Source organism: Candidatus Poriferisodalis sp., from assembly GCF_965237655.1.
GTDB lineage: Bacteria > Actinomycetota > Acidimicrobiia > Acidimicrobiales > Poriferisodalaceae > Poriferisodalis.
In genome coordinates this window covers 1-57,396 of record NZ_CBDEGB010000001.1, presented here as the reverse complement: position 1 = coordinate 57,396, position 57,396 = coordinate 1, and the positions used below count along the sequence as shown (strand labels likewise).

Below are 57,396 nucleotides of genomic sequence, written 5' to 3'. Positions count from 1 at the left end.
CAAACTGATGAACCCGACCATGGCATCAGTCGAGTTCCAGACGATTCACTCGTCAAAAGGACTCGAAGCCGACTACGTCGTCGTGCTTGGCCTCACCACCGGGGGCATGTCGTTCCCGTCGGACATGGTCGACGATCCGATATTGGAACTCACCCGAACAGCGCAACCCGAAATGATGCACGGCGAAGAACGGCGCCTGTTCTACGTCGCCCTCACCCGAGCCAAACGCCGCGTCTGGCTCATGCTCGACGCCGACCAGCCCTCGCCTTTCGCTTTCGAAGTCGCCGATATCGGACTCAAGCAAGGCGATGTGCGCTGGTAACCGCTCCTGGGCCAGAAACGTTCGCGGAGTCCATGCCTTGGGCCACGACGGGGGAGTGTGAAATTTAGTGCGCAATTTGGTGCGTAATTCTGGTTTCGCGTCTGAGTGGAGGGGTCTGGCAGGTTCGGTGCGGCTCAGGAACGATTCTGGCAGGTTTGTGGGCGTGCTTACCGTTCGGTGGCGTGTCTGGTTTGCCTGACCGGATGCAGGGTTGGTGTGTTGGGATCGTCTCCCGGCGGCTCCGCTGGCAGCCGCCGGGAGACAACTAGTGCTGTGTCCGCAAACGTTCGTCGGGTTGGTGTCCGCGTGGCGGGGTGTGGTTTGTGGTTTGGTCGGGGGTATGAGTGAGCGTGTTCGGGTCCGTCGGTTGACCCATGAAGAAGGCCAGGCGTTGCAGCGGATCGTGCGTCGCGGCGCCGACAAGTCGCCGGGGTCTCATGTGCGATGGCGGCGTGCGGTGGTGATCCATGCGTCGGCGGGCGGGAACTCGGTGCCGGTGATCGCGCAGCTGGCGGCGACGTCGCCTGATCGGGTGCGCGAGATGATCCACAGGTTCAACGAGTCGGGGATGGTGTCGTTGGACCCTCAGTGGGCGGGTGGCCGTCCCCGCCGGATCACGACTGACGATGAGGCGTTCATCGTCGAGACGGCCCGCACCCGCCCGCGCAAGCTGGCTCAGCCGTTCACTCGGTGGAGCATCCGCAAGCTCGCGACGTACCTGGCCGACAACCCGACCCGGGTGGTGCAGGTCGGCCGGCAGCGGCTGCACGAGATCCTCACCGAGTCAGGCATCACGTTCCAGCGCACCAAGACCTGGAAGGAGTCCAACGACCCTGACCGTGACGCGAAGCTGGACCGCATCGAGCATGTGGCGGACAAGCAACCGGACCGGGTGTTCGCGTTCGACGAGTTCGGGCCGCTGGCCATTCACCCGACCGGCGGGGCGTGCTGGGCGCCGCGGTCGCGTCCCCAGCGGCTGCGCGCGAACTACAACAAGCTCCACGGGGTGCGCCAGTTCCACGGCTGCTACAGCGTCGGCGACGACGAGCTGTGGGGTGTCGTGCGGCGCCGCAAGTCCGCAGCCAACACCCTCGCAGCGCTCAAGACCATCCGCGCCCGGCGCCCTGACGGCGAGCCGGTCTATGTGATCTTGGACAACCTGTCCGCCCACAAAGGCACCGACATCGCCAGATGGGCCAAGCGCAACAAAGTCGAGCTGTGCTTCACCCCGACCTACAGCTCATGGGCGAACCCCATCGAAGCGCACTTCGGGCCGCTGCGCGAATTCGTGCTCAACAACTCCGACCACCCCAACCACACCGTGCTCACCCGCCGCCTGCACGCCTACCTGCGCTGGCGCAACGCCAACAAACGCTCACCCGAACTGCTCGCAGCCCAACGGCGCGAACGAGCCAGAACCCGAGCCGAACGGCAACAACGATGGGGCCGACCCGCCAAAGCAGCCGCATGACCAAAGCGCGCAAACGTTTGCGGACACAGCACTAGCGTGCGGCCAGATGTCCCGACGAGGCGGCCTGCGATCGCATCCCTGCGACTACCTCGCCCCCGACCAGCAATGGCCCCAAGGAGAGCTCGTCGCCGACGCGCCGCCCGAAGCACGCCTCGCCCGAGCCATCTCCCGACGACTGCAAGCCCACCTCGACCGGCACAGATCAGCCTGCGCCAAGCAGCACACCGGACCGGTGCGGCCCACACGACCCTGTTCAGCATCATCCACGGGCGCGCGTGGAGCGACACGACAACCCTCGCCCGCATCGAACGCGGGCTCGACGTCGGACTATGGGGCGACGAGCATCGCCTGTGACGCTCCAAAGGAGATTCCTGCAAGCGTCCGATGAGCGTCGGAGTCCGGTCAGCGCAGCACCTCGACGATGCACCTCGCAGACAATGCGGGCGGAGGCTGTTGGCTGAGCGCAGTCCCTGATCACGGCGCGCTGCTTGTGGGCGGCGGCGGCGGTCCGGTGCCCATATTCGTCGGTGCTGTCTGATCTGTCTTGGGAGGCTTTGGATGCGCCGAAAATCGAAAACACGTCTGATGGTGCTCGCTGTCGCTCTGGTAGCTCTGGTGTCTTCTTGTGCATCTACGGGTGATGACTCTCAGCCTCGACCCGAGCCGACCTCGGCGCCGTCTGAGCCGGTGCCTGTCACCGAGACAACCGAGCCCATGGAAGAACCAAGGGAAGAACCAGACGACGAAGTTCGAGACCAACCTGCTGAGATGATTGATCGGTCAGGCGAGGTCGCAGATCTTCCGGCGGAGATCCCCGCGACCGTGGAGCCGTTGTCTGATCCCAGCGCAGACACGGGCACCAGCGATGGGCATACCCATGAGGATGGCACGACCCACTGACGCCACGAGGGCGCGCCTGGCACGCTCAGGCACGCTGCCACACCCCTTTGGGACAATGATGTCAAGCGAACAAGGGAACCCACGAATGAACTCGCTCTCTCAGTACAACCGCATGCAGCGCGCCAAGCGCCTCATTGTGGCGTTCATGGCGGCAGCTTTGCTGGCCGCAGTGCCGATGGTCGCGCCTGCAGGCGCCACGTCGGAAGATCTCGCGTCCGTCGGCATCGAGCGCTACGGCGGGGCTGACCGGTACGCCACCTCGCAGCTGATCGCCGAGGCTTTCATCGAAGGCGTCGGCGGGAGCGCGAGGACCGTGGTGATGGTGTCCGGCGTGCATTGGACTGACGCGGTCGTCGCTGCGCCGGTGGCTAGCCGTTTCGACGCGCCGGTGCTGATGACCCCGCCTGACCGTCTGCTGGGAGACACGCTCGTGTGGCTGTCCGACGCCGGGGTTGAGCGGGTGGTTGTGGTCAGCGCCGACCCGCCTGGCCGCGGGCCGACCGTCAGCGCATCTGTCACTGACGACTTGGGCAGCGCGGGCTTCGAAGTGGAGCGAGTGTCCGGCAACGACCAGTACCGCACCGGGGCGGCGGCGGCTCGGCGGCTCGGCGCCGCAGGGGAGCTGGCACGTTTCGGCCCGACCGCGATCATCGCCTCGGGCGAAGTGTTCGCCGACGCGCTTGTCGCCGGTCCGCTTGCTGTGCGCAACCGACTGCCGCTGCTGTTGACCCCCAAGGCGGGGCTGCATCCCGATGTAGCTGCCTATCTGACCGACGCGGGTGTCAATCGCGTGATCTTGATGGGGGGCACCGCGGCGCTGTCTGCGGAAGTGCAGAGCGGCATCGAAGCGCTCGGCATCAACGTGGATCGCATGGCAGGAGCTACTCGGTTTGAGACAGCCACCCTTTTCGCCGATTATGCCGCCGGGCACACCAACAGATGCTTCGGTGGCGATGAGATCGGATTGGCACGGGCACGCATACCGTTCGATTCGTTCAGCGCCGCTCCTTTGCTGGCCCAGAGGTGCGCCCCGCTGGTGCTCACCGACCCGACCGAAGTGCCCGACACGACCGTCGAGTTCCTCAACGACGCACGCAGCGGACACGACCGGATCACGCTCAGCGTGTTCGGCGGCGATGCTGCGGTGTCCCAGAGGGCGATCGACAAGTACCTCGCCGAGCATCAGGCAGCCGTCAAGCACTACCGGAATCGCTCACCCAACAGTGTTCTGCCCGCAACCGACCGGTATTTCATCGACCACGACGAAGCCGCAGCACTGTTCCCCGACTGCAAGGCAGCGCCTGACTACAACGAGAACACGCTGCGATTCCGAGGCGAGTTGCGAGAGCGCTACGCGGGCTTCGACACCGAGATCACCACCGGCCCGTTCGGCAGCGGAACCATTGACTTCGTGACCGGCTGGTGGACCGACGAGGCGCTTCAGTTCGTCTACGGCCCCACCTGGCCCGAGATCGACGTCGAGTGGGCGAAGCAGAACATCACGATGTGGCGCTGGAACCAGATCGGCTTCGGCTGGCGCCCTCTATATGTCGGAATCCCGGGGCAGAAGAAGGTCTCCGCTGACGGGTTACGAGGTGTCTATCACCGGATCGTGCTCGACGGCTACGACGGCTCAGTGAGTGCGCAGGAGTATGTGCATCATCTCGGAGCCCACCGGGCGCGTCGTGTCGATCTTGACAACAACACGGCGTGGCCTGCTGACGGCGGCCAGTTGCTGTGGGACTGGACTGGTTTCATGCACGCGTTCCCGCCGGTGGATCGTGAGCCTGCCGCGTGGGGGATGCACACCCTGCTGACCACTCGTCATCCGGCGTGTGTTGCCCGCTCAGTGCTGGTGCTCTGCGACTCGCCGTTCACCGCAGACACATCGCCGCATCTGCGCAACGACAAGCACGCCTCACCGCTGGGGATCGCGCTGTGGAACCTTGTGTGCGGGGAATACCCACAGACATGAGCGGCGCTTAGCGACTGCTCGTAACACAGCCGGGAATTGCAGAGTCTGTTTGCCCGATGGTCGGCAAATCGCTGTTGCCACTGGCTGCTCAGCCGAAGAGCCCCCAAGTGTGTCCCGCCGCCAAACCTATTGATCATGCACTGTCTTATAAGTTTGGGTAGCTATCCTTATTGAATGAGCGTGTTCGGGAATGATTCCGCGGGCATAAGCGTGCCGACGAAATGGCGCGACAGGGCCGTCACAGCATGGGTTCCGGCCAAGACTTGTGACCGCGACTTCTCGCTCACCCAATCGGAAGTGCGCGCCACCGAACAGGCATCTGCGGCACTGCGAGATTCTGACGCGCGCATCCCGGAGACATGGGAGGCGCTTGCGCGGCTGCTGCTGCGGCACGAAGGGATCGCATCGTCTGGCATCGAGGGCCTGCGCGAGCCGCTCGTGTCAGTGCTGATCGCCGAGCGGACCGGGGCAGGCGGTGTGGCCGGGTGGGTGGCAGACAATCTGGCGGTGATCCGGATGGCGCTCGACGCCGCTCACGGCTCGCTCGACACAGAGACACTGCATTGCTGGCATGAGCGGCTCATGCGCAACAGCGACCTCACCGCTGATCTCATGGGGGCATTCCGGCCAAGCGTGGGATGGGTCGGCGGCAACTCGCCGCTCGACGCGGCTTATGTGCCGCCGCCACCAGATCTGATCCCCGAGTTGATGGATGATCTTGTCCGTTTCGCCGACAGCACTGACGCGGGGCTGGACCCGATCACTCATGCGGCTGTCCTGCATGCCCAATTCGAGCTGATCCATCCCTACGGCGACGGCAACGGCCGTCTCGGGCGCATCCTGATCAGCAGAGCACTGCGGCGAGCGAATCTGGCGGTCCGCTCAACAGTGCCGATCAGCGTCGCTATCGCACGCGACCCAGGCGGGTATCTCTCAGGTCTGAAGCTGTACGAATTGGGAAAGGTCGGGCCGTGGGTCGAGTGGTTCTCTCGGGTGGCTCGCGACGCGGCTGACACCACCAACCACCTCGCGAGACGCACCGTAGAGATATCTGACGAATGGGACCGCAAGCTCGAAGGAGTCCGCGCCGGCAGCGCCGCTCGGGCTCTGATCCCACTGCTGCCCGGCAACCCTGTCATGAGTGCCCAGGACGTGAAAACCCTGCTTGACGTGAGCCAGCCAGCCGCCCGTGCCGCTCTGCTGACACTCGCCGATCGGGAAATCATGACCGCAGTCCAAGCGCGCGCTCCCGGCGCTGGACGCAACCGCAACTGGTTCGCCGCAACAGATCTCATCAACACATGGGCCTAGGCAGGCATCTGAACGGCGCAACCCCGGCCGTTTGCCGAAGCAGTGACGATTCCGGGGCCTTCGACGAAACACCCTATCTGCCGACGTGATGACATCAACCTCGCGGGTCTCGCTCAGCACGCCGTCACATAGCCGCACCAATCGGCACGGGATCGCCGTCAACCGGAGACGAGATTCCGAACGTTCTTGTGGTTCCGAATGCGCTTGAGATACCCCAGCACCCGTCTCCACAGAGACGGCACTCCGAAGTCGAATATCAGCCCGCGGCTGACATCAGCGCTCGGGAAACGCATTTCGCGCTCCGCGGGCGGCGTTCTCAAGTCCACAATTTTCACCGTAACACCGAAGCCCAAACGACAGCAACCAGGTAGATGACCGCAAGCGTGAAGACTGCTTGGGCACCGACCATGCGCTGCACCCGACGCACTATGCGCTCGTTGTGGTTGAAATGCCTCAGGAATGTGCTCACGAGGTGACGCTGCAGGCGGGGCAGTGCGTTGACGGTGCCGGGGAAACTCGTCAGCACGTCGAAGTCAGCGACTTCTCTCCAGTGCCTCGCCGCGGTGTGGCTCTTGATCCAGAAAAGGCCGTTGACGAGTGCGACGGCCCCCACGCACACGACAGCAACGATCATCAGCCAGCCCGACGGCAGGCCCACGGTGGAATCTGTGTCGGCGGCTTCCGGCCGGTATGCGAGAGCGACAGAAACGGCGGTCACGGAGATCGCCGTCATGGCGAGGAACCCTGCGACGATTAGTTGTGATTGCCGCTGCGCACTCGCAAGGCGGGCATCTTGCTTGTTCCGAATTTCCCGGGCTTCGGTGAGGACTTGGCTCCACGCGCGAGCAGTGTCGCTGTCAGTTTGACCGGTGGACATAGCGCAGCGTGGTGAGAGGGACAGTTAGCAGGACGAGGGTGATGACGGTCGCTCCCATCATGAGCGCGATGCCCCAGCCAGGCTCCATGCCCGCACGGTAACAATCCGCGCTTGGCCGATGCATGCCCTTTGTTCATCTTCACCGCATCTGCGCAACGACGACAAGGCATCTCCGCTGGGGATTGCGCTGTGGAACCTGGTCTGCGGAGGAGTACCCGCGGATGCAATTGAGCGCCCACCAGAACCTTCAGCAGCCGGGCCGGTTGTGGAGGGTCGCGCGCTGTTAGGCCCCGACCGGCTCAGCGGTGATGCCGACTCTTTCCTCGATACGGGCCACTCGTTCGCGCACCTCACCTAACTCCCCGCGCACTGCAGCCACTTCCTTGCACACGTCAACGATTCCCGTCCGCACTTCTGAGATTTGCCCTGTGAGCCGAGTGTCCATGTCGGACATCTGCGTGGACAGCGAGTCGAGCTGTCGCAGGACTGGCGCTGTCACGATCTTGGACACGACCACGATGACCCCGAAGATGAAAACAGCAAGCGTGCCCATCGCTGCGAGAAGCTCCCACGCCGTCGTCTCCATGCCCTCGAGCTAACAGCCCCCATCTGGCCGTTCAGCAGCACTTGTTGGGGGTTGCGCCGTGGGCCGATGCCCATATTCGTGTGATCGGCCTTTCTTGGAGAGATTGAAATGCACGAAACCACTGAGCCCGCGGTCGACATCAAGGGCTTTTGGCGGCACGCCGTTGTGATGCTGCTCTTCGCCTTCGCTGCGGCAACGGTGGTTGTCTTGCCCACCAGCGAACCTGCGGCGGCGCAGATCGACGACGACGAAATCGACGACGACGACGAGGAGGAGGTCGACGACGACGACACTTATTCGCCGGAGGACACTGCTTCGGGTCGTTGCGGCGGCGGTCATGTCGAGGAGACCGACTCGGTCGGGAACAGGATCTGCCGCCCGTTGGACGAAGATGATCTCAGGGACGACGAAGGCAACGATCGGGTGCAGTGCCGCCAGCGCGAAGGCGCGACTCACACCGCGACGTTCCTCGTTCTTGCTTCGGAGGGCTGCCCGCCGGGCAGCGTGGGCCCCGATACGAGTCCCGATGACCAGGCCCAGTTCTGGCAGGACGTGTGGGACGCCCGATGCGCTGTCCAGGGCGCAGGCAGCTGGGACAAAACCCTGAACGGCGGGACTGGTGGCTGCACCGGAGCGACAGATTCCGACGGCAACAATCTGCGGCCCTGCTTCGATGGCGACTCGTGGATTCTTGTTGGCCCTGACACATCGGGCTGCGGTGCGAGCCAATGCCCGGTGCCGGGTGACCTCGGGAACTTCATTGCGGGCACGAATGGCATGTGGGATGAGGAGACGCAGACGTGCGGCGGCGGCATTCAGGAAAGCACTGTCGACACAGAGTTGTGCCACGACAACATTTACCGGCCGGCCGGCACTTGCCCGACTCCGCCTCCCAGCTATGTCCCGCCGACAACTGAGCCTCGGCCAGCGAATCTGCTGGCGTGCCGTTCGGGTCCGACGGTACGCCTTTCATGGTCAGCTGTGACGGTCTCGGATCCGCAGACCGGCTACGCGCTCGACGGCTGGCAGGTCGCGTGGGAGGTGCAGGGTTCATCATCGACAACCACAGACGGGCTGGCTGCGACGGCGCGCACCTACGAGCGTGTGCTGTCAACGTCGAATGCGTGGACTATCACGCTCGCACCAGTGCTCGAATCAGGCAGCGCGGGCACACGGACAGCATCCGTTGACATCCCTGCTGGAGACCCGGCTTCGGGGCAGTGCCCCGTGTTGACGGTGGATGTCGGCGCGGATGCGGCAGTAGACGAAGGCCAGGACGCGGTGCTTGATGTGACATTGAGCCGAGGCTGGCCGACTGGTCCGTCGCTGTGTGTCGAGATCACATGGCGCACCCTGGCGCGCTCCGCGGCGTCTCCGGTTGACTACGCAAGAGTTTCGGGGGATACGTTCCAGTTCCCCGCTGGTGCGATGGCCGACGGCGTCGGATCGGTGACGTTGCAGCTGCCGCCTATCGCGACGCACATGGACGGCATCACCGAAGGCGACGAACAGTTCGCTGTGGAGATCCAAGCAGTGCAACTGTGCCCCGGCGAAACGGGAGCGATGCCGGAGATCGATCGTGACGAAGCGACGGTGACGATCAGGGACACTCCTGCTCCTCGTCAAGTGTCGATCTTGCCCACGTTATTGACGGTCACTGAGGGCAACCCTGGTGACGGCACGGTCGCTCAGGTGGTGATCTCTCATGACGGCATCGCAGGGGATGTCGCGTCGGTGGTGTGGCAGTTGCGAGCTCATTCAGCGACAGCTGGTGCGGGCAACGACTACATCGACCTGGTGCCCCCGGCAGGCGTGCGGCTGAGCTTCCCGCCCGGAGCAACGACCATCACAGCGGACGTGGACATCGTGGAGGACACGGTGTGCGAAGCCACGGAATCGTTTGAGATCAAGATCCGTAACCCGCTGCCGTCTGCTGCTGCGAGCGTGTCTGTGGACACTGCGGTGGTGACGATCATTGACGACGACTGCGTGCCGCCGCCTCTGAGCGCATGCGAGGAACAGCAGCCGACAGGGGTCCACTCCGAGGGAACGCCGATCGGAACGCATCCTCGTCGCGGCTCATGCCCTGTCCCGTACAGCTGGAGCACTTGGTTAGGGGTTCGGACTGCTGGCCGCGGATCGCCGCCGCCTAGAGGCGCTTGCGTGGGCGCGTTCGCAGGGCATGATGCTTGGAGCGTCGTCGCAGGGCAGTCATACCTGCTGGACATCTTCGCCAACGACCGACTCGGCGGCTCAACGGCTCGGATCATCATCTCCCCGCAAGAAGGCAGCGTGCCGCCATCTGCGAGCGTGTCCATCGGCGGTTCAGGGCTGACCTACACATCTGCTGCGTGGGCGCATGGAACCGACGAGCTGGTGTACCAGCTCCGATACGGCACCGGCTCCAACGATTTCTGCAACGCACGTGTGCAGATCACTGTGCTCGACACCGGACCGGTGACTCTCGGCACCGGCGTGGTGCATCTGTTCCCCGAACAAGGCGGATTCGAAGCAGCGAACTGGACCCCGAGCGTGCAGAGGCACAACGACGACGGCCCCGGCATCAACCCGCACGAGGTGCAGACCACCCATCAGCTGTGGACCGAGACACGATGGACATGCCGCCGGCGAAGCAACGTCACGGTCGGCGATCACGACTACAACGGTCATGCCGCGACAACTCCAGTGCACGGCACGGTGACCAGGGACACAGGGCCATTCACCCTCACTTACTACAGCGGCGGCGGGACTACCTCGGCATCCCCATTCACCTATCTCGGGCCGAGTCACCAGCACGGCAGCAGCACGACTCACTCTCATAGTGCCGGCGCGCAGCACGGCGAATCACACCCATCGGGGTTCAGCGGAGGAAGCCACGGCCACGACAACCGATACACGCACCGAGACACCCTGAACGCATCGCGCGTTGATGTCCCAGCGACGCAGAACGCCCCCACGTCGCGGCCTGGTTCATACAGCGATTCGACCACTTCGGCGACCGGCCCGTATCCGTGCCCGACGGTGAACCACAACGGCTCGAGCATCGGCGGTTCCTATGTGGGAATCGCATGGGACACGATCATCGCCAACACAGCATCGGTAGGCGACGCAGGCGTGAAGGACGACCCCGGTGACGACCTCCGTGAGATCTACACCGGCGCGATCCAGACCGTGCAGCCAGTGCCGGTCGAGTTCAAGCACTACTCGGCGCTGCGCTGGATGGACCCAGCGAGCCTGACCGTGTTTTGGCACACATGGGAATCGGTCACGTTCCCCGTCGATGACCATCTGCCGGGCCCTGCGAACTCATGGGTACGCGACGTCGACGGCGACGTCGACGGCGCCACGGTCGTGCTCGACACCACCAGCGTCCGCTATTTCGACCCGACCAAGGACTGGATCGAGCGGACACCGGCGAACTGGCCGTATCTCGTCTGCGACGCGCGCGCTGTTGCGATCCGTGCGAATTCCACAGGCTGCCACTACAGCACCGGCTATATCGTCGGCTCGGACCGCTTGGAGAAACTGGACGGCATGTTCTCCGGGCAGATGATCCCGAACGAGGAAATCCAGCAGTCCGCATGGGACCAGACCGACCTCACGACGCCGCTCGGCACTGAGCGCAATCCGCTCGACTACCGGTTCTACGAGGCACCAGACCCCGGATACAGGAACCTGCTCACAGGGGCAGCGGAATGCCACGGGCGCACCGAAACGCCGACGGTGCCAAACCCGGTACCCGACAACCTCAGTCAGCCGAAGCATGCGCATCCATCGGATCATCCGAGCGGATCAGCGATTCCGATGACGATCTCCGAGTCGGCACATGTTCCGTCGATGGACAGCTTCCGAGTGCGCGACGAGCACGAATGGCAGCGGCGACTCTACGGCCCCGACGCGACTCGCATCCATGACCACTTCCACGGCCTCAACTCAGGCACATTCCGGACATGGCACTGCGACCCGATCAACGGTGTGCCAGAAATCCCCAGATCGCAGGATTGGGACGAGGAATGGCGCTGGAGCTACAACCAGTACAACCACACCGACAATGTGCTCGACGAATTCCAGAGACGTCCGATCCTGCAGCACACCAGAACATGGGTCCCGTACCACATGTCAGTGCATTGGATCACTCGCCCAGGCAGCGACCCGAGCAACAGCGGCGCATCACCGCTGTTCAAGGTCAACTACGTCATATGCGACGCGAGATTCTCCTCATGGAAAGCAGCCGGATACCCCTCAGGGTTCATCCCGTGGAACACCAGCGAAAGCTCAGCCACGCCCATGCATCGGCTGCTGCAGAACAACATCACCAACTACTGCACACTGCTGCCTGTCGAGATCCACTACACGAACAACGCCGCCACGAACGGGTTGCTGCAATGCCGCAACTCGTTCGGGCTTGTCGGCAGCAGATGCGACAACGCAGGGAACGTCATCTCAGCGAGCTGAGCTCGCAGATCATCGACGACGGATTGCAGCGTTCTTGCCGATCTGTGCGTCCGTGAATGCGGGCATCACGACGATGCCGAGCGAACGCTGCACGAAACCATCCGCGAACCGTCGGTGCTTCCCCTCGAAACCCACCTGGTGGGAACCTTCGTTGAGCAAGACGGGTGCACAGGAGGACACCAAAGTGTCCGCCTGAGCACCACAGGCAGTCGCAACGCGACAGCCGGCAGCGAAGGCAATGCCAGAGATCGACGGCGGCTCCGGTCTCGCCCCGCTCGCGTCGCAACGCGACAGCCGGCAGCGAAGGCAATGCCAGTTCCTGATTCGAGAGGTTGGAGCGCCCGTGCTTAGGCTGTTGAGGTCATGGCAACGGATGAGCGATCACTTCGGGAAGCTCTGGGACAGTTTCTCGGCAGCCCACCTGACTCAAGCGGCATGACGGTGATCACTATCGCTGAGAGTTTCTTGCGAAGGCTGCGGACAGCAACTGGCAGCCTCAGCGGGCTCGACGACGCTGCTGCGTCGAAGATTGGTGATGCTGCCGCAGAGGCAGTCGTCGCGGAGGCTGCGTGGTCCGCTGCGATTGGGGAACGCTATGACACCAGCCAGGTGTGTGCGATGCTCTCCATCAGCAGACAAGCACTGTCCAAGCGTCAGCACAGCAGCACCCTCATCGGACTGAAGGACGAGCGAACGACATGGTTCCCTGCGTGGCAGTTCGACAAAGCCGCGAGAATTGTCCGACCGGTTGTTGCTGATGTAGTAGCGGCATTCGAAGCACACTTGGGCGATGCCGATCCTGTGATCATCGCCGCGTGGGCCACGACGCCGCAGCACGACAAACTCCGAGGATCGACCCCAGCGGCATGGATCACTGGGAACCATGACCATGCCGCAGCCGTCGACGCGGCCCGCCAGGCGGCGTTGCGTCTCGCTCAGTGAATCACTGAGGCGTCAACGGATTCGTCGCGCATCTCGGCGATACGGTCACGCATACCAGGCACTCGCTCAAGTGCCTCGCTGATTTCGACGGCATATACAGACGCTGCAGGGTGTTCTGTGTTCTTGTCTGCGAGAACACAGAACACCCGGCGCGCGGACATCTTCTGCGTTGTCACCGAGTCACGCCTGGGATGTGACCGATTCAGATGAGGAGGTTCGTGTCGAGACGGGACCACGATGCCCGAGCGATGGATGCCATGGACACTTACGCGGCTTCCTGGTCGCTGCCAGGAACGATCCGATCACTGCTCCGATCACTGTCTTGGGAGGTTTGTATGAAAGGTTGGGTTCCCACGGCACGAACGTCGCTGTGAGCTGCACTGGCGGGGCGGCTGCGTCGGGATGGTCCGCGCAGGCGGTGCGGCACGGAATCGGGACCGTGAGAATGGCGCCCAAGTTGCTGTTCTGCCAGCGCGGCTTGAGATCGTCGGGTTCGCTCCACTGCTCGATGCCCCAGAAGATGTCTTCGTCGATGGCGCCGCCGACAGCGCAGATGTCCTCGTGGTGCCGGTCCAGCATCCCCGTCACGAGTTCTTGCTCGTCAGCGCCGACGATCTCTCCGCTCGCGATGATGTCGAAGTTGTCCGCCCAGCGAGCGGACAACACATAGTTGCAATCCAACATGGAATTTCTCCGTGTGTCTCGGCGTGTCAGCGCCGCCCCGCACCGCGTTTGCGGGGCAGTGCAGACGGACAAGCTCCTTGAGGGGATGCAGAGGGAGTTCTTGGCGGAGGTGGTCTACGCCGCCATGGAAGATGAGGCACAGGCGCGTTCTGTCCGGGATCCTGATGATTGGCCTGTCGTCGCGTACGCGATGGTGCTCAACGCGGCAGTGTGGACCAACGACAACGACTTCCTCGGAACCGGCGTCGCTACATGGACCACAAACGCGCTCGACAGCTGGCTGAAGCGGAACCCCGAAGAACTCTCACCGTGAGAAACCATAGGCGCGCCTCATGGTCAGGCCGATTGCCAGGAAATGCATGCGATGTTGTGCGGCCATGTCAGACGAACCGATCCCGGACCCCACCCGAGTGCTTGCCCGCCTGCAGGCTCACGCTGCGGCGACACGCACAAGCGATCCGCGCTGCGGCGAGATCGACCCGCTGCGCTGGATCGATCACGACTCCGTCGTGGCGATTGTCCGCGCGAGTCGCTCGAGGATGTGGCTGATCGTCGAAGTCACAGCCGAGGGCACGACCAGGCCGTTCGCACTGACGGACGCACAGACCGCCAGGAGCTTCGCGATCCACCGTCCGGTCAAACATACGAACTGATCTGATGGTTGCGGGCTTGGATGCTTCGCTCCGCGGCATTCTCCGTGGTATGTCCAAACGTCAACAATTTTGTAATCGTCCGACGCAGCACGGCAAGCCGTGCCGCAACCCGCCGGGGTGCACTGTGTCTCACGCTGCACCGGCGATACACAGTTCGGCATCCGAGGCGAAGCAGGCGTCCCGAGCAGCGAGTGCGGCCGCTGCTGCCACGGAGCCAATCTCGGACTGGACCGATGACGGCGACGAGATGGGCGTGACAACCGACGACGGATCGGGCCTCATCGAGGGTGCCGAATCTGCAGAACGTCGGCCTATCTGCCGTTACTGCGGAACCCGATACTACATCAGCACGACGAGTTGCTCAGAAGCCCCCGTTACCGACGGCTTGCACGATCCATGCGAACCCGCCGCTTCGCCGCCGGCTGAACCCGTCCCGGACTGGACCGATGACGGCGACGAGACCGCCGATGCCGCCTACCGTGCGGTTTTCGCAGCGGCGGAGCATGGGTTCGAGACCGAGGCTGATGTGGTCGACATCGGTCGCCGTGCAGGTGCGGCTGAGGGCGCGTCCGCGCTGCGGGTCGAGAAGGTGGTTGATGTGGTGGGCAGCGCCTACAAGGGCGTGGCGGGACGCGAGCTGGACAGTGATGACGAGACACGGATCTCGGCGAGCGTGGGATCGGCAATGGGCAGTGACAGCGAGGACGCCGAGTGGCGATTCGCCGCTGCTCAGGAACGAGCCGAGAAAGCTCTCGAAAGCGACATCTGGAGCGACAACCCTGACGATGCGTACGTGACCGCGTTCGAGACGATCGAGAAGATTTCGGGCTCGGTCATGACCGACGCGGAGATGCGAGAAATGGCCGACGCCGTCACGGCCGCTGCCGCTGAGCGCGAGGCGGGCATAAGCCGATTCGAGGCGATACTCGCCGCTGAGCGTGAGCATCCCGGAACTCGTCGGACTGCGCGCGTCGGTCGCAAGGTGTCTGGGGACACGTGGCTCACTGACCTGGGCTGGCATGCCCAATCGACGACACTCATGCGAGTCGGCGGCAACCACGCGAGCCGTGAGGACGCCATCGCGGCCTTAGCGGACGAGCATTACAAGTACACGCCCAGCGCTGACCCGCGGAACGGCTGACGTTGGTGCAGCTTTGGCGGTGATGTCGTGAGCATGGTCGAGCCGTTGCAAAGAACCACGAGGGCCCTGAGCGCGGTGCGGGAGGCCCCCAACGCTCACCTTTTCCAAGCATGTGGCGATCGAAGGCGGTAAGTCTCCTCTAGTAGCGGACGTTCGATGATCGGCAGGCGACACTCACGAGACAGAACGTCTGGTGCCAAGCGCCGATGAGGCGCCACTGTCGCTCGTAACAGTAGGACTCATCGGAATGGTAAAAGGGAATGCACATGTGGGCGAAGCCATGTACGACGAGTGTGCGTCCCGGATGAGCGAATCAGGGTCGATGGTGACAGCGAGGCAAGTCGAGATGCACAAGCTGCTCGGGCGAGCCGTTACAGGAAGGAATGTGCCGGTTGAGTCGCTTGCTGCTTTCTCCGAGCTTGTCGATTCCTGCCTTGATTTCGCTCTGGTTCAAAAGGCGATCACACGAGAGATCGGCAATGCAACAAGCCAGATGCATGCGCTATGACGATGCGTCCATCCTGAAGTAGTCGGCTCGGGCATCGGCTCGGCGATTCTGGCATCCAGTGTGAACAGCGAGCTCAATCCGCCATCTTCGCGCTCCACCGTCCGGGTTCGACTGTGCGCAGATCGTCGATGTCCACGCCGGCGGCTTCGTGCTTGCCGAGTTCGCGGCTGCTGCCAGCCACACGGCATGTGTCCAGATATGCGGCCCGGATTGCGGCCCGGTCGCCGAGTTGCGCCAGCGAGTCGTTGATGACGGCATGCATCGGGCCCCGCACTTCGATGCCTGATGTGACTTTCCCGACTGGCGCGCCGAAGGAGTCGTGTACCAAGTCACCTGGGCGGCGGTCGTAGACCGTTCGGGATGTCCATTCCCTGATCGCGTCCTGCGCGAGGAGTCGCGCCGCGGCGAGGTCGCGCAGCGCGTCCATGTGCCCAGCCACGGGGGCCTGAGCAGCGACGTTCGGCAAGTCCGGCTGTCGTGTTTCGCGCTCGAGACGCCACAGGTCCGTCCATTCGCCGCGGCGGTAGTCGTCGTCCAGCTCCGCGTCGGTGTCTGGCGACAGCGGTCGTAGTCCGTTCGGGCCGTCATGAACGTTCTGATATCCGCGCGACAGATTTCCGCCGAGGATGCTGCGCAGCCGCCACGGCCGGTACGGACCGGTCGTGAGCCGCCGCATCTCCGCGACATAGGCAGCAGGGCTTGCGTCGGCGGGAACGAGTTCGTCAATGGTGTCCATCACACGGACGGTGTCCCACTCCGAGCGATCCTTGCCCTGCGAGACATTCCATTCGGCGCCGGTGGTGTCGGTGTAGGTCCCTGCGCCGTGACGCTCCGCGACGATTCCGATGATCTGGTCCTGCGCGTCGGAGATGTTGGCATTCACCGCGGACACTGCACGCCACGCACCGGCGGCTCCCTCGGCGGTTCGTTCCGCATGTGACTCGATGTCGGCGAGCATCTGACGGGTGCTCGCTGTCGCTGGCGTGCCGGATGCAACCCACTGCCGGCCTTGCGCGTCGGCGGTCGCTGCGCGTTCTGCCATGACCGCTGTGCGGCCCTCGTGTTTCGCCCGATTGACGTCGTGCATCCACTTGTGCTTGGCGCAATAGAAGGGATCCTTGCGAGGGATGACGCTGCACCCCGCGGCCCTGCACGCAGTTCGTGTCTTGATGCTCATGTGACGGAGAATGCCAAGCCGGCATGAATGCCAGCCCGTCGGTACGCGATGCCCCGGCGCCTAATGCCTGCCTACGTCCGGACGATCTCCTGGCTTGGTCACATCGAGGACGATCACAGAGATCTTGCGCATTTCGTCGGTGGAGAGGTCCGCTTCGAGGCGTTGCCTGAGTTCCTGCGGCGTTCTCGGTCGATCCCTGTCCAGAGATGCATTGACCTGGTCGGGACCGAACCACAGCGCGATGTAGATGCCGTGACCTTCAGCGTCAGGATCGGTCGAGTACTTCTCGATGAGCTGTTGCCGGAGTCCAGTCCGCAGCTGATCTGACATGCTTCGCTTGATCTCGATCGGCACAGCAGACGAGGCGTAGCGGACGCCGATATCGGCGCGAGTTTCGGCAGCGTGCATGGCTTCGGGCATAGCGGCCGCGAGCCGCGGCAATCGCCTTCGCAATTCCGCGAGAAGAAAGTCACGGCATGAATTCTCAGGCTTGGGCTTGTCGGGTTCTCCGCGCTGATCCACGTTCCAGAAACTGCTCCAGAGGTTTGTCGCGCTGCCGCGCGCCTCAGCGCGGATGTCCTCCAGCCGGTCGAGTACGAGCGCTGTGAGATCTGCGGCGTTGGCGGGCACGCTGCCGCTCAAGGTGCGCTGCACGTTTTCCATAGTCAATGCTCGGTACGAAGCGTCGCGCTCGACGACCCGTTGTTGTTCGTCCGCGTGCCGCAGGTGTTCCTTCCAAGCAGCGAGTCTCGGATCGTTCAAGAATTCCTTAAGCGTTTCGTCGGTCGAGCCGGCTGATTCGGAACGGAAGCCGAAGATCGCCGACGAGATTATTTCGGACAACTCCATCTCGACGGTGACCTTGCCACTTCGTTGCACAGGCGGGAAGGCCGTTCCGAGCATCGAGACGAACTCCGAACGAGTGGTCGAGTCGACCCGTTGGCTCAGATGATTCGCCACTGACATGCCAGCGTCGGAGGCATTCCGGAGGAACTCTGCAACATTTTGGATTCGCGCTTCGCGCTCGCGAATGAGGCGCCGGAGCTCGCTCGAACAGCGCGGATCGGGAGCGAGCCACCCGGCAGCGAGCCAGTGGAGGCGTTGCGAGATCGGCATGCTCTTGAGAGCGGTCTTGCGTTGAATCAGCGCTCGCAGATCCCCGAGTGTGTGCCATTCGAGCGCTGCTGTGAGCAGCCGGTCCATGTTGCGGAGGCTGTCGCCCGTCGCGCGCGTCGGGAATGACTCGAGAAGCTTGAGCCTCACTGTGTGCTTGAGTTCGTCGTGGCCGGGGATGCTCTCGAGTTCGTTGAGCCCGGGCAAGTAGCCCTCGTCGTTGCGCACTGCGCGCATTGCGCACCGGCAGATCGCGTCTGCAACGAGTTCAGGGTCGCGCACGGCCCAGCGTTCGTGCCAGGGGGGAGGCATGATTTCGTTCGTTGGCACGCAGTAATGGAGCGCTAGTGCCTTGCGCTTGAGCGTGTCGTCGATTGCATCCAGCGTCTCGGGATCCTCGGCGTCCATCAATTGCAAGCCGGCGAGTACCGGGTAGGCGAGCCACGAGTGCTGTGACTTGGTGCGGAGCGAGATCGTCTCGTCGACCTCGGGCACCTCCGGTCTGAGAATCGCACGACGAAATGCCTCGAGTACCGCCTCGACCAATTCTGTGTCGCCGCCGATGAATTCCGAAACCCGGCCAGCCCCAGATGTGTGTCTGTCGACTCCTCTGTAGAGCCCAAAGTACGCCTTGCCAAGCCGACCCAAGAGAGCAGCCGGGTAGGCGTTCTCGGATAGTTGACTCCGGTTGTCGCGTAGGTGAGTGTCCCATTCCTGCTGGTCGGCGCGTCGCTGGGCATCACGTTGTTCGGCTCGTTCACGGCGTTGCCGTTCGAACTCTTCGGCCTGTTGTTGCCATTCTGACGGCCTCCGCAGGTCCTCAAGCAGTTCTCGCAGCCGATGACTGTCCGCCACCCGGGCAGTCATCGTCTCGATCGACAAGTCGGCACCGATGGCCGGTTCGCTAAGCGTTCGATACGAGTGGCGCAACAGCTCATCGGCGATGTCAGGTTCGCAGTCGGCCAGCTCGATGGCGCTCTGCAGGCACCACGGTCCGAAGTCGCTGGGGTACTTGCTTTGGCACAGTGCCTCGCATTGCCAGTACGCCTCAACACCAAGCGGCCCGTTCTTGTCGCGGGTTCTGAGCCACAGCAAGAAGATCGCCTTCTGAAGGTCGGGCCGAGCTTCGAGCCAAGCGCGTACCTTTCGAATGGGTTCTCTCAACTCCTCGGCGGCACCGGAGTATCCGAGTGACTCGCCGAGGAACGCCAAGTCCTCGGCTGCGGCCTCATAGTCCGTTGGGTCTGAGCCGAATCGAAACTCGCGCATGCTCGCTCCGACGGCGCTCAGCCATCCGAAGAGCCGCTCGAGAGTGATCTCGTCGCCGTGGGTGTCGAGTGCGTCTGCCAAGAGCTGACGAGGAAACCGGTCGAGCACTGCGGCCTCTAGGGGCTGCAGCAGGTCAGCCGCGTCAGCGGCGAACGCGTCAAGAAGCTCAATGACCTCATCGTGGGTGGATTTCTTGCGCAGTTCTTGATGCCAGAAGTGCTGGAATCGACCGTAGAGATTGGTTCTGTTCTGGATGCGCAGGTACTGCCACACGACCGCAGGGGAGACCGTCTCGGGGTAGAGCTCTCTCAGCAAGGTGCCGGCGAGTTCGTCGTCGGGGTCGCTGACCGCTCCGCTCCTGATGCTCTCGAGCATCTGTATGAGGTGTTGGCATCGTTCTGGTCCAGATGGCGTGAGTCGCAGGTGGGCGTCCAGTGCGGCGCGACGCGGGACGGTCTCATGTTTGCTGTCTTGGACCATGGCTTCGATCTGAGGCACGAGGCCCGTGAGCGCATGGACTTGATCGGTCTCCGATGAAGCGAGCACTTCGAGCAGGAACTCCGCGATGCGTTCGCTCGCATGCGCGTCGTTGCGATCAGACAAGAGATCTGAAATGGCCGTCGCCGTGTCGGCTGTCGCTACTGAGCGGAATGCCCAAGGTGTGCTGTCGCTGTAGTCCGAGGTTCGGTTGTCTCGTCTCTCGTGGCCGAGCAGCGGGCCGAGTCGTGCGTTTGCGGCGAGGGAGTACAGCAGGCGCTGCTTCTGGTCAGCGGTCAGTCCGTTGATGTCTCCGTACAGTCCGAGCCCGACCGGGTCCGATTCGACGAGGATCTCGAGCGCTTCAGGAGAGTGTGCTGCCAACCAGGCTGACAGCCCTCTGAGCGACGTGACGACGCGCGCATCGCTCGGACTGGTCAACAGCGCCGCTACTCGCCGCGCCGGCAGGCCTGCGTCGATGAGCGTGGCGAGGAAACGGCCGCCAAGGTATTCCGCGACCTGTCGGTGACGCGGTACAAGCCGCACCGATTCCGCATTGGGCGAGGCAACGGGAGCAACAAACAGCTTGGTGCGTAGCGCAGTTCTCCACAGTTCAGGGCGAGTGACCGCGGACCCGCCCGCGATCGGCACGAGCGTGTCCAATGAGACAAACGCGGAACCCTCGTCTTCGACGTCGACAGAGAATCCCTCGATGCCAACAAGCAATTGTCGGGCGCACAACTCGCCGGCCGCTGTGATGATGTCGTTCACTGGATGCTGTGCGGCAGCGACCCGGTGCTCGCTGTTGTGTTCTTGAGCCATTCGACCGCAGGCCCTCTCAAACACTTCGCGCCGACTGCGCGGACCGCCGCTGTCGTTCTCGGAGAACGCTGCGACCAGGAGATCCAGCGTGAGCGGATTCGTCAGCATCGAGCCGACGCCGTGCTGGCGGGCACGCTCGGCGAGATCCTGTCCGTCATGCTCCCCGAGGCGGGAGGCAAGCAAGCCAACTGCAGCTTCCTCAGTCAAAGGGTTGAGCCGCAGCACTCCGATCCTAAGGTCGGGAGCTACAGCATCGAGATGATTGCGGTCGTTGTTGCCCAGCCAGTCGGCCTCTCGGCACGAGATGCGAAACCTGGGCATTTGGAGCTGTTGCAGCTTCCGGCGTACGCCGTCCAGAGGCAGTCGCTTGTCATCGGAACCGGCGCGAATCTCATCCAAACCGTCGATGAACACGGTCTTGCCACACCAGTCCGGATCGACTTCGAGCGCCACGAACTCGCGGGCGCTGCGAAACACAGCGTCGTTGCCGAGTTCGCGCCATTCGCGCATGAACTCGGTGGACTTCCCGGCTCCAGCGTCACCGAGTAGCACATATGCAGATAAGTCCCGCCATGTCCGCAGGGGCTCCGCTGTGCCTACGACGCTCGGCCGCCCGCGCCCGACGCTTAGCTCGGAGCAGGTACGAGCCGCGTAGACCTCCGCCTCCGGGCTCGCTACCTCGTCTGAGGAACCTGAACTCATTCCGTCAACAGCTCAGCCAGCTCGAGGTGCTCCTTGCCTGTGCAGGCAGCGCTTCACCACCGCGCGCGAGCGCCGCATTTGCTTGAGCAAGTTCTAGGACGGTGCAGCTGGCGAGGCACTGTTCTGAACGAAGATTGCATGCGGCCATCAGTCCGCCTCGATGCTGACGCTGATCGACCGCCGAAGCTACAGCCGCATGAGTCCGCCACAGCGGTGCACTTGAGATGCCGTCCCGACTCGAATCCTCAGCGCTTCTGCACTGCGCGGCCGCCGACACGCGCTCGGCTGCGGTCGAGAAGCCGCCCGACTCAGACGTTCCACCATTCCATCCGGCGATAGCAGCATGGCCGCGTCCGGAATCCGGAGATCTCGAAATCTGTGCCTCACTGGGACGATCGCTGCAGGCCACGCGGTCGCCGGATGGCCGAAATGCCCATGAGTTCCACAAGGGGTGGCCGGTAGTTTCGCTGCGGGTGGTGTCAGCCAAGGGCAGAGAGCGAGGAATCATGGGATTCGAAGCCCTTGAGCAGCGTGAGTTGCGCGAGGCATTCGAGAGTTCCGGCGAGCAGACGTGGACAGTGCTGTACGAGACGCACCGGGCCGAGTCCGCCATGGCGTGCCGGTTCTGCGTGCTCGTCCCAAAGCGGTTCAGATCGGAGGTCCTTGGGGAGGACTTCTGGCTGCCAGATCTTGACGACCGCAAACCGGGTTTGCAGGAGTCCGACGCCGATGACGGCTATGTGTATCTGAGCTTCGGCGAAGACAGTGGCTTTGAGCCACTCGTGATTCTCCAGGGCCATCACGGGTTGCGGCCCCGCATGCTTCCGCAGCTCAGCGAGGAGTTCCGGCTGTACCACAACTTGTGGGTCAACGACAGCGGCACGGAACTCATCAAGATCAGACCGGATGGCTCCGAGGAGGTCGCCGCGGTCATCGGCCCCGAGAGCGTGCGCGTCCGCACCAAGTATCTGCGACAGTTCCTCGCCGGCAAGCAGATGGACCTCGTGTTGCGGGTCAGCTCGGTCCTGTACGCGGACGATCCTGACGAGGCCGCACCACTCGGCGAAATCGCCCCGCCCAACACCCGAGACGACATGCGCATCAGCATCCATGTCTCAGATGAATTCAAGGGCAGACAGCGGCCGTCGTCCCACTTGCTGGGCAGGAAGCTACTCGCAGCTCCTCCACGACAGAAATCTGGCATTTGGACGTTCGACAACCCGCCGCAGAACTACCACGACTTCGTCATCGGCGAGGACCCTGACGGCGAGCCCGTCCGGCACACATGCGACCCGGAACAGCTCGACAACAATTTCAGCAAAAACCCGGGAACTCCCCACTATTTGACGCCGGTCCATTTCCGCCGCGAAGTGCTGCACCGCTACTACGAGTCTCCCGAGAAGTACTCGATAGACGACGGGCATCTGCGGTGCGGTTCGCTCTGGGACCTCCCCCTCGACAACAGCCACCCTGACTACGTGGTCGTGTTTCTCGGCGACCTTGGACGCTACTTGCCCGAGTCAGAGCGCCCCTACTGGCAGACGTTCAACCTCGTCCCTGACGGCGACCCGAGCCGCACCCTCATTAAACGGGCCTTCCAAGGCGAACCGGCCGAGCCGGAGGCGCCCGACCTGCGCTTCAAGTCGGCGTACCACAGGTTCAACGCGAAGTGGCAGACGAAGTTCGGCTGGCCGCTGTTCAGGGACCCCGAGCCCGACGACGAGCATGTCCTGCAGCGGCTGCGCGTGCCGCTCACAAGCAGCCAGCCAGAGTTCGAGGCGCAAGTCATGGGCTTCGCGAAGGTCCTCGTCGACGCCCTCAACGAAACAGCCATCCAGCAGCGGTTGCCATCCAGAGTCAAGGACGAGAAGGGCATCAGCAAGCTGGAGCGATGGCTGCAGCAGGAGAACTACCCGTCCACTGAGCGAGACATTGCGTTTCTCAGACGGATTCAGCGTCTGCGAAGCAAACTCGCGGCGCATCGCAAAGGCTCGGACTACGAGACAGTCCTCGCAGACGAGAACGTCAACAGCGACCCAATCCAGGAAGTCGTCGCGATGCTCCAGGACGCCGAGCGATTCCTCTGCGAACTCGCCGCTCATTTCGCAATTGACTTAGACAGCTAGCAATTGGGCGACTTCTGCTTGGTCTTGCTCCCTCGCGAAACCATCTGACCAGCGGTTTTGGACGGAACGCGTTCCGGATTCGGCCCAAGTGCGTTCCAGAATCGGCGTTCGCGGGTTCCGCGCCGATCCAGAGCAAAGCTGTGATCTGGGCTTATACCTAATCGCACCAAACTCGTCGTGCTGGCATTCTCATAGCCCTCCCCGCCGCATTGTCACGATGGTGCGGCGGATGCCTACGTGTGGGAAGCGGCAGTAGTGCAGCGGCACAGAAGGCGGGTTGTGCGAGGCGTTCTCATGCGCCGACCACAACTACGCTGCGCGCTCATGTCTCCAAGAGTTGTCGTTACTGTCGTTGCTGCGGTCGTGGCTGCTGCCGCGGTGGTATTCCCGGCACAGGTCGCCTCTGCTCAATCCGACAGCGGCAGTCCGGCCCCGGTGGAGGTCGATCGCTACGGCGGCGCTGACCGCTACGCGACCTCGCTGCTGGTTGCCGAGGCTTTCGCTGAGGATGCAGGCGGACAGCTGGACAATGTCGTGATGGTGTCGGGGCGGCATTGGTATGACGCGGTCGTCGCTGTGAGTCTCGCGGGCTCCAGGGGTGCTCCGGTGCTGATGACGCCGCCTGGAGGGGTGCGCGACGACGCTTTGGAGTTCTTGAAACGGGTCGGTGTGTCCAAGGTGCTCATTGTGACTTCGGGCGTGCGGCCTGACACCACGGTGTCGCCGCAAGTGTTCACGACGCTGGAGGATGCAGGCATCTCTGCGTTCGGGCTGAGCGGCGATGACCGGTATCTGACGGGGGTAGCGGTTGCCGAGTGGTTGACGAGCGCCAAGATCGCGATCATCGCGAACGGCGAGGTGTTTGCCGACGCGCTCGTCGCGGGGCCGCTGTCGGCGAAGATGATCATTCCGGTGTTGCTGAGTCCCCAGTCAGAGCTGCATCCGGCGGTCGCGGAGTTCTTGAGAGACGCGAACATCGAGCGTGTCGTGATGATGGGCGGAACGGCTGCACTGTCCGCTGATGTGGAGTCCGCCATTGATGACATGGGCATCAAGGTGGATCGCATGGCAGGCGCGACCCGATTCGAGACAGCGATCCTGATCGGGCAGTTCGCAGCCGAGCACGTCGGCGGCGGATGCTTCGCCGGCGCAGCCGTGGGCCTCGCGCGTGCTCGGGTGCCGTTCGACTCGTTCAGCGCCGCAACGTTGCTCGCTCGCCGATGCGCCCCGCTGGTGCTCACCAACCCGGCTGAGATTCCCGCGGCCACAGTGGAGTTCCTTGAAGAGTTCCGTCGAGGCCGGTCACGGATCACGCTCAGCGTGTTCGGTGGCAGCGCAGCTGTCTCGCAAAGCGCCATCGAGGCCTTTGTGGACTCGGCCAGCAGCCCCGTCTGGTTCACCAGCGTGAGCGCTGGCGGGCATCACTCGTGCGGTGTGCGCAACGATGGAACTGTCGCCTGTTGGGGCGATGATGTCTTCGGGCAGTCAACGCCACCGTCCGGCCAATTCAAGTCGGTAACCACGGGACGCGAGCACTCCTGCGGCGTGCGCACAATCGGCTCAGTCAGCTGCTGGGGCAAGGACAGCGCAGGCGAATCGTCACCGCCGTCGGGCAAGTTCGCTTCAGTTTCCGCCGGGAGCTACTTCTCGCCGCTGCGTCCCTCTGTCTCCTCTCACTCGTGCGGCGTGCGCGTCGACGGGACGGTCGCCTGCTGGGGCGACGACCGAGGTGGCAAAGCCACACCTCCGTCAGGGAAGTTCGTCGAAGTTTCCGCCGGCGGAAGCCACACCTGCGGCATACGCGCCGACTCGACTCTCGAATGCTGGGGGTTCAGCTCATACGCGAAGGCGCCATCCGGCATGTTCAGCTCGGTGTCCGCGGGCAGCGACCACACCTGCGGTATCCGCGCCGATTCCATGCTTGAGTGCTGGGGCGACAAGAGCCTCGGGAAGCTCTCGTCGCCCTCGGGCGAATTCGTCTCGGTGTCTGCCGGCAGATTTCACACGTGCGGTGTGCGCGTCCATGGAACTGTGGCCTGTTGGGGATGGAATCTGAGCGGACAGAATTCAGCGCCGTCAGGCGAGTTCTCCTCAGTGTCCGCCGGCGGCAACCACACTTGCGGCGAACGGGCCGACGGCTCTCTTGTCTGCTGGGGATCTGACGGTTTTCAGCGGATGCCGCCGCCGGACGAGTTCACCTCGGTGTCCGCCGGCTCGGGCAACGGATGCGGGCTGCGAATCGACAACACACTCGTGTGCTGGGGCTCGAACAAACACGGCGAGTCGAGTCCTCCCCAGGGTGAGTTCGCCGCGGTGTCGACGTGGGGCGGCGAATCTTGCGGCCTAAGAGTCGACGGCGCGCTCACCTGCTGGGGTGCGAACCGATTTGAGCGATCAACACCGCCGTCAGGCAGATTCGTGTCAGTTGATGTCGGGGCCTCACCATGCGGCGTGCGCACCGACGGCGACGTTGCATGCTGGGGCCCAACCGTCAACAAGCGAGTCGCTCCGGCATCGGGCGCGTTCAAGTCAGTCTCCTCCGGGGCAGGGTTTTCGTGCGGAATCCTCGCCAGCGAGGCCCTCTCTTGCTGGGGCCGGAACAAGACCCGGCAATCATCGCCGGTATCGGGTTCGTTCAAGTCAGTCTCGGTCGACGGCGGCCACGCGTGCGCCGTGCGCACCAACGGCTCGGTGGTCTGCTGGGGCTTCGGCCCCTATGGCAGAGAACTCTTGCCACCCTCCGAAGCGTTCGACTCAGTCTCGGTGGGCAGCGGCGGCAAGGCGTGCGGTATCCGCACCGATGGCACCATCGCCTGCTGGGGGGACTTCGCGGAAGACACTCGCACCCACCTGGCACCCCCAGCGGGGACGTTCAAGTCAGTGTCCATCGGCACAATTGCCTGCGGCGTACGCACTGACAGAACAGTTGCATGCTGGGGCTGGTACGGCTCCGGGCAGAGCTCACCGCCCTCATGACCAACCAGACGGATTTTCATGGGTCCCGTCGGGCACTCGACGCTCGCAGCCTTCACGCACCCACGAGTGCGCACAGCTCCGTACGTCCCTGCAAGAACGCGACCTCATCGAATAGCCACAGGCAGCAACCGGGACCCTCCGCTCTCGCCCGCGCAACGCTCCGACCAGCGGATCCGGCCGGAGCGCGTTCCAGATTCGGTGGTTGCGTGTTCCGCCAGTCGTCGGCGCAGGCATTGACTGATCTTGCCTGGCCGCATCAACTCCGAGTCGGCGGCTACTGGGCGAACTTGGGCGCGTATCGGCGGGGATTATTGACAGGCGACTGGTGAGTGCTTCACTATTGCGCCCACCCGGAGGGTCCCCGCTTCGAACTCTCGCGTTTTTCCATGGCTCATACGACAAGAGGACAGATACATGATTGATGCGAGCATCATCGATCCCATTGCGGCACGGCTCGATCATCACCCAGGACCACGATCGCGTCTGACTGTCGCGGCGCTGCTGGCCGCGATCGTCCGCAACGCCGAACAGGGACGGCCCTACACCCGTGCGGCGGTGACTGAGACGCTGAACAACTACACGGCCGACGAACTGGCTGCGCTGGGTGTACAGACCGCTGATCAGTCCCCGGAGCCGTTCAGCCAGGCATCAGTGACGAGACGCATCAAGCAACTCGAAGACGCACTCGAGGAAGGCTGGAGCGTCGACGGGGTCAAGTACGACCTGGACTGGTTCACCCAAGCGATGACCGCAGCATCCTGGCTGGTCGGGATAAAGGGTGTACCTCGTGCGGAGGCGGCCGACTCGACAACGTTCCCCGTCTCAGCTGAGCTGCGCGACGCCACTGCAGACCGCGGCTTCGCTTCTCGACAGAACACGTTCGCCTCTCGGGGGATCAACGTCACCATGGACTACAGCGACGTGGACTCCGCCGCGGATGAGCCAACCCAGAGCGGCAGCAGGCTGCCTCGCGGTCGAGCAGCAGCACAGATCGCAGCAACAGCGGCTGCTGTCGCGCACAACCGACAAACAGCCCAACAGACCAGCGACTCCGACTGAGCGACCTGACCGCCGAAGGCCCCGTCCGAGCCCAGCATCAAACTCCCGGCGCGCCAATAGCGTCATTCACAACTCAGCCACTCGGCCAGTTGCACACGACCGACAGCGTGTTGCGCTCTTGGCACTCGACCAGTTACGCTGCGCGTATTGCTCCCCGCCTTCCCGGCTCGGCCGGGAATGGCGGGGTTTATCTTTGGGGGGGCGACTGTGGCGCGCGTCGCGGTATTCGTCGACTACCAGAACATCTACTACACCGCCCGCGAGGTGTTCGGGAACCCTGCAGTCGATCCGCCCACATTCGGCCACATCCACCCGCTGCGCTTCGGGGTGCAGCTGAAGAACCTCGCCGACCCCAACGGCCAGCTCGTCGCCGTGAGCGTCTACCTGGGCAAGCCCGGGCCCAAGAGCGGCGCCACCCGTCAGCGGGTGTTCGCCAAACAGACCGCCGCATGGAACTCCCAGGCGTCGGTGACGGTCCGCTCACGGCCGCTGCGGTACCTGCCGTCAGGTTGGTCGAGCACCGGGTCGCGGACGTGGACGGCCCAAGAGAAGGGCATCGACGTCCTGCTGGCCCTCGACGTGGCCCTCGGAGCCACCAACAGCTCGTTCGACCTAGCGGTCGTCGTGTCGGGCGACAGCGACATTGTGCCGGCGCTCGAAGTGGCGCACGCGGCCGGCAAAGACGTCCACACCGCAATGTGGTGGTCCCAGCAGGACCAGAACCGTCAGATGAACACTCGCCCACTGAAGTTGCCGCACCACAGGCTCGACCAGCGACGCTTCACCCACGTCCAGGACCACACCGACTACAGCATCTGACCGACTACGACCCCCCACGCGCAGCCGCTTCCCCTCGCAGACCGCGACCCCCGCTCTTTAGGGGGATTACGTCATTGATTGACCATGTTGCCGATTATGGCTGGTGGGAGCCAGCGGATTAGGGGCCGGGCGGCGCCTTGCGAAGTCTCGCCACGCCAAACCGCTGCTCGCCGCGACTCGCCCGCCTCGCCAGACCGGGCCTCGCGTCAACTTGCCATGCCTCTCCTGCGTAGCCCTGACCAACGCAGGCTAACGACTACGTGACGTTCTGCTCAGCGATAGCGGGTGCCGCTGTCAGGTAGTCGACCAGTGTCCCAAGGGCAGCGGAAACCCCTCTGGTGAAATAGCCGTCGGTCACGCGGGCGACACGATGCCCGCGCTGATCTGACGCACCGAAGACGGCTGGACCGGGCGCGACCTCGGGCTTCCGCATCGCCGCGCATACGACGGCAACATCTCCCGCGACCTGGGCGGATCTGGTTCCTGATACTCCAATACCGGCAGCGGCAAGGACTACATGACGCTGCACACCACAACCGACACCGACATACCCGACGCACCGTTCGCGGTCGTCATCACCAGCGACGGCATATGGGAACCACTGCTGCGCTTGATCGCTCAGGCGCTGGAGCTGAAGCCGGACTTCTTCGATCGGCGGTTCTGGCGGCCCTTGGTGGGGACGCGGCTCATCCGCTATCCGGCCATAGCCGAACCGTTGCCCGATCAGCTCGGCTGCGGCGGACTGCCACCCGGTCCGAGCCCCAACGCCCCGGCATCCGTCTGCTGAGGCCCCTGCGCCGAACCATCGAATCAATGACCAGCACCTCCAAAACTAAGCCGCGTTTGTGAACACGAAGTACACAGTGGACGCCAGCGATGCGGAAGCGGTCCGCCTGTACTCATCAGCGCCCTTCGGCCTCCGCTGTGTGTGAAAGTCGTTATTCCAATCGATGGACCGATTCCGCTGCTGTGGAACGGGCGGTCCCCGACACTTCCCCCGACATCCGCCGCGAGCCTCTGCGATGCCTGCTCACAGCCGGCTGCGTCGGCATCGACGCGCTGCTCGCCGCTCTCGCCGACGAGCCCGACATGAGCGCGGTCGAGCAAGGGTTCGTCGCCCTTGCCGCCCGCTGCGGCACACCCGAAGGGGTCGCGTATGCCGCTTGGCGCGAAGCCGGCGTACCAGCAGAACTGCTCGCACGCGCGGGGACCAGCAGGGGAAGCAACGAACGGCTCCTGCTCGGAACCCGAAAACGTGGTCCCGAGGCGCAGGTCGCACAAGGGAGCTTCGGCTATCGCCCGAGGTCCCCGGTCATCGGCCTCGTCCAGGGTCCAGCAGTCCCAGAACGACTCGCCCAGGTCCCCCACACGAGCCGGCAACCAGCTCGCACCAGCCATCAAGTCCGAGAAACACCCCTCGGCGTAGCTTGCATGAAGATCGGCGTCGACAGTCTTGGTGTTCATGACAACGAGTATGAGCAGGCGAGCGGCAAGCGGTTACGAATTGCTCGCCGAGAGACGCTCTGTGGCAGCTGAATCGACGAAACCACCGATCGAGACAAGAACCCTGCAGCATCGATCCGAAGCGCATCAAACAAACCTGATCCAATATCGGCACCGCGACAGCCGAGATTCCGCGAGACGCTGCTAGATATCGATTCGCATGAGGTTGTGTGCGCGTGATGCGGGCGGGCTGCATGGCCGGAGCCGCAGCGGCGAAGGAACTCATAGCCCTGCTCGCCGCGAGAACGCTCAGGACCCTCGAAATCGGCCATTTCGACTCCCCAACGGCCTTCGAAACGCGCAACTTCGCGCCGCCTGCTCCGTGTAGGAACGCCGCGCGACGCTCTGACCAGGTGGTTTGCCCCTTCGTGGCCAATGTGGAGATCCGCATTCCGGCCAGAATTCACCTGGCGTGACCTGGGCCAACGAAACTGGCCAACATCCCATCACGGGCTTCAGACTCCCCGATGTGTGCGTCGACGGCTCGGTCCACAAAGCGCCCAGCGGCGGCGAAGGGACCGGCAAAAGCCCTGTTGACGGGCGCAAACTGGGCTGGAAGTGGTCCGTGGCAACCGACGCGGCGGGCATCCCCGTCGGGTGGGCCGCCGCCGGCGCGAACCGCAACGACATCATGCTGTTCGAGCCCACCATGGCCGGACTCGAACGCCTAGGAGGGTGGTCGGCAATTGGGGTGTGGTGTGTGTTGTTTGTTGAGCGTGCGCGGTTGTCTGGTCGGTGGTTCGGGGTGGGTTGGGCGCGGGTGTTCTGCTTGATGATGCCCAGGCGCATCGTCGGTCGGCCAGTGGGGGCCGGGGTCGCCGGTCGGGGCGGGTGTTTTACCTGATGATGCCGAGGCGGCCGGCGCGGTCGAGGTTGAGGGCGGCGATTCGCAGGTCGAGCCACAGGTTGGCCTTGTCGAGGCCGCGCCAGGGGACGTTTTTGGTGCGGGACTTGATCTGAGCGATTTTGCGTTCGGCTTGGGTTCGCAGTCGGTATCGGCTGAGGAACTCCGGTGTCCATCGTTGCGCTCTTGCGGGGGCGAGGAGTTCTTCGTGGGGGTTGATCTCGACGATTCGGCCGCCGTCGCGTGTGGTGCATCGGGGCTTGAGCTCGCATGCTGCACAATCGGTTGCTGCGAACCGCGCCTGGCGCCGTTTGGCGCCGCGCGGCGGCGGGATGGGTGCGGTGTTCCCTTGCGGGCAGGTGACCGTCGCTGCTTCGAGGTCGATGTCGAAGTCGGCTTTGGTGAGCTTGTCGCCGCGGGTCGGGATCGGCTGGGCGGGGGCGACGAGGTGGATGCCTCGGTCGGCCATCGCTTGGCGGGTGGGCCCCGATCCGTAGTGGGTGTCGGCGATGATCTCGGCGACCGGGACCGGGTCGGCGTCGATGAGGTCTTCGATCACAGCGGCGTCGTGGGTGGTCGCGAGCGTCGCGGCCGCTGAGCAGACCAGGTCCGAGTCCACATCCGCGGACACGTGCAGCTTGTAGCCGTCGTAGCGGTCGGTGCGCGAACGGTGCCCGTGCCGAGCGTCGGGATCGACCGTGGAGATGACCCGGTCCGGGGCCACCCGTTGAGCTATCCGCGGGGTCTGGGCTCCGTCGTCGTCGGCGGCGATCTCGATGTCCTGGCCCGCCACGACCCTCAACAGCTCGACCGCCCCAGCCAGGCCCGGGTCCCCGAAACGGGCGCAGAACCCGATGACGGTCTCGGCGTCGCCGAACAGCTCCGCGACCAGAGCCGCCCGTGCTTGGGGGTCTGCCCACATGATCTGCGGCTTGGCCCCCCGGTCGTAGTCGTCACGCGACAACAGCCCCGCCAGCTCCGCCCCGGCATCGGCGTCGATCCCGCCCAGCACCCCGACGCACCTGCGGACCCCGGACCTGATGAGCGTGATCGTGTCCTGGGTCAGCACGCAGTCCGCCACACCGGTCGAGTCCATCGTGCGGCGATGGCCGATCACCCCGGCGCGCTTGGCAGCGATCTTGACACGATCCCCCAAAAAGGACTCCATCCCGGCGCGAACCAGACGCGCCCGGAACTCCACCAGCACCACATGAGCAATCCCCCGATGCTCCAGCGGCAAACCCAAAGCCGCTTTCCACGACATGTCGAACCGCGAACGCCGCTGCGCCTCACGGTCCGACACGCCATAGAACAACTGCAACAACAACAACGCCGCCACCACCGACGGCGGATGCGACGGCCGACCCCGGCCAGACGCATACAACGCATCAAAATCGGCATCACAGAACAGCTCGCCCCGAGCCTGCCCCAACGTCACCAAGAACCCCTCGGTGTCGAGCAGGCCGCCCACCAACACCCCGACATCGAAAATCGAACCCTGACCATCAGCCGAACCGCGCACCCCACCATCATCCGCGATCACGCCCCCCAACACGAGGACCCACCCCCGGACTTTCCGACCACCCTCCTAGGGCTGCATCACGACATCGACACCATCCACCTCGACAGCGGCTACTGGGGCGCCCGCGTCGACCGGGCCGCCGCCGACATAGGCGTCACCGACGTGGTGCGGCCCCCCAAACGCAAACCCAGCAGCGACGCGCCCGCCGAGCCCGCCTCGGCGCCGCTGGGGCTGCGCTGGACCGTCGCGCGCACCAACTCATGGCCGTCCAACTACGGCCAACTGCGCCGCAACACCGACCGCCTACCCGAGCACCGCCACGCGCAGCTCGCCCTCGCCGTCGCCTTGATCATCACCATCAAACTCACCGACCACAACAACCGCCGGCAACCCCACTGACCCACGTATCCGCTCACGCTCTTGACCCACGGCATCGAAACAATTGGATCAGGCTCGACCTGGCACATCACGCCCCGAGCCCGCGCGTCGTCGGGACTCACCCCGCGGCGTGACCCTCCGGGAAGACACCCACGTGGAGGTGATCGTGGTGAACCTCGTTGGTGAAGGTGAGCGCAACCGCGTCGTCGAACCGCCACGGACTTCCGAACTCCTTGATGTCGAGCCGCGACACCAGCCACTCGGATAGCGCATAGATCGATGACGTCGTGTCGTGCGAGTCGATCACCAGCTCTGAGTTCGCCTCGTGGATGTCGACCGCCAGGCCCACCGTGTGATTGCTCACCCGATCCGTTCCGAACACGTTGTGCGGGTGTCCCGTTTTCAGCACGATGACGGAGTAGGGGGTTCGCTCGGCGATGTCGAGCATCACCTCGTGCAGCGCAGGATCGGTTTGCCCCGAGTAGATGTCCCAGATCGCCGTATCGGGGAGATCGATTCGGGGATCGTCGACCACTGAGGCGGCGAGGGGCGAGAGATCCGCAGGCCGAGCGACCGGCTGACCTCCGGCCGAAGCGAGCTCCTCGAACTCCCACGCACCCGAAGCGCCTCTCACGAGGCGCACGTCCATGGTCCGGGTCTCGGCTCGCTCGGCATCCGCTGTGCCCTCCCCGCCCAGCTCTTGGTGGACCACGACCATTATCGAGATCCGGTCGTCACGGTGACCGCCGAGTTGGGCGTATTCGATCGTGCCGCGTGACCACATCCCGGGGTGATGCACGGTCGCCGCCTCCCGCGCGAGCGCGTCGGCGCGAGCAGGATCGGCTGTCACGTCTGCCGCCAAGTCGATCACCCACGAGTGCCGGCCGTAGTTCGTGATCTGGTAGGCCACCGCGGCGCCGAGCCGCTTGGCGTCGGCCTGCACCTCATTGGGCGAAGGCTCGAACTGGTCCGGGAATGGAGGAGGTGCCACCGCGCCGATGTCAGCGCCGTCCGTCTCGCTCGGTGCCGGCTCGGCGGGCGCCTCCGTCTCGCTCGGTGCCGGCTCGGCGGGCGCCTCCGGCTCGGCGGGCGCCTCCGGCACGTCGCCGGGATTGGCAGGAGCATCACTGTCTGCCTTGATTCCGCTTTCGTACACCATCACGACTGAGATAGTGACGATCAAGGCAACGGCCAGAGCGAGCCATTGTTGGATGGGGGAGGGTCTCTTCATGGCGCCAGCCGCCACGCCTACGGCGATGGAAGTTCTCGAGCCTGACCGTTCCGCCTTGCCGCCCAGCGCAGGACCGGCTTTTCGAGGAAATACCACGAGGCGGCGGTCGTAGCGACGGTGAGGACGAGGGCCAGCCAGAGGGCGATGTCAGACCGGATGAACACATAGTGCCAGAGGTAGAGCCCGAAGGACAATTCGGCGACCCGCAACAGGACCCGGTTCGCCAGCCATACGGGTCCCGTCAGCGCGTACTGGACCGTGAGCGCACTGAGCGCTAGGGCCACGAAACCGCCCCAGAGAACGGTTGTGCCCGTGTTGCCGAATGCGGGCACCAGCGTTAGTGCCAGTAGCGTCGGAAGCGACCACCTCGCGAACCGCCATGTGGTGGGCCGAGCGACGGCCAGATAACACCCCACCAGAAGTGCCGCGGCGTTGGTGTCGGTCGCGTTGTACACCCAGCCTGGCGACATGACTTCGATCGCAGTTGCTCTCCAGGCGATGGCAGCCAGCGCCAGGCCTCCGACGATGCGGGTCCGATGCCTGGGTCGTAGTGCAGCGATGACGAGCGGCCACAGCAAGTAGAAGTGGGCGGTCACCGCGATGAACCAGGTGTGCGTCAGCCGCTCCAGGTCGAGACCTTCGATTCGCGCATAGTTGGCGTAGAAGCCGAGCACCGCAATCAAGCGGGACCAGTCGGTCCCCACTGCGGCCATTGCGAGACAGACGGCCAGAAGGACAGGAAGCAGCCGGAGCGCTCGTTTTCGATAGAACGAGCCGAGGTCGACCCGACCGGTCCGGTCCATCTCGTTACACAGCGAGCCGGTGACCACGTAGCCCGACAAGACGAAGAACAGGGTGACGCCGTAGTGCCCTGCAGGCACGACGGCACTGTCGATGTGGTAGACGACCACCATCGCAATTGCTACGGCGCGCAGTCCATCAAGCGCTGGGATCGGCCGCACCGCGCCTCCTAGTGCTGCTCTTGCCGCGCAGATCAGCGGACGATAACCCATCACCAACAGGCGCGCAGAACCTACGCTGGGGGTCCATGTGCTTGGCGTCGGCGGATTGCTGGAGTCATGCTGCCGGTCGGTGTTGGCGTCGGGTTTCGAAGCAGTCCCCGACCGTTCCCATCGAGGGCAGCAGCCCCGAGACGCCCCGCAGCCCAACGCCGTGGCTGCCGGTTCCCACCACCTCGAACGCCGTGGGGCGTCCCAGCGACGCTGCCCATGCTTCGAGCTGCGCGTAGCCTCCCGGTTCGCCCGCACATGGCACTCGCCGCGGCGGCTGCCGAGCTCGTCGACGGCGACCACCGTGCGCATGTGCTTGTGTGGGTCGACGCCGACGATGACTCTCCCACGCTCCGGTTCTGGTCAGACTGCATCTAGGCACACCTGACCGCTACACCACTGACATGGGAACTTAGCCAGCAGGGTGCTGAAAAGCCGGTTTTCGGGCAGCTCCGGTCACCTACCCGCAGACCAGGGACTTGCACCTCCGGCTACGCCCGCATGTCTCAGCATCCTGCTACGAGCCGACCTGCGGGGTGCCGGGCTCGCTCGGACTCGGGTCGTCACTGCTGCACGCGACGACGGCGAACACCATCGCTGCCGCCAGCAACCCGGCGACGAGTCGCTTCCTCAGAACGTGCATCGGCTTCACCTACTCCCGTGGCACGGCTCGCACCGATGCCTTCGACCGGGCGAGACTCTAGCCCTGATCATTCACGAGGGACTGTCAGATCTGACAGTCCCTCCCCTCGGAACTACTCATCTAGGATCGCTTGCGAACCACCGTGCACTCGCGTTGTAGACCATGTCGTGGCCTGACTGGAAGTAGACGAGCAAGGCTCGACCCGACTGTCGGGCGAATACGGGGGCGGGGTCTCCGTCCCCGAAGTAGGTCTCCGTCGTGATCGACAGATGGTCGGGAACCCTCCCCCGACCGAAAAGGTCCACCTCCTCAGCGCTGAGGCGGTCGTCGGGGTCGGCCAGCTGATTGAACACCTCGGCGGCCACACTCCGGGACACGAACTGATCGCGGATGCCCTGAGCGATCAAGATCTGGACCGCCTGGTTGCGGGCCGACCCCAGGTACGTCGCCGGACTACGGGTCAGACACTCCTCCTGCGCCGGGCCGGCTTCCCTCGGGTCACCTCCGCAGGCCCGCCTGATGTCGTTGGCATAGCGCAGACCCGCCCTCCTCGCGTGCTCGTAGAAGTCCACGAGGTCATGCGGCGGCCCCCAGACCGAGACAGCGGTGACCTTGTCAGGGTGTCGGCCAGCAAGGAGGAGCCCCATCATCCCGCCGCCGGAGTAGCCGACGACGTACACCCGATTGGTGTCCACCCCTGCCTGGGCGACGGCGTAGTCGATCGCATCCACCGCGTCCTGGACCGCCAAGTCGGATCCGACCGCGTCGGCGTCGTCGTTTACGCCTCGGAACTCTGGGACGATGACTGCCCAACCGTTTTCCTGGGCCCACATCGCAAATGGAATCCCGGCGTGCTGGGTGTAGGGGGCGCTCCAGGAGTGCAATATCACCAACACGGGCTGATCGCGGTCGCCACTCGGAGCCAGCCAGAAGACCGGTTGTTCTGCGCCGTCCGCGGTCGAGATAATCCGAAGCTGTTCGATTCCTGGGACCGACCGCTCCCACCGGGACCGGCCGTAGGACACGAAATTGCAGCAGTCGCGGATCGTGTTGATCCGGTCAAGCGATTCGAACGTCAGAGGATCGAGTGGCGGCAGAGTCGTTGTTGTTGTGGTGGTCGGGGAGGGGACGGTCTCCGCCGTAGGAGGGACCGTCGCCGTAGGAGGGACCGTCGTCGTAGGAGGGACCGTCGTCGTAGGAGGAACCGTCGTCGTAGGAGGGACGATCACGATCCGAGGGGCCGCCGTGGTCTCCACTACTTGCGGCGCGAATCCGGCGGCAGACGTGGACTCGACGGCAAAATTGCTGGCCGCTAGCAGGAGCAGCAGCAGGAAAACCGCAAGTGTGTCTCCTCTGCGTCGGATTGTTTCCATGCTGTTGGGTATCGGAGGCGTCTCCCGCCCAGGACACTAGTGGTGTGTCGCGGTCTTGTTTAGGGCGGTTCGGGCTTGCTGGTGCCTCCCCCTGTTGACCGGTCACCTCGATTAGGAGGTAGCCATGTCATTGATGGAAGAACAGCGGGCGGGGCCGGTATTGCCGGCGGGCCGGTCGCGAAGATCGTTCTCGAAGGATTTCAAGGCTGACGCGGTCGCGTTGGTGCTCGAGGAGGGTCGCTCAATCGCGTCGGTCGCTCGGAGCTTGGGGATCGGGGCGACGAATCTGGGCAATTGGGTGCGTCAGGCCCGGGTCGACCGGGGCGAGCGCGAGGGGATGACCACGGCGGAGCGCGGCGAGCTGGTCGAGTTGCGTCGGGAGAACGCCCGGCTGCGCCAGGAGCGTGAGCTGCTCAAACGAGCAACGGCCTTTTGGGTGAAGGAGTTGGGACAGGGCGCTTCCCCCGTGGACGGGTCAGGTGGTTAAGGCGGGCTGCTTGCCCGTGGTCTGACGGTGTTGGTGTTCGTGCTGGTCGGGAGTGAGGCACCCGAGGCTGGTGTGGCGCCGGGCGGTGTTGTAGCGGGCGAGCCATTCGAATATCGATCGGCGGGCGGTGGCCCGGCCGGGGTAGTTGTGGCGGTGAACGAGTTCTCGTTTGAGGGTGGAGAAGAACGCCTCGGCGACCGCGTTGTCCGCGGAGGACCCCACGCTGCCCACTGACTGGGCAAGGCCCCAGCCTGCAGCTGTGCGGCGGAGGCTCTTGGCGAGGCATTGGGCGGATTCAACCGGTCGTCGCAACAGCGGCAGCGTCAGCACCTTCGACGCGCTCACGCTCCTCAATCTCCAGTTTCCCGACGCTGCCCGCTGGCCCGTCGTGCACGACGTGCTGCGCGAGCCGGCAGCACTCGCCGACCAGAAGAGCACCATCTGCATCCGGATCGCATCCCTGACGGACCGCCTGCCCGACGCCGAACGGCAGCGACTCATCGACAGCCTCGACGACATGGCAACAGCAGCCGAAGGATTCTGGCCCGGCAACCGCATGGCAGGCGCCGACACCGTGCTCTCCGTCGCCATCGACGCAATCGCCCTAGATGAAGCCGAAGCAGCAGTCATCCGGCTCGCGCACAGCTCCGATCAGCAACGAGTCAACGCAGCCAGGCTGCTCGGATACGGACACTGCCCAACCATGCAGCCCATGCTCACCCACATGATCCGCGACACCCACCCTCCGGTACGTTCCCATGCCGCCCGCAGCATCGGCATGATCGCAGCCTGCACCCCGAACCCGCTCACCGAAACCGTCGCACAGCACATCACTGAAGCCGACGGCAGGCTCTTGCCGCTCGCATTGCTCGCAGGCCTCTCACACGACTCTCCACCGCTCAACCACATCGGCGAAGCAGCCGCTGCCCAGCTGCAGGACCACCGATCTGCGCATGTTCGCCGCCGAGCAAGACTCCTACTTGGTCTCAGAACCGGTTGAGGTGGAGAGCGTGAGTCCTTTGGTCGTTGAGGAGCCCGCGCATGATTGGCCGGACTGGCCGCTTGGCCACGCGCCGGAGGAGAAGTACGAGTCCTTCGGCGGAAGCGGCGAACTGGTCTGCAGCCAGTGCGTCATCGACCCAGCGGTACGCGATGAGGTCTTCAACATCCATGAGGAGGCCGTGTGCGGCTACTGCAGGGGCACGCTCGGCCCGTTTGCTGAAGACACCGTTGTATTCGAGTACGTCTACCGATGTCTGGGCCAGGAGTACGGCGACCGATGGCATGGCCCGCTCTTCTACGACAAGGAAGAAGACCGGCACTTCGGAATCAAGAAGCGGGAAACATGGGAGGTGCTCAATGAGGAGGACAGCCCATTCGCCGACGGGAGCGCACTGGAGCAAGAATTCGAGGCACTGATTCAACACGACTGGTACCGGCTCGACTCGCAGGTTGGCGAATACCACGAACGTCTCATATGGGGCTGGGAATCGTTCCAAAAGCGGCTCATCGATGGCCCGAGGTTCCTGTTCTCGCTCTCTGAAGCCGAAATGGGGGAGGCGTCAGCACGGAGCCTGTTCCGGTTCCTGGGCGAGTTCGCTGCTGAGGTCGAGTCAGGTTTTGTCAAGACTTGCGAACCCGGACAGGTGCTGTACCGGGCCCGTGCTGCGAAAAAGATCCTCACCTCGGCAAAGAAGCTCGGCTCACCGCCTCCTAAGCACACAGGTCCCCAGAGGATGAGCGCCTCGGGCGTGTCGTGCTTCTATGCAGCCGAAGATCCAGCCACTGCCAAGAAGGAAGTCCCTGTCAAGAAGAAGGAGCAGTTGTCGCTCGGCGAGTGGGTCACGAAGCGTCCGTTGACATATGTCGATTTTGTCGACGAACCCGAATTGCCGAGCCTGTTCGACTACCCCCGGTCGCAGCAGCGGCCCTACATCTTCTTCTTGCGCGAGTTCGTCAGGCGAATCAGCCAACCCGCTGATCCAAAGATCGGAGACGCCAACGCCTACTTGGCGACCCAGGTATTGGCGGAGCACTTGCGGTTCGGCATGACCGTCGCCGACAGGCACGGCATCGAGGCCGTTCGTTATCCCTCGACCGCACGCAGGGGAGGCGTCAACTGGATGATCTTCGGGCGACCGGATCGAACGAAGCCGCGGTCAGTGAAGCTCGTCTCGTCCCAGCCGGCAACCGGCTGAGGCTCAGACCTCTCCCTTAGACCGCCGCGAACCGACAAGGGCCTCGGAACTGGAGGCGGTGCTGCTCGCGAGCCATGGGACCGGTCGGCCAAGTGGTCTGCGGTTCGGAGCTCTCTACCCTGCGGTGGATGCGGCTTGAGCACGCAGAACTACCGACCGGCCTCGTGGAGGCGCACAAGCAGGGATGTCTTGTCTTGTTTGTCGGTGCGGGTGTCTCGCTTCCGGCTCCGTCGTGCATTCCGCTGCTAGACGGGCTGGCTCATCGCGTTGCTGACGAACTCGGTCTCGGAGGTGCCCCCGACGTTTCGAGCGCGCCTGAGGAGATGTTCGAGGAGCTCGAGGGGCGGGGACTCGGTGTCCACGCCGCCGTTCGCAGAATCGTCGGTGAGTCCCCTGCACCGAATGATGTGCACAGAGCTGTAGATGAGCTCGCTCAGGCGGGACCCGCGATACGAATCGTCACGACCAACTACGACCGGCACTTGGCTGCGTGCCTGCCGCAGAATGTTCGGGTCTATGAGGCGCCTGATCTTCCCGGTGACGAGGACTTCGAAGGTGTCGTTCATCTGCACGGTTGGGTCGAGCAAGAACCGAGCCGGCTGGTTATTACCAGATCGGACTTCGCCGAGGCCTACATGCAGCCGCTGTCGCCGACGCTCGCGTTCCTGCACCGCATGTTCGCGTCGAGCACGGTGCTGTTCGTCGGATACAGCGCCGACGACACACTGATGCAGTACGTGCTGCGCGCCGCTCGCGGCCGCACGGATCTGCTGACCCTTCATCCCCGGCCCGACGATCCCAAGTGGAAGGCGCTGGACATCACGCCGGTGGGATACGGACATCACGACAACCTGCCACTCTTGCTGAGTGAGTGGGCGCAACGAGCCGGCACGACCCGTGATCAGCACGTCGATTGGGTTACTCGAATCGTCACCGAATGCGAGTCTCTCGACGGGCTCTCGGACCTCGACGAGTCCTACCTGGCCGATGTCATCTGAGATCCGGATCTGGTGCAGGCCTTCACCCAGAACGCCCGCGGGTCGGTTTGGATCCAGTGGATTGCAGAACGCGCGAACACTGCCTTGTTCGCACCGACGTCTGAGGTCCTGAGCAGCGTCGACAATGCGCTGCTGTCGTGGTTCCTTGATCACTTCAACGACGACGACGACACCGCAGACGCCGTGCTGCGGGCACTCCTCGCCCGCCGAGGGCGCATTCACTCCACGCTCTGGGCGAACTTGGTGACTCGCCTGGGTTTCCGCGGGGGCACAAGTCGCGGGATAGCCGCACGGCTGCGACTGGTTCTGGCGGACACCGCTCCGATCGCGCTGGGCGCCGACCGATTCCGGTACTTCACGAATCTGATGCGCTGGAACGACCTCGGCGACAACGAGTTCTTGGAGCTCATCGATCGAGTCTGCGCTCCAACGATCCAGCCACCCCCCCGATGGGTGGCCCATGCTTGAACCGTCTCTTGCCTTCACCGCAACGAGTCAGGATCCGAACTCCGACCGGATACCACGCGATCCTGATGGCGAATTCTGGACGCAACGCACTCACCTGATTCCTGATCTGCTGAGCATCATCGACGCGCACATCCGCCGCGTCTGCCGCATCGAGAGCATCGCCGGCAATCACGACGCCTTCGACGGGCGTGCCGCCATCGAACCCCACGAACAGAACCTCAGCGCCCCCGACAGGGACTTCCTCGTCGATGCCGCCCGCGACCTGCACGATGCCTTAGCTGCTGACCGGCCCGGCATCGCGTCGGGCTTCGTCGAATCGTGGACCGCGTCGCCATGGCCGATACTCAAGCGGCTGGCCATCCACGCACGGGCAGAACGCACCGACATCCCCGCTGACGACAGACTCGACTGGCTGCTTCAACAGAACGGATGGGTGACAGACACCTCACTCCATCACGAAGTCATGCGACTCATCGCGCGAGCCGTTCATCAGGCGTCCGAGGACCGCATCGAAGCACTCATCCAAGCGATCACTCACGACGATTCTCCCGATATCAGCTGGCTCATCTTCAACCGACTGAGCTGGATCGTCGAACATGCCCCCAACTCACCAACAGCGAAGAGTGCCTTCGCCGAAGCCCAAGCGGCTCAACCTGAATCTGCGATGTCCGAGCACCCCGATCACCTGCGGTGGATCGAGATCAGCTCCAGCTCGTCTGAACTCGAACCGATAGTCCCACCAGAGCACCTCGCGGCCGATCTTGTCTCAGATGCCTCCGCCGCCGTGGCGGCCCTGCTCGCCTACGCAGAGCCAACCGAAACCGAAGATGAACGGCCATACCGGTGGGATAGAGCGCTGATGGCAGCGGCTGACGCGACGGAACTCCAGCCTCTCGGAGGAATCGAATTGCTCGAGGCGCTCGTCGAGTCCGCAGACAATGGATCGGCACCGGTTCGTTCACTAGCCCGGAACGTGCTCACAACGCTGAACTCCCCGCAAGTGCGCTCCCAGCTCACCTCGTCGGACCGGGACCGAACGCGTCGGGTCCTCCGAAATGTATGGGACACCGTCGAACACATTTGGGAGGCGCCAAGTGAGGCGTTCGTCGAGCACGGATGGCACCACGTCGCGATCAACAACTGGGCCGGCAAGATCACCGAATTGGCAGTTCACATCGCCCTCACGGAAGTGAGGTCCCGATCAGTACCCGGCGGCGGTCTGCTGCCGGTGGACAGAGAGCTTCTTGAGCGCATACTCGAGAGCGACTCGCCGGCGGCGAGAGTTGGACAGACGATGTGCGCCCGCTACCTAGCACCCTTTCACGCCGCAGACCGAGACTGGGCCAGCGGACATTTGATGCCATTGATGGATCCCACCGAGGGCGAGCAACGATCGGTGCGCTGCTGGGATGCCTACCTTGCCGATCGACGCTGGAACCCTGAACTGCTCCAGGACGGGCTGCTCGACCGCTTTCACAGATTCGCCGAACACGCTGACCAATGCTGTGCTGAAGCGCGACGCGCATTCGCATTCCTCTCAGCCGAGCTGTGCGTAGCGGTCCATCCCGACACGCCAATCGGCTCCGCCATATGGCTCACCGGTTTCACCAGCGCAGCGTCCGAGGCGACACGAGCCGCATTCATCAATGCCGTCGCCCTACAACTGCAAACCGAGGACTCACAGGCCATCTCAGCGCAATGGCATGGCTGGATGCACGACTACTGGCTGTCACGACTCGAAGGCATCCCCCGACCACTCAACGAGTCCGAATCAGGAGCGCTCGCAGGCTGGGTCATCTTGTTGGACGAGAACGCACCCGCAGCCGTCGACCTCGCCTGCCGGGCTCCCACACCGCTGCCTCAAGACTCGTTCCTGTTCACAGAGGTGTACAGCGTCAACCAAGGAACAGGTCACTTCATCCGCTTCGTCGAACACCATCCCCACGAAGCGACGCGGTTCATGGCACACCTGCTGCAGAACACCTCCCACGACGCGGCCCGGAACATCGAGATGATCGCGGGCTACTTCATCCAAGCGCTCAAAGACCGCGTAGACGAAGCGACCTTCGAACCTGTGCGGACCGAACTAGACCGTCTCGGCTGGACCCACTCCCCACGGTGACACCAAAGGCGCAGCGACCGCAGTGTCGCACCACTCTCTTCGCACACCGATGTCGCGATTTCGGTGGTGGCCGCTATCTGAGCTCGAATGTCAAGCGATCAGCGGTGAGGTGAGTCCAGATGCGAATCGAGACGCGCCATCTCAGAGCGCGAACGGCCTCTCTCTTGGTCTTGGCGCGGCCGAAGCAGCGTTGACTGCGACGGCAGCCGTCGGTGTCGCGGCGAGCGGCCTGTGCGATGGCGACCGCTTGTGCCTCGGTTGAGAAGGTCCATGCGGGTGGCGCCGCAACCATGGAGAAATCTCATAACCCTCAGCTTCGCGGGAGCGCTCAGAACCACCGAAATCGGCAATTTCGCCCCGAAAATGGCCTCTTGGGAACCCATTTGTGCCGACTTTGTCCACCTTCGGAGCGCCACGCGACGCTCTGACCAGGGGTTTTACCCCTTCGCGGCCAATGTGGAGATTCGGCCAAAATCATGTGGAGATTCACGGATCGGCCAAAATTTGCCTCGTCTGACCTGGGCAAACGCGACTGGCCAACATCCCACCAAGAAGTTGTTGGCCAATATTTGTATTTTTGTTGGCCAGTATCCATGAAATCGGGCCGTTTCGGCCCGTTTTTGCGCGTTCTGGCGGGTGTTGAACCGCTCAACCGCGCCGAGTGGGGCAACTCGCGTGACGCGTGTCTTGCGCTGTCGGTGTGGGGACGCGAAGAAGCAAACGGCTCAGCGGCCGTCTGCCTCGTTCATGGCGTGTGAGGTGACTAACCGGGCCGGGTGCGTGTGGGTGCCCAAAATATGGTCGAGTGCGCTGACCAGGCATGATGCGCTTGCATCCTGAGGTTCTATGTGTCGCATTCTGTACCTGTTGCTGGTGTCGTTGGCGCGCTTGGCGGTGCGCTCGGGACGCTCGAGGGACCTTGAGATCATCGTGTTGCGCCATCAGCTCGCAGTCCTGCACCGGCAGAACAACCGACCAGCCCTCGCCGATGAGGACCGGGCGCTGCTGGGTGCGATCGCGGCGGCCCTGCCCCGACGGCGGCGAGCTGGCTGGCTCGTCACACCAGAGACCTTGTTGAGAGTGTCAGATCCTCTGTGTAAGGGGGTTGGTCTGAGAGTGTCGTGTCGGTGTTGGATGCCGAGGCGACAGGAAGGACCGCAATGATTGAGAATTATCGAGAGAGGCTGCCGGCGAGGCCGGCGGCGGACACGACGCCGTTGGTGTGTGACGAGGCGCTGGACGCGGTGATGGAACGCGTCCGCGCCGAGGGCGCCGAGCTGCTCGGCGCGGACGGGCTTTTGACCCAGCTCTCCAAGGCGGTGCTCGAGCGGGCGCTGGCGCAGGAGTTGACCGGTCATCTGGGCTATGAGAAGGGCGACCCTGGGGGGACTCGCGCAACGGCGCCGCGCCCAAGCGGGTGCACACCGACGTCGGCACCGTGGACGTGGACGCTCCCCGGGACCGCGACGGCTCCTTTGAGCCTCGGATCGTGCCCAAGGGCGCGACGCGCCTGGAAGGGTTCGGCGACAAGATCATCGCCTTGTACGCCAGGGGCATGACCGTGCGCGACGTGGCGGCCCATCTTGGGGAGATCTACGGCGTGGAGGTGTCCGGTGACCTGATCAGCCGTGTCACCGACGGGGTGCTCGACGAGCTCGAGGCGTGGCGCAGCCGGCCCCTCGACGCTGTCTGTCCGATCGTCTTCATCGACGCGCTGAACGTCAAGATCCGCGACGGCCACGTCGCCAGCCGGCCCGCCTATCTCGCCGTGGGCGTCGATCTCGACGGCCGCAAGCATGTGCTGGGCATCTGGATCGGCGACAGCGACGGCGAGGGCGCCAAGTACTGGCTGGGGGTGCTCACCGAGCTGCGCAACCGAGGCGTCGAAGACGTGCTGATCGTGTGCTGCGACGGCCTGCGAGGCCTCCCCGACGCGATCGAGGCGACCTGGCCCGCGGCCACCGTGCAGACCTCGTTGGTTCATCATGGGCGGGCCCGGAAAGGTTCCGGGTGTCATCCGCATCGGCGGAAGAGAACCAGTGCAGACCGACCCGGGAGGTCCAGACGCAGACCTGTTCCTTCCGTCGATGGCGGGCTTCGAACTGCAATCAGGAGTTGCGCTGCGAGCGCCGAAACGAGTGACGGTGGTGGCCTGTCGAGGCGGATGAGCCGACCTCGACGGAGGACAACACATGGCAACCTTTGCCGGCATCGACTGGGGCGGGGCTCATCACCAAGCCGCAGTCGTCGATGACATCGGGCGAGAGCTGACCAACCAGCGCTTCGCCCACGACCGAGCGGGCATCGACGAGCTCGTCGTTGTGCTGCGCGGTCACGACGAACTCGTTGGAGTCACGATCGAGCGAAGCGAGGGGCTGCTCGTCGAGCGGCTCCACAGCGAGGGCTTCGCAGTGTTCCCGGTGAGCCCGCGGGTTTCAGCAGCTGCCCGCGAACGGCACCAGGCCGCCGTTCGCAAGAACGACCGCTTCGACGCATTCGTGTTGGCCGACCTGATGCGAACCGACAGCTGGAGATGGCGGCCGCTCTCGCCCGCGTCGGCGCTGGGGGCCGAGCTGCGGGCCGTGACCCGGCATCGACGCCAGTGTGTCGAGAACCAGATCACCGTGGAGGCGCAGCTACGCGAGACCCTGATCGCGTATCACCCCTCTGTGACCGGCTTGTTCTCCAGCGTTGACCGCGACGTCACGCTTGCCTTTCTGCGTGACTACCCGACCCCGGCGGCTGCTGGCCGGGTCGGCGAAGCGCGCATGGCCGGCTTCTGTCGCCGTACGGGCTACTCGGGCCGGGTCCCGCCTGCTGTGCTCGCCGAGCGGCTCCGCACCAACCTGCTCACCGCAGCAGAGGGCAGCGTCGCCGGACACAGCTACGCGGCTCTGGCGTTGGCTGACCAGCTCGAGCTGCTGAACAACCAGCTCCGGTCCTACAACCGGCGCCTCGATGAACTCCTCGCCGACCATCCCGACCATCAGATCGTCGACAGCTTCCCCGCCGTTGGCCGTGTCACCGCGGCCGAGCTGATCTCAGAGATCGGCGAGGACCGCGGCCGCTACCCCACAGCCCAGGCGCTGCTCGCCGAAGCCGGCGCAGCACCGGTGACGCTGTCGTCGGGCAAGATCGAACGGGTCCGGATCCGGCGAGCCTGCAACCGCCGACTGCGAGCAACCACCACGAGCTGGGCCTACGTGCTCAAGCGAATCGACCCCATCTCAGCAGATCGCTACGCCCGGGCCTGCCAACGCGGCGCCACCAAGCACACTGCCCTGCGTGCCGTCGCCTCGAGCTGGATGCGCGTCCTGTGGCGCTGCTGGCAAGACCGCACTCTCTACGACCCGGCGATCCACCGACCCCAGACGCCCCGCTGACCTGACGCCACAACCCTCGCTCCGTCGCCGACCGAAACGACGTCGGCCCCGCCAGCGCGCCTGCCCCCAAACAACCAGCGTCAGGCCCAAGGTTGACAACAGGAGTCTCGTAGTGCACCTGCTGGGGGCCTCGCACCGCTACGTCACCTGGAACGACCCCAAACAAGTCGCCAAGGAACTGCGGCCCGTGTACGCCGCCGTCGACGCCCAAGCCGCCGAGGCGGCGCTCGACGAGTTCGAAGCCGGCATCGGCGCCAGATACCCCGCCGTGGTCAGCCTGTGCCGGTCGAGCTGGGAACAGTTCATCCCGTTCCTGGACTGCCCCCCAGAAGCCCGCCGGGTCATCTGCACCACCAACATGATCGAGTCCATCAACCGCCAGCTCACAAAGGTCACCAAGAACCGAGGGCACTTCCCCAACGAGCAAGCCGCCCTCAAACTGCTCTGCCTCGCCATGAGGAACATCACCACCAACACAGCAGGACCACAACGAACAGGAACCATCGGATGGAAACGCTGCTTGAACCAGCTCGCCGTCCGCTACCCAGGACGACTCCCGCTCACCCAAAATGACCAACCGACCGGCCCGCTTACACAGAACATCCGAGTGTCACTGTTGGGTTGGCACCGGCGGCGAATCGCCAGACACTGGACCCAACCCTCGAGGACGCCGGGCCGGCCATCCACCTCCGGCTCGCTTCGTCGCCTCATCGTTGAAATAGCCACCAACAACCCCACCTGGGGCTACCGCCGCATCACCGCAGAACTCGTCGGCCTCGGTCACCGCGTTGGCGCCTCCACCGTGTGGAGAATCCTCAAACAGCACCGCATCGACCCCGCTCCGCAGCGCACGAGCCTGACCTGGACCCAGTTCCTGCGCTCCCAGGCCGCCGTTGCCTGTGACTTCGTAACCGTCGACACGGCCCTGTTGCGCCGCTACTACCTGTTGTTGTTCATCGACGTCACCAACCGCGAGGTCTTCTACGGCGGTATCACCGCCAATCCGACGGGCGCCTGGACCACCCAAGCCGCCCGCAACCTCTTTGTGCGTCATCGCGACCGGTTCACCCACACCCGAGCACTCGTTCGTGACCGCGCCAGCCAGTTCGTCAACGACTTCGACGAGATCTTGCGAAGCGAAGGCCTCAAGATCTTGCGCAACCCGGTCCGCTTCCCAGTGGCCAACGCGTTCGCCGAACGCTGGATCGGCACCCTGCGACGCGATTTCCTTGACCGCACCATCATCTGGAACCAACGCCAGCTTCAGCGGCTCGCGATCGACTACATCGACCACTACAACACCCACCGGCCCCACCGCTCGCTAGACCAGCGACCACCCCGACACACCAACCCCGACGACAACACGACTGACCACCCGCTGCCCCTTCGACTCGTCCGAACGACCCGCTGCGATGGCCTCATCAACGAATACAAACATGCCGCCTGACCAGCCACGACACGGTTTTGGGCACCCACAGGTTCAGCCCGCGGCGGCACAGGACCCGATGCACCGTCGAGCCCGGCACCCCGGTCGCGGCCCCGATCCGCACCGGACCCCAGCGGCGGTGGCGCCGCAACGCGCAGATCCGCTCCTCGACCCGCTCGGGCGTCTTGGCCGGCGAGCTACGAGGGGCCCCGGCTGGAACGATCCGCCAGGCCCGCAACGCCCCCCTCGTCGAAGCGCTTGACCCACTTGTGCACGGTCTGGCGCGAACAGCCTATCTGCGCCGCCACCGCCGTCGCCGACTGGCCCGCTGCCACCCGCTCGACCAGCACCAGCCGCGAGCGAACCGACAGCGCAGGCCGCGGCACCCCACGAACCCTGATTGAACTACCCTCCGACACTGAGCCTCCGTTCGCAGCATGGGATTCCAACAGACCCCACACTGCCACGGAGGCTCAACTCGTCACAGCACCAGAACCGTCAACAAGGTCCATGGGCATTGCGTCTAGACGACGAGGTGCGACCTCAAGGATCGAGCAGGAGCCGAAGTTCATGGGATCAAGAGACCGCTCCAGGCCGCCGGAATTCGTCGACCGAAGGGACAGCGGTCACCGAGGACACCCTCGCCACTTCGTCCGAGATCTGGCCAGGGGAGTCGAGTATCTGCCAGCGGGAGTCGCGTGTGCGAGAACTGAAACTCTGTCGGCGCCCGTCGTCTGTTGGCGGTGGATGAGGTGAACGTCTCGGCTTGGGAACTTATCCTGCGACTCGTGCTCGCCCTCGGCTTAGGGGCGGTTCTTGGCATTGAGCGCGAAGCTCGCTTCAAGGCAGCCGGTACGAGGACTCATTCGCTGGTCGCGCTTGGCGCTGCATTGTTTACGGTCTCGGGGGTCGTTCTCGGAACCGACGACCCGCTTACGGACCGCACCCGGATCGCCGCACAGGTCGTGAGCGGCATCGGCTTCATCGGCGGCGGCGCCATCCTGCGCAGTGGGCTCACAGTGACAGGCATCACGACGGCGGCAAGTCTTTGGATGGCCGCGTCGTTTGGTGTCGCGGCCGGCGTCGGTTCGTATTGGGTAGCAGCCGCCGGAGGATTGCTCACGTTCATTGCCCTGTTCGGACTTGGTAATCTCGCCGATCTCTTGCTTCGGCGCCGGGGCTTGATGAATCTCGAAATCGATTACGAGCGTGGGCACGGGACCCTCGAAGTAGCTTTTCGAGGCTTGCGAGAGTCCGGAGGATTGGTCCGCGGGATGCAACTGGTGGACGAGGGCGTCAACAGGCACGTGTCGTTGTCAGTGTCCGGTGCGAACTACCGGTCCATGAGTTCAGTCGTCCGTGACCTAGGAGTCCGCGACGAAGTGGCCCGTGTGGCGTTGAACGCTGGCGAGCGTTAAGGGGGAGTGTCGTGGACCGTCTAGTCGCGGGCACCTTCAAGGCAATGTCCTGAGCATTTGATGTGACTCTCCGTCGTCGCCGGCAATCCAACGTTCCGGTCATGGGACGAAAGGGCGGATGCAAGGACCCGGCGATGCTTTGGCGCGACGCAGCCGACGGTTGCTCGGTTTGGGGACTACATCGGATAGTGCCCAACCGGACGGACTATTCGTCAGGCCATGTTGCGGCGGCGAGCGTTGTGAACGCCATCACGTATGCATCCGCGCCAGCGTCGCCGCACGGGTACTGGCCCTCACCGCAGCCATCCGGCACGACCAGACCAACCACCACCGACCCGCACGCTCACTCACCCCCTGCGATCACTGATCCCGCGGAACCAATCATCTAGATGTAACGGCCAACAAGGTTGTCAACTCGGCTAGTGGGCGTTGTGGGTGCCGGAAACTCTGCCGTGGTCGTTGACCTGCCGCGATGGGGCCGATGCTGAGTCCTCGTGTCCCGAATCTCGTACCGATTCCTGGTCCCAGGATGGAGCGCGTAACCGCTGGTCAGTGCCCACGACCGAATTATGGGCACCCACAGGCTTGGGGTTCATCGTTTGAGTAGCCGAGTTTCGCCCAGTTTTCTGCCCCCACCGTGCGCGGCGGGGTCGCCGTAGAAGCTGCGATACCAGGCCCTCGTCACGATGCGCGCGACCGTCTCCACGTCCACCGGCATCGTGTTGAGCGCGGCGTGGGCGAACGTTGTGTAAGCGGTCTGTTCGACCAGGGAGGCCATGGCCCGGGCGACCGTGGCTGGATCGAACCCGTCGAGCTGGACGCGGTCGTCGTTCTCCACCGCATGAACGAACCGGGCGACGTGGCGCTCGCGCATGGTCCACCAGATCGTGGTGAAGCGCCCCTCCACCGTCGTCGCCTCGATGAAGGCCCGCATCACGCCGCTGTTGGCGTGGTAATGCTGCAGGTATCCGAGGTTTGCTTCGAACAGAGCGGCCTCGGGGTCCTCGGCGATGGGCGTCGAGGACCGGCTCTGCTGGAAGAGCTCCTCGTGAATGTCCCGGATAACGCTTCTAAAGAGGTCCTCTTTGTTCTCGAAGTACCTGTACAGGCCGCCAAGGGAGAGCCCGGCCTGATCAGCGACATCGCTCATGCGGGCATCGACGTAGCCGTCTCTGGTGAAAACCTTCGATGCTGCGTCGAGGATCGTCTGTCGTGTCCGTTGACCCTTGGGCGTCGTCGGCTCAATGGCCATGGGCGCCTGCGTCGTCGGAAGACATGTGTGCGGTGTGAGGCACCTGACTGGTCCCTGCGTTGGTGGTCGCTTCGCGGGTCGTATCGGGGCTGGATACCCGCAATTTTCGATCCTACCGCCCCGTACGCGCCCCAACTAAACAAAAGCGATGTCGGTCTTGTGATAGTTTGGCGAATCTGCAGTACTGCGCCGAGTGAGCCATATCGGGAATGGTGAAGAGCAGTGGTCGATGACGTCGCAGAGCGCTACCGGCTCGCTGGATGGTGGACCGGCCGCCGGCTAGTCGACCGCTTCGAGTCGCACGTCACCGAGGGGCCGGACGAGCTCGCCCTGGTGAGTGGGGGCAGCACCCTGTCCCGGTCCGAGCTGTGGCACGCGGCCGGCGAGGCCGCCGACGAGATCCGTTCGGTCGTCGGCGCCAGCAGGCGGGTGGTCGTGATCCATCTGCCCAATTGCACGGCTTGGGTCGTCATGTTCCTGGCCACCTTGAGGGCGGGCCACGTTCCGGCCACGCCCCCGGTCTCCACGCCCGAGGCCCACCTGCGCCACATCTTCGGTCTGATTCAGCCGGCCATGGTTATCTGCGCAAGCCGGAACCGGCGGGCGTCGCCGGATGAGGTGATCCGGCGGGCCGCCGCCCGGGTCTCCACCCAGCTCGCTGTGGCTGTGGCAGACGGATCCCGGCTGGCGGTGCACGGCCCGGTGGTCCCCACAGCGGGGACCGTCGACGTGCCCGACACCACCGCACACCTGATGTTCACGTCTAGTACGACCGGGCCCCCGAAGGCCGTCAGTCACAGCGAGGACTCGCTGGCCGCTCTCAACGTGCAGTTCGCCGAGCGTTTCGGACTCGACCATCACACGCCCGTGTTCATGCCGTCACCGCTCGGCCACAGCGTCGGCGCCATTCACGGCGCCCGCCTGTCGCTGCTGTTGGGTGCACCGCTCATTCTCCAAGACGAATGGGACCCTCTCAACGCCCTGGAGCTGGTGGCCCGCCACCGCGCTGATTTCACTGCGGCTGCGACCCCGTTCCTGTTGGACCTCGTCAATGCCCGGTGGTCTGACTGCGAGCCCAAGCTGGCACCGTTGCGGAGCTTCCTGTGCGGTGGAGCCCAAGTGCCGCCGGCCCTCATCCGTCGCTGCCGAACCGAGCTGTCGAATACGTTCGTCACACCCCTGTGGGGCATGACCGAAGGCGGCCTCACCACGTGTGTGACCGGCTCATCAAAGACGCAGGTCGAGAGCACGGTCGGGGTGGGTTTGCCCGGGCTGGAGCTGCGAACCCTCGACGCCGACATGGGGCTGCAGGCTTCGGGGGCTGGCGAGCTCGTCATGCGCGGGCCGGGCGTGTTCAACGGCTACCACGGCCAACCCGAGCTGTACGCCGAGCTCATCATCGGCGACGGGTTCTTTCGCACCGGCGACCTCGCCCGTATCGATTCCGACGGCTACGTGTCCATTACTGGGCGGCACAAGGACCTGATTATTCGCGGGGCCGTGAACATCTCTCCCGTTGAGACCGAGAATGCGATCGCCGCCCATCCCGACGTGGTCGGCGTGGCCGTGATCGGGTGGCCCGACGAGCGTCTCGGCGAGCGCATCTGCGCGGTCGTGCAGGCTGGCGTTCCTCTCGATCTCGACGATGTCGTCGCGTTCTGCGCTGAGCAGGGCCTGCCGCGGCGGTACTGGCCCGAACGGCTGATGCAGGTCGATCAATTCCCACGAACGGCCGCAGGCAAGATACGCAAACAGCAGCTTCGTGATGAACTCGTCAGCGCCTCCGCCGTGACTGCCGCAGCGGGCGACGGCAGCGCAGGCTGGGATGGGGACGCAGGCCGATGAGCACCGTCGAGTTGGGCGACATCGTGGTCAACTACCGGCGGCAAGGCTCGGGGCCGCCGGTGGTGCTCCTGCATGGGCTGGCCGAGGACCATCGCTCCTGGAACGCCGTCGCGGCCCATCTCGGCGAGTTCACCGTCTACTCAATCGATCTTCGGGGACACGGTCGAACAACTCCCGGGCAGGGCGCTGGCACCCTGTCGCAGCTGAGCGACGACCTGGCGGCGTTCCTGAGCGCCGAGACCGGTCCTGCCGCCGTGGTCGGCTATTCGCTGGGCGGGACCATCGGGCTCAAGGCTGCGAGCGCTAGCCCAACCCTGATCGGTCACCTGATCGTGGTGGCCACGTCGTCGGTGGTCGGCGGGACCGCAGCCGAATTCTTCGAGAGCCGCATCGCCCAGCTCGAAGCTCACGACGCGGACGGCTTCGCCGCTGGCCTGCGCGACGACACGGCCCGCCAGATCGTCACCGAGGCCGACATTGACGCTGTGACCTCCCGGCGGAGAGACGCCGTCGGTTACGGCCACGGCTACATCAACGCGGCCCGAGCGATGGTCGGGATCCGCTCCGAGCCGCTGAACCCGCTGCTGGCGCAGATCGAAGTCCCCGTCGACGTCATCGGGGCATCGGGCGATGTCTTCTGCCCGCGCCGGGCATCCGACATCATCGTCGAGAGCGTCGACGACTGCCGGTACCACGAGGTGGCCGGCGCCGGTCATCTGGTCTCCGTCGACCAGCCCGACTCCTACGGCAAGCTGCTCGCCCAGATCTTGGGTGAGAGGGGACTCCCATGAGGCACCGCTACGGCATCTCCCTGGGTGTCAGCCCCCGCGAGCCCTTGAGCCGCACGGCCGAACTGGCCCGCGCCGTCGACGAAAGAGGTTTCGAGGCGCTGTGGTACATCGACTTCCAGCTCGGCATGAAGGACGTGTACGCGGCGATGAACCTGGCAGCGCTGTCAACCGAGAACGTGCTCATCGGGGCGGGTGTCACCAACCTCGTGACCCGCCACCCCACAGTGACCGCCAATGCCACCGCCGCGCTGGACGAACTCTCCGACGGCCGCGCTGTGCTCGGCCTCGGCGCAGGCTGGTCAGCCGTGCTCGGCGCCGGAGGCACGCCGTCGAGGCTGGCCGAGCTGCGCTCGGGGATCGATGATTTCCGCCGACTCTTCAGCGGAGAGCCGTGCGATCTCGACGGCAACGAGGTCCGCTTGGCCACTGCGAAACGCCAGATTCCCGTCTACCTCGCCGTCTCGCAGCCCGCCATGTTGCGGCTCGCCGGCGAGACCTGTGACGGAGCCGTGCTCATGGGCGCTGCGGACCCCGAGTTCTGCTCTTGGCAGCTCGACTACATCCACCAGGGGCTGGAGACCGCCGGACGCGACCGCGGTCAGCTGACCGTCGACCTGTTCGTCACCATGTCGATCGGCGACGACGAGGCGAGTGCCATTGACGACGTCAGGGCATGGGCCACCAGCCAGGCGGCCACCTTCCATCCATGGAAGCGGATGCCGCCCGCGTGGGAGAGGTTCCGTCCCGAGTTCGCGCGCGCCGCGGGCGCGTACGGCCTCGTCGACCACCTCTCGCTGCAGGCGGGGCACAAGCACACGGTGTCCGATGAGTTCGTCAAGTCGGTGGCGCTGGTGGGCGACCTCGACACGTGCGTCGACCGGCTCCGTCAACTGTGGCAGCTCGACATCGACCGGATCACGTTCGCGCTGCTGTCGGGCGGGCGCGAGCAGCGCCTGGCCCAGCTGGCAGACACCGTGATCGGTGCCGTCGAAACAGAGGGAGGAAGCTGATGGGGAACGACCCGCGGGTCGCACTGGTGACCGCGGCCGCCGGCGCCGGCATCGGAGCGGCGGTTGCGAGACGGCTCGCTCGCGACGGGCTGAACGTCGTGGTCACCGATGCCCATGAGCGCCGGTGCCGCGAGTTCGCCGACGTCCTGGCCGACGAGGTCGGGCGTGAGGTGAGCGCCTATCACCTCGACGTGACCGACCACACCCAGGTGCAGGCCGTCATCTCAGAAGTAGCGGCCGACAAGGGTGGGCTTGATGTGCTGGTCAACAACGCGGGCTGGTCGAAGATCGAGCCAGTGGCCGAGATGTCTCTGGAGACCTGGCAGCGCTGCCTCGACGTCGATCTGACCGGCACGTTCGTGTGCATGCGCTACGCGCTCGCCGCGATGATCGCCGCAGGCGGCGGCTCGATCATCAACATCTCGTCGATAGCGGCCTGGGAGATGTCAACCGAGCACGGCGCCGCCTATTCCGCGGCCAAGGCCGGCGTACTCGCACTCACCCGGGTGGCTGCCGCCGAGAACGGAGTCCACGGGGTGCGGGTGAATGCGGTGGCTCCGGGCCTGATCTACAACGATTTCTTGCGCAAGATCTACCCGCAGGAGTTCTTCGACAGCTACCTGTCAGACAAGGCGTTCCTGGGCCGCATCGGGCAGCCCGACGATGTCGCGAGCATGGTCTCGTTCCTGGCGTCGGATGAGGCGACCTATGTGACCGGCGAGGTGTTCACCGTCTCTGGAGGCGTGTCGGCTCGTGGATGAAGAACCCCTGTGGTGGCCGGTGCAGCGGCTTGTCGACGCCTACCGGAGCGGCAACGCCGGCCCTCTCGCCAGTGTCCCTGTCTCGATCAATGACGCTTTCCACATTGAGGGACACGTCACCACGCTCGGCTCGTTTGCCCACGCCAGCGACGTGGCCCGGCACGACTCCGGTGCAGTGCGCCGCCTGCGCCGCGCCGGAGCAGTCTTCGTCGGCAAGACCAACGTCTCGGAGTTCTGCCAGTCAGCCACGACGGACAACCTGCTGGGCCCCGACACTGCCAATCCCTTCGACCCTCGTCGAACCGCCGGCGGATCCAGCGGCGGTGCGGCGGCCTCGGTGGCCTCAGGCACCTGCACCGGAGGCCTCGGGTCCGACGGCGGAGGCTCGATCCGCATCCCCGCGTCGTTCTGTGGCCTCGTGGGCTTCAAGCCCACCTACGGGACCATCGACGACGACGGAGGGTTCCGCGCGTTCAGCCCGTTCATCTCCGCCGGGCCGCTCGTTCGATGCGTCGCCGACGCCCGCAGCCTGCACTCGGCGCTGTCCGCCGACGGCACCGGGACCAACGACGCCCCGGCCGGCAGGGGCCGACGCCGCATCGCTTGGTGTCCCAAGCCCGAGGGACGCCCGATCGACGCCGACGTCGGCGACGTGGTTGCAGCCGCGGTGACACGGCTCGCAGCCTGCGGCCACGAGGTGAGCCCCACAGAACTGGACTTCGGGGGCTGGGAGGAGATATTCGGTCCGCTCGTGCTGGCCGAGGAGGGCGAGCGCCGCGGCCACCTGCTTGGTGGTCCCGATGAGTTGACCTGGTATCACCGGCGGTCCTTGGTGGCGGCCGAGCACCTCGACCTGCGTGTTGTCACGGCGGCCCGTTCCGCCTTGGCTCGGTACCGGGAGCGGTTGGACCGCTACTTCTGTGACTACGACGTGATCGTCACTCCCGCCACGGCCACCACCGCCTTCGAGCTGGGATGCCGCCCGACGGCCATCGCCGGAGAGCCGGTTTCCCGGCTGTGGGGGGCCTTCCCGTTCGCGGTGCCCTTCAACGTCTCCGGACATCCTGCGGTGGTACTGCCCGCCGGGTTCGTCGACGGCTTGCCGGTCGCGATTCAGCTCATTGGACGGCACGGGGGCGACACCGAGTTGCTGTCCCTCGCCGAGCAACTCGAAACCGAACTGGACATACGTCCCTTCGCCCGCCTGTCGCCCCGCTGGTCAACCCCGTGAGCACCCGTCACGTCGGGCGTTCGGTGCCACGGCGCGAGGACCGCGGCCCGCTCACCGGACGGAGCCGGTACATCGCGGATCTGAAGATCGCCGGGATGGCCGAGGTCGCCTTCGTCCGCAGCACCGGAGGCCCACGCCCGGATCGTCTCGATCGACACGTCAGACGCACTGGCCACGGACGGGCGTGATGGCGGTGGTCACCGCTCAGGACCTCGCCGAGGTGAACGCCTTCCCTGACTACATCGGATACATCGGCCCGGTGGGGCAACGGCCGCTCGCTTCCGACAGGGTGCGCTTCGTCGGCGCCCCGTACGCCGTGGTGGTGGCGTTGGACCGCTACATCGCAGAGGACGCGGCCGCTTTGGTGGCCGCCGGAACGGAGTTCGAGTCACTGCCGACCGTGGCAGACCTCGACCAGGCTCTTGCACCGGGCGCGCCGAAGCTGTACGACCACTGGGACGACAACTGCTCGGTGGATCAAGCGGTCCACAGGCCCGAGGTGGACCGGGCATTCGACGAGGCGGACCACACCTTCACCGATACCTACATCAGCCAGCGCCAGTCGGGGCTGCCGATGGAGACGAGGGGCGTGGTGGCGGACGCAGCCCGACGGAATGCTCACGGTCTGGTCCTCCACGCAGAGCCCTCACATCGTGCGGACCACGATCGCTCAAGCACCGGCCGCGGCTTCGGGGTTCCCGAGAGCACCTTCGTGATGGAACGCATCATCGACCGGGTGGCCCGGCTGACCGGGACCGACCGGGTGGAGCTGCGGCGCAGGATGCTGCTGCGGCGCGGGCAGTTGCCCTATGTCATGCACGGCGGCGGGCGCGTCCGACTCCGGCTCGCACACCGAGTGCTTTGAGCGGGCTTTGGAGTTGGCCGAGCCCGCGCTGGCGCGGGCTCGATCAGCCCACGCCGACGATCCCGATGTGCGAGTCGATGTGGGCTACGCCAACTACATCGAGCCGACCTCGCCGAGCTACTTCCTCACGACCGGCCACTGGGCGGGCGGCGACGCGGCCACGGTGAGGGTCGATCCCGACGGCTCGGTGCGGATCGCAGCCGGGCTCAGCGCGTTCGGCCAAGGCGCAGAGACCGCGGCCGCTCAGCTCGCGGCCGACGCGCTGGGCGTCT

53 protein-coding genes and 1 pseudogene are annotated in these 57,396 nt (G+C 64.6%); 36 read left to right on the top strand and 18 right to left on the bottom strand.

The annotated features are described in order from the left end of the window. The first annotated feature begins 7 nt into the window (after positions 1–7). On the top strand, positions 8–322 hold the full coding sequence (locus ACPXYO_RS00270) for a 3'-5' exonuclease (RefSeq protein ID WP_423915722.1): 315 nt from the start codon (positions 8–10) through the stop codon (positions 320–322). Between the two features lie 340 nt (positions 323–662). After that, the gene (locus tag ACPXYO_RS00265; RefSeq protein ID WP_423915720.1) at positions 663–1,793 is read left to right on the top strand and encodes an IS630 family transposase; all 1,131 of its coding nucleotides are present in this window, start codon (positions 663–665) and stop codon (positions 1,791–1,793) included. Positions 1,794–1,824: 31 nt separating this feature from the next. On the opposite strand, the gene ACPXYO_RS00260 is transcribed toward ACPXYO_RS00265, so the two are convergent. Further along, positions 1,825–1,992, bottom strand: a complete 168-nt coding sequence (locus tag ACPXYO_RS00260) for a hypothetical protein (protein WP_423915719.1) — start codon at positions 1,990–1,992, stop codon at positions 1,825–1,827. A gap of 569 nt (positions 1,993–2,561) precedes the next feature. On the opposite strand from ACPXYO_RS00260, the gene ACPXYO_RS00255 reads away from it, so the two are divergent. The 3 genes from ACPXYO_RS00255 to ACPXYO_RS00245 all read left to right on the top strand — a co-directional run bounded on the left by ACPXYO_RS00255 (position 2,562) and on the right by ACPXYO_RS00245 (position 5,979). Beyond that, the gene (locus ACPXYO_RS00255) at positions 2,562–2,693 is read left to right on the top strand and encodes a hypothetical protein (protein WP_423915717.1); all 132 of its coding nucleotides are present in this window, start codon (positions 2,562–2,564) and stop codon (positions 2,691–2,693) included. An 85-nt stretch (positions 2,694–2,778) separates the two neighbouring features. Further along, the gene (locus ACPXYO_RS00250; RefSeq protein WP_423915716.1) at positions 2,779–4,668 is read left to right on the top strand and encodes a cell wall-binding repeat-containing protein; all 1,890 of its coding nucleotides are present in this window, start codon (positions 2,779–2,781) and stop codon (positions 4,666–4,668) included. Positions 4,669–4,842: 174 nt separating this feature from the next. Beyond that, positions 4,843–5,979, top strand: coding sequence for a Fic family protein (locus ACPXYO_RS00245; protein ID WP_423915714.1), 1,137 nt, complete (start codon positions 4,843–4,845; stop codon positions 5,977–5,979). Positions 5,980–6,310: 331 nt separating this feature from the next. On the opposite strand, the gene ACPXYO_RS00240 is transcribed toward ACPXYO_RS00245, so the two are convergent. Continuing rightward, a complete protein-coding gene (locus ACPXYO_RS00240) occupies positions 6,311–6,712 on the bottom strand; it encodes a hypothetical protein (protein WP_423915712.1) in 402 nt (133 codons plus the stop codon). A gap of 427 nt (positions 6,713–7,139) precedes the next feature. Beyond that, positions 7,140–7,442 (bottom strand): hypothetical protein, encoded by a 303-nt coding sequence (locus tag ACPXYO_RS00235; RefSeq protein WP_423915710.1) that lies wholly within the window; start codon positions 7,440–7,442, stop codon positions 7,140–7,142. Positions 7,443–7,550: 108 nt separating this feature from the next. Here ACPXYO_RS00235 and ACPXYO_RS00230 point away from each other — a divergent pair, with 108 nt between their 5' ends. Further along, positions 7,551–11,897 (top strand): Calx-beta domain-containing protein, encoded by a 4,347-nt coding sequence (locus tag ACPXYO_RS00230; protein ID WP_423915708.1) that lies wholly within the window; start codon positions 7,551–7,553, stop codon positions 11,895–11,897. Positions 11,898–11,906: 9 nt separating this feature from the next. Here the strand turns inward: ACPXYO_RS00230 and ACPXYO_RS00225 are convergent, their stop codons facing one another. Then, positions 11,907–12,032 carry a hypothetical protein gene (locus ACPXYO_RS00225; RefSeq protein ID WP_423915707.1) on the bottom strand — a complete coding sequence of 42 codons (126 nt, stop codon included), beginning with the start codon at positions 12,030–12,032 and terminating at the stop codon, positions 11,907–11,909. Positions 12,033–12,260: 228 nt separating this feature from the next. Between ACPXYO_RS00225 and ACPXYO_RS00220 the strand changes: the two genes are divergently transcribed. After that, the gene (locus tag ACPXYO_RS00220) at positions 12,261–12,839 is read left to right on the top strand and encodes a hypothetical protein (RefSeq protein WP_423915705.1); all 579 of its coding nucleotides are present in this window, start codon (positions 12,261–12,263) and stop codon (positions 12,837–12,839) included. On the opposite strand, the gene ACPXYO_RS00215 is transcribed toward ACPXYO_RS00220, so the two are convergent. Together ACPXYO_RS00215 and ACPXYO_RS00210 are read right to left on the bottom strand one after the other, a co-directional pair. Continuing rightward, positions 12,833–13,015 (bottom strand): hypothetical protein, encoded by a 183-nt coding sequence (locus ACPXYO_RS00215; protein WP_423915704.1) that lies wholly within the window; start codon positions 13,013–13,015, stop codon positions 12,833–12,835. The genes ACPXYO_RS00220 and ACPXYO_RS00215 overlap by 7 nt on opposite strands. A gap of 4 nt (positions 13,016–13,019) precedes the next feature. Next, positions 13,020–13,523, bottom strand: a complete 504-nt coding sequence (locus ACPXYO_RS00210) for a hypothetical protein (protein WP_423915703.1) — start codon at positions 13,521–13,523, stop codon at positions 13,020–13,022. On the opposite strand from ACPXYO_RS00210, the gene ACPXYO_RS00205 reads away from it, so the two are divergent. The 4 genes from ACPXYO_RS00205 (at position 13,522) to ACPXYO_RS00190 (ending at position 15,825) form a co-directional block, all read left to right on the top strand. Beyond that, positions 13,522–13,836, top strand: a complete 315-nt coding sequence (locus ACPXYO_RS00205; RefSeq protein ID WP_423915701.1) for a PIN domain-containing protein — start codon at positions 13,522–13,524, stop codon at positions 13,834–13,836. The two genes, ACPXYO_RS00210 and ACPXYO_RS00205, sit on opposite strands and share 2 nt — an antisense overlap. Positions 13,837–13,900: 64 nt before the next feature. After that, complete coding sequence (locus ACPXYO_RS00200; RefSeq protein WP_423915699.1) at positions 13,901–14,176, top strand: hypothetical protein; 276 nt, start codon at positions 13,901–13,903, stop codon at positions 14,174–14,176. A gap of 124 nt (positions 14,177–14,300) precedes the next feature. After that, on the top strand, positions 14,301–15,317 hold the full coding sequence (locus tag ACPXYO_RS00195) for a hypothetical protein (RefSeq protein WP_423915697.1): 1,017 nt from the start codon (positions 14,301–14,303) through the stop codon (positions 15,315–15,317). Between the two features lie 304 nt (positions 15,318–15,621). Then, positions 15,622–15,825 carry a hypothetical protein gene (locus ACPXYO_RS00190; protein ID WP_423915695.1) on the top strand — a complete coding sequence of 68 codons (204 nt, stop codon included), beginning with the start codon at positions 15,622–15,624 and terminating at the stop codon, positions 15,823–15,825. Between the two features lie 73 nt (positions 15,826–15,898). On the opposite strand, the gene ACPXYO_RS00185 is transcribed toward ACPXYO_RS00190, so the two are convergent. Both ACPXYO_RS00185 and ACPXYO_RS00180 read right to left on the bottom strand, forming a co-directional pair. After that, a complete protein-coding gene (locus ACPXYO_RS00185; RefSeq protein ID WP_423915694.1) occupies positions 15,899–17,002 on the bottom strand; it encodes a hypothetical protein in 1,104 nt (367 codons plus the stop codon). Between the two features lie 60 nt (positions 17,003–17,062). Then, entirely contained in the window at positions 17,063–21,385 is a 4,323-nt protein-coding gene (locus tag ACPXYO_RS00180; protein ID WP_423915692.1) for a hypothetical protein, read from the bottom strand. Positions 21,386–21,891: 506 nt separating this feature from the next. Between ACPXYO_RS00180 and ACPXYO_RS00175 the strand changes: the two genes are divergently transcribed. The 4 genes from ACPXYO_RS00175 (at position 21,892) to ACPXYO_RS00160 (ending at position 28,365) form a co-directional block, all read left to right on the top strand. After that, entirely contained in the window at positions 21,892–23,511 is a 1,620-nt protein-coding gene (locus ACPXYO_RS00175; RefSeq protein ID WP_423915691.1) for a hypothetical protein, read from the top strand. A gap of 324 nt (positions 23,512–23,835) precedes the next feature. Further along, positions 23,836–26,487 (top strand): cell wall-binding repeat-containing protein, encoded by a 2,652-nt coding sequence (locus ACPXYO_RS00170; protein WP_423915689.1) that lies wholly within the window; start codon positions 23,836–23,838, stop codon positions 26,485–26,487. 414 nt (positions 26,488–26,901) lie between these two features. Next, complete coding sequence (locus ACPXYO_RS00165; protein WP_423915687.1) at positions 26,902–27,546, top strand: hypothetical protein; 645 nt, start codon at positions 26,902–26,904, stop codon at positions 27,544–27,546. Positions 27,547–27,753: 207 nt separating this feature from the next. Continuing rightward, on the top strand, positions 27,754–28,365 hold the full coding sequence (locus ACPXYO_RS00160) for an NYN domain-containing protein (RefSeq protein WP_423915685.1): 612 nt from the start codon (positions 27,754–27,756) through the stop codon (positions 28,363–28,365). A gap of 256 nt (positions 28,366–28,621) precedes the next feature. Here the strand turns inward: ACPXYO_RS00160 and ACPXYO_RS00155 are convergent, their stop codons facing one another. Continuing rightward, the gene (locus ACPXYO_RS00155) at positions 28,622–28,798 is read right to left on the bottom strand and encodes a hypothetical protein (protein ID WP_423915683.1); all 177 of its coding nucleotides are present in this window, start codon (positions 28,796–28,798) and stop codon (positions 28,622–28,624) included. Positions 28,799–28,882: 84 nt separating this feature from the next. Between ACPXYO_RS00155 and ACPXYO_RS00150 the strand changes: the two genes are divergently transcribed. The 3 genes from ACPXYO_RS00150 to ACPXYO_RS00140 all read left to right on the top strand — a co-directional run bounded on the left by ACPXYO_RS00150 (position 28,883) and on the right by ACPXYO_RS00140 (position 30,712). Continuing rightward, entirely contained in the window at positions 28,883–29,152 is a 270-nt protein-coding gene (locus tag ACPXYO_RS00150; RefSeq protein WP_423915681.1) for a hypothetical protein, read from the top strand. 182 nt (positions 29,153–29,334) lie between these two features. After that, the gene (locus ACPXYO_RS00145) at positions 29,335–29,901 is read left to right on the top strand and encodes a hypothetical protein (protein WP_423915679.1); all 567 of its coding nucleotides are present in this window, start codon (positions 29,335–29,337) and stop codon (positions 29,899–29,901) included. Between the two features lie 379 nt (positions 29,902–30,280). Continuing rightward, a complete protein-coding gene (locus ACPXYO_RS00140; RefSeq protein WP_423915677.1) occupies positions 30,281–30,712 on the top strand; it encodes a hypothetical protein in 432 nt (143 codons plus the stop codon). On the opposite strand, the gene ACPXYO_RS00135 is transcribed toward ACPXYO_RS00140, so the two are convergent. Then, on the bottom strand, positions 30,705–32,051 hold the full coding sequence (locus tag ACPXYO_RS00135) for a transposase (RefSeq protein ID WP_423915676.1): 1,347 nt from the start codon (positions 32,049–32,051) through the stop codon (positions 30,705–30,707). The two genes, ACPXYO_RS00140 and ACPXYO_RS00135, sit on opposite strands and share 8 nt — an antisense overlap. A gap of 12 nt (positions 32,052–32,063) precedes the next feature. On the opposite strand from ACPXYO_RS00135, the gene ACPXYO_RS00130 reads away from it, so the two are divergent. Next, entirely contained in the window at positions 32,064–32,633 is a 570-nt protein-coding gene (locus ACPXYO_RS00130) for a hypothetical protein (protein WP_423915674.1), read from the top strand. 97 nt (positions 32,634–32,730) lie between these two features. On the opposite strand, the gene ACPXYO_RS00125 is transcribed toward ACPXYO_RS00130, so the two are convergent. From ACPXYO_RS00125 to ACPXYO_RS00110, 4 genes are all read right to left on the bottom strand, one after another. Next, on the bottom strand, positions 32,731–33,843 hold the full coding sequence (locus ACPXYO_RS00125; protein ID WP_423915673.1) for a hypothetical protein: 1,113 nt from the start codon (positions 33,841–33,843) through the stop codon (positions 32,731–32,733). Positions 33,844–33,860: 17 nt separating this feature from the next. Continuing rightward, a complete protein-coding gene (locus tag ACPXYO_RS00120) occupies positions 33,861–34,805 on the bottom strand; it encodes an acyltransferase family protein (protein WP_423915671.1) in 945 nt (314 codons plus the stop codon). A 565-nt stretch (positions 34,806–35,370) separates the two neighbouring features. Beyond that, entirely contained in the window at positions 35,371–35,496 is a 126-nt protein-coding gene (locus ACPXYO_RS00115) for a hypothetical protein (protein ID WP_423915670.1), read from the bottom strand. 116 nt (positions 35,497–35,612) lie between these two features. Beyond that, entirely contained in the window at positions 35,613–36,869 is a 1,257-nt protein-coding gene (locus ACPXYO_RS00110; protein ID WP_423915668.1) for an alpha/beta hydrolase family protein, read from the bottom strand. Positions 36,870–36,993: 124 nt separating this feature from the next. Here ACPXYO_RS00110 and ACPXYO_RS00105 point away from each other — a divergent pair, with 124 nt between their 5' ends. Continuing rightward, positions 36,994–37,356 carry a transposase gene (locus tag ACPXYO_RS00105; protein WP_423915666.1) on the top strand — a complete coding sequence of 121 codons (363 nt, stop codon included), beginning with the start codon at positions 36,994–36,996 and terminating at the stop codon, positions 37,354–37,356. On the opposite strand, the gene ACPXYO_RS00100 is transcribed toward ACPXYO_RS00105, so the two are convergent. Then, positions 37,345–37,701: an integrase core domain-containing protein gene (locus ACPXYO_RS00100; RefSeq protein ID WP_423915664.1), complete on the bottom strand. Its 357-nt coding sequence runs from the start codon at positions 37,699–37,701 to the stop codon at positions 37,345–37,347. The genes ACPXYO_RS00105 and ACPXYO_RS00100 overlap by 12 nt on opposite strands. Before the next feature lie 43 nt (positions 37,702–37,744). Here ACPXYO_RS00100 and ACPXYO_RS00095 point away from each other — a divergent pair, with 43 nt between their 5' ends. The 8 genes and pseudogenes from ACPXYO_RS00095 to ACPXYO_RS00060 all read left to right on the top strand — a co-directional run bounded on the left by ACPXYO_RS00095 (position 37,745) and on the right by ACPXYO_RS00060 (position 47,972). Further along, complete coding sequence (locus tag ACPXYO_RS00095) at positions 37,745–38,356, top strand: HEAT repeat domain-containing protein (RefSeq protein ID WP_423915662.1); 612 nt, start codon at positions 37,745–37,747, stop codon at positions 38,354–38,356. Positions 38,357–38,366: 10 nt separating this feature from the next. Beyond that, positions 38,367–39,554 (top strand): RES domain-containing protein, encoded by a 1,188-nt coding sequence (locus ACPXYO_RS00090; protein ID WP_423915660.1) that lies wholly within the window; start codon positions 38,367–38,369, stop codon positions 39,552–39,554. 128 nt (positions 39,555–39,682) lie between these two features. Beyond that, positions 39,683–40,552, top strand: coding sequence for an SIR2 family protein (locus ACPXYO_RS00085; protein WP_423915658.1), 870 nt, complete (start codon positions 39,683–39,685; stop codon positions 40,550–40,552). Between the two features lie 84 nt (positions 40,553–40,636). Further along, entirely contained in the window at positions 40,637–41,020 is a 384-nt protein-coding gene (locus ACPXYO_RS00080) for a hypothetical protein (RefSeq protein WP_423915656.1), read from the top strand. After that, entirely contained in the window at positions 41,013–43,142 is a 2,130-nt protein-coding gene (locus ACPXYO_RS00075) for a DUF4020 domain-containing protein (protein WP_423915655.1), read from the top strand. The genes ACPXYO_RS00080 and ACPXYO_RS00075 overlap by 8 nt, the downstream gene beginning before the upstream one ends. Before the next feature lie 1,160 nt (positions 43,143–44,302). Next, a pseudogene (locus tag ACPXYO_RS00070) lies at positions 44,303–45,138 on the top strand (IS256 family transposase); the annotation flags it as partial. Between the two features lie 196 nt (positions 45,139–45,334). Further along, positions 45,335–46,525: an IS110 family transposase gene (locus ACPXYO_RS00065; protein WP_423915653.1), complete on the top strand. Its 1,191-nt coding sequence runs from the start codon at positions 45,335–45,337 to the stop codon at positions 46,523–46,525. After that, on the top strand, positions 46,428–47,972 hold the full coding sequence (locus tag ACPXYO_RS00060; RefSeq protein ID WP_423915652.1) for a transposase: 1,545 nt from the start codon (positions 46,428–46,430) through the stop codon (positions 47,970–47,972). Before ACPXYO_RS00065 ends, ACPXYO_RS00060 begins: the two co-directional genes overlap by 98 nt. Before the next feature lie 176 nt (positions 47,973–48,148). Here ACPXYO_RS00060 and ACPXYO_RS00055 read toward each other — a convergent pair whose 3' ends face one another. Continuing rightward, positions 48,149–48,337 (bottom strand): helix-turn-helix domain-containing protein, encoded by a 189-nt coding sequence (locus ACPXYO_RS00055; protein WP_423918597.1) that lies wholly within the window; start codon positions 48,335–48,337, stop codon positions 48,149–48,151. Between the two features lie 357 nt (positions 48,338–48,694). Between ACPXYO_RS00055 and ACPXYO_RS00050 the strand changes: the two genes are divergently transcribed. Then, a complete protein-coding gene (locus ACPXYO_RS00050) occupies positions 48,695–49,369 on the top strand; it encodes an MgtC/SapB family protein (RefSeq protein WP_423915650.1) in 675 nt (224 codons plus the stop codon). A 205-nt stretch (positions 49,370–49,574) separates the two neighbouring features. On the opposite strand, the gene ACPXYO_RS00045 is transcribed toward ACPXYO_RS00050, so the two are convergent. Both ACPXYO_RS00045 and ACPXYO_RS00040 read right to left on the bottom strand, forming a co-directional pair. Then, positions 49,575–49,700: a hypothetical protein gene (locus ACPXYO_RS00045; protein WP_423915649.1), complete on the bottom strand. Its 126-nt coding sequence runs from the start codon at positions 49,698–49,700 to the stop codon at positions 49,575–49,577. A gap of 261 nt (positions 49,701–49,961) precedes the next feature. Continuing rightward, a complete protein-coding gene (locus ACPXYO_RS00040; RefSeq protein WP_423915647.1) occupies positions 49,962–50,621 on the bottom strand; it encodes a TetR/AcrR family transcriptional regulator in 660 nt (219 codons plus the stop codon). 222 nt (positions 50,622–50,843) lie between these two features. Between ACPXYO_RS00040 and ACPXYO_RS00035 the strand changes: the two genes are divergently transcribed. The 7 genes from ACPXYO_RS00035 to ACPXYO_RS00005 all read left to right on the top strand — a co-directional run. Further along, positions 50,844–52,466 (top strand): AMP-binding protein, encoded by a 1,623-nt coding sequence (locus ACPXYO_RS00035; RefSeq protein ID WP_423915645.1) that lies wholly within the window; start codon positions 50,844–50,846, stop codon positions 52,464–52,466. Continuing rightward, positions 52,463–53,257, top strand: a complete 795-nt coding sequence (locus ACPXYO_RS00030) for an alpha/beta fold hydrolase (protein WP_423915643.1) — start codon at positions 52,463–52,465, stop codon at positions 53,255–53,257. The genes ACPXYO_RS00035 and ACPXYO_RS00030 overlap by 4 nt, the downstream gene beginning before the upstream one ends. Continuing rightward, a complete protein-coding gene (locus tag ACPXYO_RS00025; RefSeq protein ID WP_423915641.1) occupies positions 53,254–54,267 on the top strand; it encodes an LLM class flavin-dependent oxidoreductase in 1,014 nt (337 codons plus the stop codon). The genes ACPXYO_RS00030 and ACPXYO_RS00025 overlap by 4 nt, the downstream gene beginning before the upstream one ends. Continuing rightward, a complete protein-coding gene (locus ACPXYO_RS00020; protein ID WP_423915639.1) occupies positions 54,267–55,028 on the top strand; it encodes an SDR family NAD(P)-dependent oxidoreductase in 762 nt (253 codons plus the stop codon). The genes ACPXYO_RS00025 and ACPXYO_RS00020 overlap by 1 nt, the downstream gene beginning before the upstream one ends. Further along, complete coding sequence (locus ACPXYO_RS00015) at positions 55,021–56,259, top strand: amidase (protein ID WP_423915638.1); 1,239 nt, start codon at positions 55,021–55,023, stop codon at positions 56,257–56,259. Before ACPXYO_RS00020 ends, ACPXYO_RS00015 begins: the two co-directional genes overlap by 8 nt. Before the next feature lie 187 nt (positions 56,260–56,446). Continuing rightward, on the top strand, positions 56,447–57,124 hold the full coding sequence (locus ACPXYO_RS00010) for a molybdopterin cofactor-binding domain-containing protein (protein WP_423915636.1): 678 nt from the start codon (positions 56,447–56,449) through the stop codon (positions 57,122–57,124). A gap of 7 nt (positions 57,125–57,131) precedes the next feature. Beyond that, on the top strand, positions 57,132–57,396 hold a 265-nt coding region (locus tag ACPXYO_RS00005), incomplete at its 3' end, for a molybdopterin cofactor-binding domain-containing protein (protein ID WP_423915635.1).

What these genes read in the sequence shown, in the direction of transcription:
- ACPXYO_RS00270 (WP_423915722.1), top strand. Translation starts at nt 8, where the DNA reads ATGAACCCGACCATGGCATCAGTCGAGTTCCAGACGATTCACTCGTCA.
- ACPXYO_RS00265 (WP_423915720.1), top strand. Translation starts at nt 663, where the DNA reads ATGAGTGAGCGTGTTCGGGTCCGTCGGTTGACCCATGAAGAAGGCCAG.
- ACPXYO_RS00255 (WP_423915717.1), top strand. Translation starts at nt 2,562, where the DNA reads ATGATTGATCGGTCAGGCGAGGTCGCAGATCTTCCGGCGGAGATCCCC.
- ACPXYO_RS00250 (WP_423915716.1), top strand. Translation starts at nt 2,779, where the DNA reads ATGAACTCGCTCTCTCAGTACAACCGCATGCAGCGCGCCAAGCGCCTC.
- ACPXYO_RS00245 (WP_423915714.1), top strand. Translation starts at nt 4,843, where the DNA reads ATGAGCGTGTTCGGGAATGATTCCGCGGGCATAAGCGTGCCGACGAAA.
- ACPXYO_RS00240 (WP_423915712.1), bottom strand. Translation starts at nt 6,712, where the DNA reads ATGACGGCGATCTCCGTGACCGCCGTTTCTGTCGCTCTCGCATACCGG.
- ACPXYO_RS00235 (WP_423915710.1), bottom strand. Translation starts at nt 7,442, where the DNA reads ATGGAGACGACGGCGTGGGAGCTTCTCGCAGCGATGGGCACGCTTGCT.
- ACPXYO_RS00230 (WP_423915708.1), top strand. Translation starts at nt 7,551, where the DNA reads ATGCACGAAACCACTGAGCCCGCGGTCGACATCAAGGGCTTTTGGCGG.
- ACPXYO_RS00220 (WP_423915705.1), top strand. Translation starts at nt 12,261, where the DNA reads ATGGCAACGGATGAGCGATCACTTCGGGAAGCTCTGGGACAGTTTCTC.
- ACPXYO_RS00205 (WP_423915701.1), top strand. Translation starts at nt 13,522, where the DNA reads ATGGAATTTCTCCGTGTGTCTCGGCGTGTCAGCGCCGCCCCGCACCGC.
- ACPXYO_RS00210 (WP_423915703.1), bottom strand. Translation starts at nt 13,523, where the DNA reads ATGTTGGATTGCAACTATGTGTTGTCCGCTCGCTGGGCGGACAACTTC.
- ACPXYO_RS00200 (WP_423915699.1), top strand. Translation starts at nt 13,901, where the DNA reads ATGTCAGACGAACCGATCCCGGACCCCACCCGAGTGCTTGCCCGCCTG.
- ACPXYO_RS00190 (WP_423915695.1), top strand. Translation starts at nt 15,622, where the DNA reads ATGAGCGAATCAGGGTCGATGGTGACAGCGAGGCAAGTCGAGATGCAC.
- ACPXYO_RS00185 (WP_423915694.1), bottom strand. Translation starts at nt 17,002, where the DNA reads ATGAGCATCAAGACACGAACTGCGTGCAGGGCCGCGGGGTGCAGCGTC.
- ACPXYO_RS00180 (WP_423915692.1), bottom strand. Translation starts at nt 21,385, where the DNA reads ATGAGTTCAGGTTCCTCAGACGAGGTAGCGAGCCCGGAGGCGGAGGTC.
- ACPXYO_RS00175 (WP_423915691.1), top strand. Translation starts at nt 21,892, where the DNA reads ATGGGATTCGAAGCCCTTGAGCAGCGTGAGTTGCGCGAGGCATTCGAG.
- ACPXYO_RS00170 (WP_423915689.1), top strand. Translation starts at nt 23,836, where the DNA reads ATGTCTCCAAGAGTTGTCGTTACTGTCGTTGCTGCGGTCGTGGCTGCT.
- ACPXYO_RS00165 (WP_423915687.1), top strand. Translation starts at nt 26,902, where the DNA reads ATGATTGATGCGAGCATCATCGATCCCATTGCGGCACGGCTCGATCAT.
- ACPXYO_RS00155 (WP_423915683.1), bottom strand. Translation starts at nt 28,798, where the DNA reads ATGCGGAAGCCCGAGGTCGCGCCCGGTCCAGCCGTCTTCGGTGCGTCA.
- ACPXYO_RS00150 (WP_423915681.1), top strand. Translation starts at nt 28,883, where the DNA reads ATGACGCTGCACACCACAACCGACACCGACATACCCGACGCACCGTTC.
- ACPXYO_RS00130 (WP_423915674.1), top strand. Translation starts at nt 32,064, where the DNA reads ATGCGACGGCCGACCCCGGCCAGACGCATACAACGCATCAAAATCGGC.
- ACPXYO_RS00125 (WP_423915673.1), bottom strand. Translation starts at nt 33,843, where the DNA reads ATGAAGAGACCCTCCCCCATCCAACAATGGCTCGCTCTGGCCGTTGCC.
- ACPXYO_RS00115 (WP_423915670.1), bottom strand. Translation starts at nt 35,496, where the DNA reads ATGCACGTTCTGAGGAAGCGACTCGTCGCCGGGTTGCTGGCGGCAGCG.
- ACPXYO_RS00110 (WP_423915668.1), bottom strand. Translation starts at nt 36,869, where the DNA reads ATGGAAACAATCCGACGCAGAGGAGACACACTTGCGGTTTTCCTGCTG.
- ACPXYO_RS00105 (WP_423915666.1), top strand. Translation starts at nt 36,994, where the DNA reads ATGTCATTGATGGAAGAACAGCGGGCGGGGCCGGTATTGCCGGCGGGC.
- ACPXYO_RS00085 (WP_423915658.1), top strand. Translation starts at nt 39,683, where the DNA reads ATGCGGCTTGAGCACGCAGAACTACCGACCGGCCTCGTGGAGGCGCAC.
- ACPXYO_RS00075 (WP_423915655.1), top strand. Translation starts at nt 41,013, where the DNA reads ATGCTTGAACCGTCTCTTGCCTTCACCGCAACGAGTCAGGATCCGAAC.
- ACPXYO_RS00065 (WP_423915653.1), top strand. Translation starts at nt 45,335, where the DNA reads ATGGCAACCTTTGCCGGCATCGACTGGGGCGGGGCTCATCACCAAGCC.
- ACPXYO_RS00040 (WP_423915647.1), bottom strand. Translation starts at nt 50,621, where the DNA reads ATGGCCATTGAGCCGACGACGCCCAAGGGTCAACGGACACGACAGACG.
- ACPXYO_RS00030 (WP_423915643.1), top strand. Translation starts at nt 52,463, where the DNA reads ATGAGCACCGTCGAGTTGGGCGACATCGTGGTCAACTACCGGCGGCAA.
- ACPXYO_RS00025 (WP_423915641.1), top strand. Translation starts at nt 53,254, where the DNA reads ATGAGGCACCGCTACGGCATCTCCCTGGGTGTCAGCCCCCGCGAGCCC.
- ACPXYO_RS00020 (WP_423915639.1), top strand. Translation starts at nt 54,267, where the DNA reads ATGGGGAACGACCCGCGGGTCGCACTGGTGACCGCGGCCGCCGGCGCC.
- ACPXYO_RS00010 (WP_423915636.1), top strand. Translation starts at nt 56,447, where the DNA reads ATGGCGGTGGTCACCGCTCAGGACCTCGCCGAGGTGAACGCCTTCCCT.